Here is a 57671-nt window from a genome sequence, read left to right on the forward strand (position 1 = left end):
AAATATACAAAAAAACAACCAGTAAAACAAACTAAATTAACTGAAAATCAATATATTAAAGCCTTAACTTAATGACATTGGGCTTTAGCCCGTTTACCACATCAAAATTTTCATCTGGCTTTAGCCAAAACTTACTACGATATACAAACATTACAAACTTCTTTCAAACACACTCATCTGTGTAAATCAGCGAAATCCGTAGGAGAAAAAAATCAACGTTACTTTTGTCATTCCGCAGAAATCTAAACAACGTTTTTTAAGTGCTAAATATAGATTCCACACTCCACTTCGTTCCGTTCTGAAATCGAAGATTCGACGAAGTCAATGACAATTCGCATGGCAAAGAAAACTTCTTAGTTGATTGAAACTCCCTTGCGAACTTTAAAAAAATAGTATTTTTGTAAAAACAATATCATTAAAGTAAATGCTATTACAACTTCCAACAGAAAAAATCCCGATTCAGGAAATCCTTATTCATCAAAATGTAAAGCTTTTCATTAAAAGAGAGGATCTCGTTCATCCTCAAATTTCAGGGAATAAATATTGGAAGCTTTTTTACAATATCAATCATTATGTAAACCAAAATCCTGAAAAGCCTTATATCATAACTTTTGGTGGAGCATTTTCAAATCATATTTCTGCCGTTTCTGCCGTAGGAAAATTAGCAGGAATTCCAACATTAGGAATTATCAGAGGGGAAGAATTAAAAGATAAATGGCGGGATAATCCAACCTTAGTTTTCGCAAAAAGGAATGGAATGAATTTAAAATTCATAACTCGAGAAGAATATCGAAACAAAGAAAAATTATCAGAATTTTTACAGGAAGAGTTTCCGGATGCTTTGATAGTTCCTGAAGGTGGAACCAATGAAGATGCCGTACAGGGCGTAAAAATGATGTTAAATAACGAAACAAAAGATTTTGATTATCTTTGCACCGCAGTTGGAACCGGAGGTACAATTGCTGGAATTTCTAAATTTTGTGAAGATAATCAGAAAGTTATAGGTTTTAAGGTAGTTGACGACTCTTCTTTAGAAAATAAAATTTTTGAATTAACTTTAAAAAGAAATTTTAATCTAATAGATTCAAGTTTTGGAGGTTATGGTAAAATAAAAGATGAAAACATCCGTTTTATCAATGATTTCAAAGAGAAATATGAAATTCCATTAGAGCCGATATATACGGGAAAGATGATGCAGAAAGTTTTTGAACTAATTGATGAGGGGGAGTTTCCTGAGAATAGTAAGATCTTGTGCTTTCACACAGGTGGATTACAAGGAATTGAAGGAGCAAATTTGCTTTTAGAAAAACAGAATAGAAATTTAATTATATAAAGTAAAATTGAAAAACATGAAAAGACTTTTCTTACTAATAAGCCTTTTAGTTTTATCAAAATTCTCGGCTCAAACTTGGGCTACTGAAGACCAATACATCCAAAAATTTGCTCAATATGCAGTGGAAGAAATGGAGAAGTATAAAATACCTGCTTCCATTACGCTTGCTCAGGGACTTCTTGAGACTGGAGGTGGACAAAGCAGATTGGCTCTGGAAGGGAAAAATCACTTCGGAATAAAGTGCAAAGAAGATTGGTCGGGTAAAACCATGAAACATACTGATGATGCTCCCAATGAGTGTTTCCGTGTGTATGAAGATCCCAGACAATCGTACGAAGACCATTCTATATTTTTAGCAACAAGAAAATATTATACAGGTCTTTTCAATTTAGATATGAAAGATTACAAAGCGTGGGCAAATGGTCTTAAAAAGGCTGGGTATGCAACAAATCCTCGCTATGCTTCTATCTTAATAGGTAAAATTGAAAGATATAAACTGTATGAATTCGATAATACAAGTTCTAAAGAAGTCTTGTATGCAGTTCTTAGAATGTATCCTGATTTGAAGGACGACAGAAGTTTTATGGCCAGATTAGAGCCAGGTAAAATGGTAAAAAGAGATCCGGTAACGGTAAGCGTTCCCTATAAGCAGACTTCTTTTGCTCAGCAAGAAAAAAGAGTAGAAAGAATCAAAACTAAAGCTGAAATTCTTAATTCTATTTTAATTAAAAGCCATCCTAATGACGGCTTGAAATATATCGTTATTCCTGAAGATACCAATGTTCAATTCATTGCCAATAAATTTAAAGTAAGCGAAAGCAGACTTACCAAATGGAATGAATTGGAGAGTGATGTTTTAAAGAAGAATGACATCGTATTCCTTGAATCTAAAAACTCTGATGGAAATACGGCCACTTATAAAGTTACTCCTGGAGAAGATATGCATGACATTGCTCAGAAATTCGGAATCAAATTACATAAACTATATGCTAAAAACAGAATGGATGAAGGTCAACAGCCATCACCAGGACAGTTAATGTATCTTATAGACAAGAAACCTAGAAACTAATACTCAACCCAAACCATGAAAATATTAAATGTGAATTTTAAATATCTATGGATATTTTTAGTTTTCATATCTGGTAACCTTTTTTCACAAGAACAAAAGTATATTCCTTTTAGAAGAGGGAATTTATGGGGATTGTGTGAAGCAAATAAATTCATTGCAGTACAGCCACAATATTACAGCATAAGTTGGTATGACGAATCGGTGGGAGGATTCCATGCCGAGCAGAATGGTAAGTTTGGAATAATTGACAGTAATGCAACGATCATAATGCCTTTTATTTCTGATAAACCGATCATTGTAAATGGTGAAAATTATCTCGTTTTCGAAGGTCTTGACTATTATAATTATTCCATAAAAACAAAAATGAGGCTTGACAAATACATTGAGCCTGAAAGGTATCCTATCAATGATCGCTGGGGGGGGGGAGATAATCATATCGGAGAGCTAAAAGAACCAAAATTAACTTGGGATGATCTGGACGATGAAGATTTGGACATGATAAAACCTTTTGAGGATGAACAAAATTATCAGATCAATTTTAAAGCTAATTTTGTAGAGATTTTGTCCAAAGATTCACATATAGGAATTTATATTCCTAAAATCAAAAAAATGTATTTAAGTACACCAGATATCGCGTATGTGGGATGGCAATTCTACAATGGCAAACCTTATATTCTTTCAACAAATTCAACAAATTTATTTGGATTGGTTGACGAAAATTCTAATCAGGTTTATCCGATTAAATATGCTTCAATAAATCTAATGGATGGTTCTGGATTAGTTGTTGTTTCTGAACCTGATCAAAATAATCCAAATAACTTACTATATCAAACTATTTTCCCAAACAATAAAGTGTTGGAAGGTCAATTTTTTCCGCAAGGAAATGTGTGGAGAAACGGATCTATATATAGGCTATACTATAAAATAGTAAATGGTTTGAAAAACTATGCAGGAGAAGATGGAACCCCTTATTTTGAAGGGTAAATAATAAAGAAAAAATAGAAAATGAAGTATCAAAGAAGTTCAGCTTTATTCGATGAAGCTTACAAATACATTCCGGGAGGAGTAAATTCTCCTGTTCGTGCATTCAAATCTGTGGGTGGCGTTCCTGTTTTCATGAAATCTGCAAAAGGGGCTTACCTTACAGATGCTGATGACAATACCTATATTGATTACATCAATTCTTGGGGGCCGGCTATTTTAGGGCACACCCATCCAGAAGTGTTGGAGGAATTAAAAATCCAGGCAGAGAAAGGTTTCTCTTTTGGTGCTCCGACAGAATTGGAAACTGAAATTGCAAAATTCATCGTAGACAATGTTCCCAATATTGATCAAATCAGAATGGTTTCTTCAGGAACAGAAGCTTGTATGAGTGCAGTAAGATTGGCAAGAGGTTTTACGGGAAGAGATAAAATTGTGAAATTTGAAGGATGTTATCACGGTCATTCAGATTCATTTTTGATCAAAGCGGGAAGTGGTGCTGCCACTTTTGGAAACCCAAATTCTCCAGGCGTAACGGAAGGTACGGCAAAAGATACTTTGTTGGCAAGATATAATGATTTTGAGCAGGTTCAAGATCTTTTCCGTCATAATCAAGGACAAATTGCAGCCGTAATTATAGAGCCTGTTGCTGGAAATATGGGGTGTGTACTTCCTGAAAATAATTTCCTTCAAAACTTAAGACAGATCTGTGATGAGAACGGAGCTTTATTGATTTTTGATGAAGTAATGACGGGTTTCAGATTGGCTTTTGGGGGTGCTCAGGAACTGTATAATGTGAAAGCAGATTTGGTAACGTATGGAAAAGTAATCGGAGGCGGACTTCCGGTTGGTGCTTTTGCAGGTAGAAACGAAATCATGGATCATTTAGCTCCAAAAGGTGGTGTTTATCAAGCCGGAACATTGAGTGGAAATCCTTTGGCAATGAGAGCAGGTTTAAAAACGCTTCAGTTGATTAAAAATGATGAAAACTTTTTCACTAATCTAAATAAAACAACAGAAACCTTAGATTTTGAAATTGGCAAAATTTTAAATGAAAAAGGAATTGCTCATAGGATCAACAGAAAAGGTTCAATGATGTCTGTTTTCTTCCATATCAACAGAGTTTCTAATTTTGATGAAGCGCAGGAAGCGAACCATGCCTTATTTAATAATTTTTTCCATCAAATGTTGACGAATGGAATTTATCTTCCACCAAGTGGATATGAAACGTATTTCATCAGTGATGCGATCAAAGATAAAGAAATTGATATGACGTTGGAAGCAGTTAGAAAATTCGAATATTCTTAGATTGAGAAGATAAAATATATAAAGGATGAGGTGTAGAACTTCATCCTTTTGTGTTTTGATTAAAACACAAATTGCACTAATATTTTACACAAATAAAGCACAATCATCTGTGTAAATCCGTGAAATCTGCGGGAGATAAAAAAGAGAATCTACAAAATTTGAAAGGCTGAGCCGAGTCGAAGCCTTTGCCATAATTATAAAGATTACCTTTGAACTCAATGAACTAAAGTCCGTTCCTATTGATAAAACTGAGATTCAATAAATCATACAAACAATACAATAAACCATACACGTCCGGCAGCTCAGTTCTTATTAATTTTGTAATAAATAGATTGGAAATGAAGACTTCAAACATATCTCGTAAAGATTTTCTTAAAAACTCAGCGTTGGCAATGGCTGGATTAACTTTAATACCCAACATGATGATGGCAAATTCAATTTTTGATAGCGCAATAATTTCTTCAAAAGGAAAATTAAGCTTAAAAAATGTTCGTCTTGAAACAGGTTTTGAATACGAAGAAGGTGAAGTAATCTCCACAAAAACCAATTTATTTTATATCGAAATTGAAAACGGAAAAATTTCAAAAATAGCTCCCAATCAACCGAATGCAAAAGCTGTTGATGCCAAAGGATTTTTAATGTTGCCAGCATTTAAAGACATGCATATTCATTTGGATAAAACTTTTTATGGAGACCAATGGCAAGCAGTACGAAAAAGAACGGGTGGAGTAAAAGGAATGATTGCCTTAGAGCAGAAAATACTTCCGGAAATGTTGAAAAACTCGACTTTCAAAGCAGAGAAAATGATTGAACTATTGCAATCAAAAGGAACGTCTTTCGCAAGAAGTCATGTGAATATTGAACCGACTTCAAAATTAGATTCATTAAAAAATCTACAGAAAGCATTAGATCATAAAAAGAAAACTTTCGGAGCAGAGTTGGTGGCTTTTCCGCAACATGGTGTTTTTTATACAGACTCAGTTCCATATTTGAAAGAGGCGGCGAAAATGGATATTGATTTTATTGGTGGAGTAGACCCTTTTACGATTGACGGAGCGATTGAGAAAACAATTGACTTTACAGTTCAGTTGGCTTTAGATAACAAAAAAGGAATTGATATTCATTTGCATGAAAGCGGAGAATCTGGATTGAAAACTGTTGAATATTTAATTGACAAAGTGAATGAAAATCCTGCATTAAAAGGAAAGACATATCTGAGCCACTGTTTTGTTTTAGGCAAATTAGAAAAGCCAAAGCAGGAAGAAATTGCAGAAAAACTAGCTAACGCGAAAATTGGAATTGTTTCTACGATTCCTTTTGGTAGTCTAATTATGCCCATTCCAACTTTATACAAATATAATGTTGAGGTCTTAACAGGAAACGACAGCATCGTCGATCATTGGAATACTTTCGGAACAGGAAGTGTATTGCAGAAAGCCAATTTAATGGCACAATTATATGGTCAATCCACTGAATTTTTATTATCAAGAAGCTTAAAATTAGCCACAGCAAATGTTCTTCCATTGGATGATAAAGGAGTTCAACAATGGCCAAAAGTTGGCGACCATGCAGATTTGACTTTCCTCAATGCAAGCTGTTCGGCAGAAGCGGTTTCAAGAATCTCAAATGTAGAATCTTTGATTCATCAGGGAAATATTGTATTTTAATTTTTAAATACCTTTTCAGGATTGGGAGCTTTGTCAAGGTTTTAAACCTTGACAAGGCTTATTGAAAGCATATTATTAAAATTACAGTAATAGTTAAAATTTTACCCTGAGTGTAGATCGGAGATTAATTTTATTATATTTTTGAGAAAAAATTACACACAATGAGCCATCAATCAGATCATTTTCCCATTTTAGGGATTCAGGCATTCAGCGAACATCGGTCGAAGGGTTGTAATTTGCTTTTCAATGAATTGAATGGTGAACGCTCTATTGATGAACCTCACAAGCATGATTTTTTTATCATTAATCTTTTTGAACGAGGAAAAGGTTCTCACACGATCGATTTTGTGGAATATCAGGTTGAAGATTATCAAATCCATCTGGTGTTTCCGGATCAGGTTCATCAATGGGTGATCGAAAAGGAAACAATCGGCTATCAATTAATGATTACGCGAGATTGGTTTGAAAGCTTTCTTCCGGCATTGAGGTTTTCGGCTTCTTATTATCAAAACCATCCCGTTATCAATCTTTCGAAAGATATTTTTCCGACTTTTTTATATGAATTTCAGGCAATTCAAAAGGAATTAGACGAAGAAAATATATTTTGGGAACTGATTCAAAAAAGAAGTGAATTGATTGGTTTGCTGGTCAGTAAATCAGTGGAGGGAGTTTTCAAAGATTTTGAAGTGTATCATTCGAATCCTATTATTTCTAAATTTTTAAACCTCATTGATATCCATTTTAAAACAGAACGTTCGGTTTCTTTCTATGCCGAAAAATTGAATATTTCTGCCAATTATTTAAATATTATCTGTAAGAAAAGCCTTAATACATCTGCTTCTTCTCTTATTCAGAACCGAATTTTACTGGAAGCAAAGCGTTTATTAAAAGTCTCTGAAATGTCTGTGAAAGATATTGTTTACGATCTCGGTTTTTATGATCATGCCAGTTTTTCAAAATTTTTTAAAACTCAAACCGGAATGACACCTTCCCAGTTCAAAGAATAATTGATACAGAACAAGACATAATTGATACTCCTGTTTAAGATTTGGCAGACGTAATTTTGTAGGATTAAACTTGGGATCATGCAATTACAAAATCAGCCGTTTGCGAAAGGACATTATGTATTAAAAAATGTTCGTTTGGAAACGGGTTTCGAATACGATAATGAAGAGGTTATTACAACAAAAACAGACTTGTTCTGTGTTGAAATTGAAGACGGAAAAATAAAATCAATTAAACCTAACAATGCAAATTCTGATGCTGTTGATGCAAAAGGAAAACTGATGCTTCCTGCCTTCAGAGATATGCATGTTCATTTAGATAAAACCTGGTACGGATTACCTTGGCAAACACTTTCTCCAAAAAAGAAAACGGTGAAAGATATGATTTCTTACGAACAGGAAATCATTCCGGAACTCTTGAAAACGTCAGTAGGAAGAGCCGAACAGTTAATTGATCTGCTACAAAGTTACGGAACCCATTATGTGAGAACGCATTTCAATATTGATCCCACTTCGGGTTTGCAATCATTAGAAAATCTGGAGAAGGCTTTAGACAATAAAAAAGATTCTTTCAGTGCCGAGTTGGTAGCTTTTCCTCAACATGGCTTATACTATACGGATTCTATTCCTTTGATGAAGGAGGTTGCAAAATTACCGCATGTAGGTTTTATTGGTGGACTGGATCCTTTAAGTATCGACGGAAGTATCGAAAAAGTACTTGATTTCACTGTGCAATTAGCATTAGACAATAATAAAGGAATTGATATTCATTTACATGAAGTAGGAGAGTCTGGGATGAAAACTATTAATTATTTAATTGATAAAGCTATTGAAAATCCTCAACTTCAAGGGAAAACGTTTGTAAGCCACGCTTTTGCATTAGCTCATCTTTCACCAAAAGAAGCTCAGGAAATTGCCGAGAAACTAGCGGCTTCTAAAGTTGGGATTGCTTCATCCGTTCCATTCACTGGAAAAATAATGCCTATTCCTACATTGAAAAAAAATGGAGTAGAAGTTTTAATAGGAAATGATAACGTTCAGGATTACTGGAGTACCTTCGGATCCGGGAATATGCTTCAAAAGGCTAATTTAATTGCCGAATTATATGGATACGCAACAGAGTTTCAACTTTCAAGAACGTTGCAGTTTGCTACCCAAAATATTCTTCCTTTAGATGATAAAGGAAATCAACAATGGCCAAAGGCTGGAGATAAAGCAAATATTGTCTTGGTAGATGCAAGCTGTTCTGCAGAAGCGGTTTCAAGAATGTCTGGCATTGAAGCCTTAATGAATGATGGGAATTTATTCTTGAAGAAGTAAGCTAAACTGAAGTCTAAACTTCTGAGATGTAAATTATAATATTTTTTAATACTTGTTTTTATAAATGAAATCCCTGAGAAAGTAACTTTCCCAGGGATTTTTTATAGTATTTCGTTAAATATTTATTTACTTTTTTATAATCCAGACCATCCTGTGGCCCATGTTGGAACTAAGGTTCCATTTCCGGCTCCTACTGCAGCAGGATTTTCTGTAAAGGTAGTGTCTACTATGGGTACGTTTGCACCAGCAGTAGATTTCAGAGAAACTTTTGTTGTGGTAGTATTAAATAGAGCATTGGTGATTTTTTTATGCCCATTAAAATTGGCTACGGAAGCATCACTTTCAATATTTACTCCTGTTGTCCAGTTGGATGTTACGACGTTATCAATGGTTGCATATGTTCCCAATTTCAATTTTATAGCATTGGCTTCTCCGGTAGTAGCTCCAAGAAAGGTAACGTTCTTGATGATAGGGTTAGATCTTGGCGCAGCATCTGGGTTGCTAGCATTGTTAGTTCCTTTAATTCCTGTATTTCCTACACCGTCAGCTTTTCTTTTGGTATAGATTCCGGTTGCGGTTCCGTTCCAGCCGTCAGTCCATTCGAAAGCATCATCCAGATTGTTTATCGATACGATGTTAGAAACGTTAACTGTTCCTCCATAAAGGTGAATACCATCATTAGCACTGCTTACTAAAGCTACGTTACTTATTGTGGTTCCGCTACCCACACCGAATAAAGATAGTCCGTTGAATTTTGTAGTTCCTGTGTAGACTGCCCCAGTATTTTCAATTCTTACAAATGATAGAGATCCAGAATTATCAGCATTCATTGTGCCACCATAAGTCGCATTTCCTAATTCTGACGTTCCTGAAGCCCCTGTGTTGATGGGTGCCTTACCACAGATCACCAATCCTCCCCAGCTTCCGGAAGTGGTAGAAGAAGCCGAGAATAATACGGGGGATCCGGAAGTTCCGTTAGCATATATTTGGCCACCTTGCTCTACGATGATAAAAGAAGTGGTAAGAGTTGCTATAATTCTGGTTCCGGCAGGAATTACCAATTTTCCTCCATCTTTTATGTTAACAGCTCCTGTAAGTCTATATACTTTGGTAGGATCTAATGTTACGATTTGTCCGTTCGTAATATCACCTTTGAAATCATTGAAATTTACAGCGATTCCTACGGGAGTTATTGTGGGAGTAGAATCATCATCTTTGCTACAAGAATAAATGGTAAATGTAGTACCTATGAATAAAGCTGCAGCAATTAATTTTAAGTGATTCTTTTTCATATATTTTTTGATTTAATTCTGTTTTATTTTTGCGTATTGGGTGAATATATAAAACTCAAAAAAATGGATATTATTTTAGATGAAATATACATTCAACAATTACGAGGTCCAAATTACCACTTTTCTGTTTATTTTCCCAATTCAAGTTTACTGTTATTGTAAATTTTTATTTGGTATGATGTTGTAAAATATTCATGCAATCTTTATAAACGTAAACACCCTCAGGAAATAATTTCCTGAGGGTGTTTTAATATAAAAGAAACTAATTACTATTGTGATAATAACGACTTTAAGTCACTGATCCTTATATTACAAGTTGTAGTTTGTCCAACCTGCATACCATGTATCGTTAGCATCCTTAACAGCTCCTCTGTAAGTTACAGCAGTAAACCATCCAGTTAATTTAGGGTGAGTAAATACGCCACCTGTTAATAAAGGAGATCCTGCAGCAGGAGAGAAGTTTGGTGTAGTACCAGCCGGTGCCCATGCATTTGTAAATTTAACATCAGCTGTGTAAGCCAACGTTGTGTTTCCTCCTGTATTGTACCAGTTGGTAAGATCTGTTAATGTAAAAGGAGTAGGAGTTGATGTAGATGCTCCGAATTTTAAAGGAGTTACATTTCCTGCTAATATATTATTCTGAAATACTAAACGTGATGCACCGATATTGTTATCTGTAGGGGTACCTTTTGTTGCATCAATGAATAAACCAACTGGGAACCCAGTGAATACAGAGTTAAATACAGAGATTGAAGAGTTTCTTCTGATCTGTAAAGCATTTTGGTATAAAGAGTTGATTGTACCTACGTTTGTGTTTGTAGCCGAAGTAGAATTAATTGGGCCAATAATTGTCATATTAGAGAATGTAGCTCCGGTTTGTGGTGTTAAAGGAGAACCATTGGCATCATTATCAGATTCAAATGCATTAGATCCTGAAACGTCAGCAACCTGAGAATCTCTTACAGAAATACCAAACTGAATTTTTCCTGAGTAGCCATTGTCTGTATCAAAATCATCATCAAGACCTTTGTAAGCAATAAGGTGAGAACAGTTTACCGTTCCTCCGAACCACTCAAAACTATCATCATTTGCGTAAGCTACTTCTACATAATCTACCGTAGTACCATTACCTACACCTCCGAATGTAATTCCGTTGATTTCCTTATCCGGTAAAAATGCATATCCTGCGTATTCTACTCTTACATATTTTAATATTCCACTGTTATCAGAAACATTTGTTCCTCCGTAAAGACCTAAACCTTCAGTGTTGTTGATTCCACCTTCAATTTCCCCAATTCCAGCTTGCCCATTGAAAGATGCGTTGGTAGGAGCAGCTCCTAAGATTACTAAACCTGCCCAGTCACCTCTTTTAGGACTTGGTTTTTCTGAAGTGAAAATAATTGGGTTCGAAGCAGTACCTTCTGCCATTATCTTACTTCCCTTTGTAATAATTAATGCTCCGTTTTTATCAGCTTCACCAACAATTTTAGTTCCTGGTTCGATAGTTAATGTAGCTCCGTTTGTTACATACACTAATCCTCTTAACTTATAGATATTATTAGCCTTAAGGGTAAGGTTTGTAGTTATTTTCCCTGAAAGAATTAAGTTGTCATTATTTCCACCTGAGTTACCATTTTCAACTATAGTTTGTCCATCTTCTTCTATGTTTCTACATGCGGTAATAGTTGTTGCTATTGTACCAAGCATTAAAGAGTATAAAACAATTTTTTTCATGTTATAAAGAGTTATTTTTTATTAGATATTGATTGATTTAAATTAGAAGCTATAACCAAGAGTTAAACTGACATTTGTTCCTGTTACTCTGTCGATAGCAAGTGCATCAGCACTGTCGTATTTTTTATTATTGTTTAGATCGTGATAAAATCTAGCGTGACGATTTAAGATATCTGAAACGTTAAGTTTGATCTCTCCTTTGTTCTGCCAGATCTTTTTTGCAATCTGAAAATCAAGAAGAGGTCTTGGTGCTTCCCAAATTGGTGGAACCTGATCATTTCCTACATACAGGATTCTTCTTCCAATCATGTTGAAAAGTACTGTTGATGTCCAACCTGTTTTTTCAGTATCATACTGAAGGCTTAAGTTAACAGTATAAGGAGATTGTCCCTGCATTGGTCTGTCTACCTTTGTTGCTTCGTCAGTTACTTTGTTTTTGATTAAAGCGAAGTTACCACCTAGCGTGAAGTTTTTAAGAACACTGAAGAAATCCAGTTTTTTTCTGAATTCAAGTTCAGCTCCGTAAGCATCAGCTTTATCTACGTTTAAATAGTTGAAGGTATTACTTGTTCCTACACCAGATTGGTTAAAGTATAATTCAATAGGATTTTTAAAGTTTTTATAGAAACCTGCAACGGAAAGGATCTCTCCATTTCTCGGGTACCATTCCCAACGAACGTCGGCATTGGTAATCTTCGTTCTCTGAATATATTTGTTACCGATAACAGTAGCTCCTAAATCAAAATCATAATAAGCGAGTGGAGAAACTTCTCTAAATTCGGGTCTTACAACAGTCTGTGAACCGGCAACACGTAAATTCATGTTGTTCGTAAGTTTAAATGTCATGTTTAAAGCAGGTAAGAAGTCAGTAACACGAGTGTTTACAAAACGGTCATCACTTCTTTTTGTGCTTCCAACTAACTGGTCAAAGTTTTCAACTCTTAATCCCCATATAGCTCTGAACCAAGGCGTAAAGTTATTGTCCATTTGTAAATAACCAGCGTTTAGGATGGTATTGGCAATATATCTATACTGGTTTCCCGCAATTTCGTCGAAAGTGAATTTACCACCTCCTGTTCCGAAGTTATTAGGATCAAATATACTTTCGAAAGGTTGAGAAAGCAATTGTTGATTATATCCTTCAAGTCTTACAGCGAAAGGCCTTGAGTTATAAACTCTATCTTTTACTTGGAATAAATATCCTCCCTTGATGGTTTGCTTTTGTCCAAACATCTCAAAGTTTTTAGATAAATCTCCGCCTGCATTGTATAAATAGTCGTTAAGTGTAGAGTAGAATACACTTCCTGATTTTTGAGAAAGACCATTCGAAATTAAAGCCAAATAAGGGCTTCCGGTCATATCAGGATATTGGTTGTACTGAAGACGTTGTAATAATGGAATGTATTGATCTAGAATACCAAAACTTCCGTACCAGTTGAAAGTAAGACCTCCAAGGGCATCTATTTTATGTGTTCCGTTTAGTGTTGAATTATAGAAAGTAGTTTGTTTAAACCCAATCTCTCTAGCCATAATATTTGTTCCGTTTATAGGATCAAATTCAAAATCTTTCCCTGTTCTGAAAGACATGTGGTTTACCGTATTATTGGTAATAATATTCTTTAGGGAAATTTTGTTATTGTTATTAAGTTTTAAAGTAAGATTTAATAAACCTCCTAAAATAATATCGTTTTGATACTTTTCAGTAAAGTAATCAAAGTTGGTATCAGCTAGTTGATCATTAATTGTAAAGAAGCTGTTTCTTGTTTCTGTTCTTCTTTTATTGTTACTGTAGTTAAGTACCGCAATAACACCTAAATCTTTTCCGAAAACTTTTGTGTTGAAACCTCCGTCTAGCTGTAAACTTAAATTCTCAGGATATCCTATACTGTTGTATCCTAGATTTTTTACATAATCTTTCCCGATTCCTGTTTTTGTAGCTTCATCTAAAATAGAGAATGCGTTTTTCGCAGGCATGCTTGTTGGAAGTTTTCTGTATCCGTCATCAATTCCTATGAAATCCCATTTCCCACCTTTCTGCATACGGAACTCTTGCCCCATTGTGATGGAGTTTCCTCCTACACCAACTTGTAGATTGAAAAAGTTTTTATTCGGGATGTCTTTGGTATTTACCTGAATCAATCCACCTGCCCATTCACCACTATATTCAGGAATGAAGGTTTTATTGATAACAAGAGTTTCGATAACGTTGGCAGGGAAAAGGTCAAAAGAGAAAGTCTTTCTGTCTGGTTCAGTACTGGATAACTGAATACCATTCAACATCGCTTGGTTATAACGGTCAGATAATCCTCTTACTACGATGTATTTTCCTTCAGCTAAGCTTACACCGGAAACTCTTTTTAGAACTTCTCCCGTGTTTCTATCCGGACTTCTTTTAATAGCTTCAACACCAATAACCTGTGAAACTACACCAGAATTTCTTTGTAAACCGATGGTAGAGGCAATTGTTTCTTTTCTTGCATTGGATTTTATAACAACACCTTCTATTTGCTTTTCTTTTGTAGAAGGTTTATCCAAAATAATATCAAGATGAGTACTTGCGTCGTTTTTTACGGTAACTTCACTAATCTCTTTTTTGTTATATCCATTAGAAGTTACGGTTATAACATAATTGGTTCCGGGGGGAAGACTGAGAGAGTAGTTTCCGGAAATGTCAGTGGTTACCTCCTGATCATTTACCTTAACTTTTACTCCTTCAATAGGAGTATTGTCTTTCTCATCCAATATCCTGCCTTCCAGAACATGACTTTGTGCAAACGCATAGCCAGCAGAAAACAAGGCAAGTAGCATAATGCTCTTGTGGAATTGTTTTTTCATTTTACTTTATCTTACTATAATTCTTTCGTGGCAAAGAAAGAGAAGTTTACTGCTGTAAATGGTTTACGGAAATTTAATTTTTTCTTAACTAAACATTAACAATCCGTTATTATTGTTAACTTTATGTGAACGATAGGTTATTTGTTAATCTATGCTTCAAAAATTGTTAACTTTGACTCAGTAAAAATTAAAAATGAACCAAAAGAAAATACTCTTAATAGACGATGAGTTGGATATTTTAGAGATTCTATCTTACAACTTAGAAAAGGAAGGCTACGACATTTACACAGCTACCAATGGTAACGAAGGTATTGAGAAAGCCAAACAAATTGTTCCTGATCTTATCTTATTAGATGTAATGATGCCTGAAAAAGACGGTATCGAAACTTGTCAGGAGCTTCGTAAGATAAAAGAACTTCAGAAAACACTTATTGTTTTCCTTTCTGCAAGAAGCGAAGAGTTTTCACAATTAGCAGGTTTTCAAGCCGGAGCTAATGATTATATTGTAAAATTAATCAAACCGAAAATTCTTATCTCTAAAGTAAATGCTTTATTGCAATTAACTTCTCAGGTTTCTGATAATGCTAAATTAATCGAAATTGGAGATCTTATTATAGATAAAGACAACTTCAGAGTATCAAAAGCTGGACAACAGTTCTTACTTCCAAAAAAAGAATTCGATCTATTGTATCTTTTAGCATCAAACACAGAGAAGGTGTTTAAAAGAGAAGAGATCCTAGAGAAAGTTTGGGGGAATGATGTTATTGTTGGAGAAAGAACAATCGACGTTCACATCAGAAGATTGAGAGAAAAATTAGGAATTAATACGATTCAGACTTTAAAAGGTATTGGATATAAATTAATAGTTTAATCTTAATTATAAAATAAAGTTTAAACGATATATTCTAACCACAAAGGGTACTTAATTTTTGTGGTTAGAATATGCTGTTTAAATAAACTTAACCTATAAAAACGGTGTAAAATTGAAATTTTACAGACTTACCCTCGTAGCATCATGTCTGTTGACATTGGTGATGTTTTTTTTAGTAATCATCTTTGATTCACTAAAAGATATCTATTATAAAACTCCTTTTTTCAAAATAGGACTTTTCATCTGTATCCTAGTTATTTTTATTATTAATTATGTAGTGCTCGAACTGCTGTTTAATTATTATGGTAAAAAACAGGTTCGTGGGCTTTCGCAGCTTTTGCCACAAGAAATCGTGAATGATAATAACGAAAATATCACGATGAAAGAATTGGGAGAGCGATTTTCTGATCTTAATCAGCAAAAGGTTACAGAGATTGATATGATGAAAGAAATGGAGAGTTACCGTAAAGAATACATCGGTAACGTTTCTCATGAGCTTAAAACACCGTTGTTTTCTATTCAGGGATATGTGGAAACTTTGAGAGATGGCGGTGTAGATAATCTTACGATTCGGGATAAATATTTAGAAAGAATAGATATTTCTGTAGAAAGGCTAATCGCTATTGTCACAGATTTGGATATGATCAACAGGCTTGAAGCAGGAGAGATCAATCTGAATGTTTCCAGATTTGATGTTAATTTATTAATCAAAGAAATTTTTGATTTACTCGATCTTGAAGCCGAAAAACATACCACAACCTTACAGATCCAGACGCTGCATCCTCAGATTTTTGTGGATGCCGATAAACAGAAGATTTCGCAGGTTTTTATCAATTTAGTTTCAAATGCTATTCATTATGCCAATAGACAGGAAGCAAGAGTGGTGGTAAAAACAAGTGTGCTGAAAAATAAAGTTCTGATAGAAGTTATAGACAATGGGATGGGAATAAAATCAGAAGTTTTATCAAGAATTTTTGAAAGATTCTATCGCGTAGAAACCAGCAGAAGTAGAAGAGAAGGTGGTTCAGGGTTAGGATTGGCCATTGTAAAGCATATTCTTGAGGCTCATAACGAAAACATTACGGTAGAGAGTGTTTATCTTGAAGGCACAAAGTTCAGTTTTATGCTGGAGAAAAGTAAATAATTTTTGCAAAATGTAAGAAAAAAAAATATTTTAAAAAATCCAGAAATATTTTTTTGTCACATGTCATTTATTATATATTTGCAATAGAGATTTATCATAATAACAAAGGCAAAAAAGTAATTTAAAACTGATATGGTTTACAAAATCCGCGTAATATTAGATGCGAAAGAAGATATTTTCCGTGATATCGAAGTTAAAGGAAAACAAACGCTATGGAACTTACATTTAGGAATTAAAAGTGCGTTCAGTCTTCAGGGTGAAGAACTGTCTACTTTTAATTTATTAGAAGAAGATGGAACAATCGTAAAAAGCGTTCCGTTAGAGGATATGAGCGATGATGGTGATGGTGAGATTATGTCGGATGTATATATTGACGAAGCGTTTGAAACTACAGGTTCTAAGACTCAGTTTCAGTATGGACTTCTTGATCTTTGGGAGTTTTTCTGTGAACTTGTTGAGGTGATTGAAGAAACAAAAGGAGTCAATTATCCAATTACAGTATACAGATTTGGAAACGTTCCGTTAAAAGCGCCTAGCAAAAACGGAAGTGGAGGAGCCAAAAAGAAATCAGCAATGCCACTAATGGAAGATGATTTTGCTTTTGAAGATGACTTTGGAGGTGGAAGCAGTTTTGCAGACGAAGATGATGACAATTTTGATGACGAGGAAGAAGAAAACTATGATGACGATGTTTTCGATGAAGAAGATGACAACGACGAAAGATAATATCTAAAATATACAGCCCTGAATTTTTATTCGGGGCTTTTTTTATTTGAAGCTATTTCCCGCTTTCCGCACTCGCTATTTTTCTTTTGCAAAGAAAAATGAGCTCAAACAATTGCTGCAATCGGGGCTAGTGTATCGGGAATGACAACTTTGAGATATCAGTCGCCAAACACTTTCCGTCATTGCGAACCGAAGGTGAAGCAATCTCATTGTACAAAAAAATGAAATTATTAAATGATTGCTTCTCGCAAAGACGTTATACAATAATGATATTAAATACAATTCCATTTAACTGCTAACAAATTCAAACTCTTCCTTTAGATTACCTATTTTTGTTGACAGGAAGAATGCTGGTGAGATAATTGGTCTGGGAATTGTTTCCTGTACCTTCAAAATACAAATAAGAACATGATGGATTTACCTACAGAATGGAAACATTCAACTAATATTTACGAAGTCAACGTCAGACAATATACAAAAGAAGGAACTTTTAAAGCATTCGAAAAAGAAATGCCACGCTTGAAATCAATGGGAGTGAAAACCCTTTGGTTTATGCCGATTACTCCCATTGCTCAGGAAAATAAAAAAGGAAGCTTGGGGAGTCCTTATGCAGCTTCAGATTATACGTCTATCAATCCTGAATTTGGAACATTAAACGATTTCAAACACATGGTAAATGAAGCTCATAGATTGGGATTTAAAGTGATCATTGACTGGGTTGCCAATCATACCGGATGGGATCATGTATGGACAAAAACGAATCCTGAATTCTATTTAAAAGATTCTGATGGGAAATTCCATATCGCTTCAGGAATGGATGATATTATTGAACTAGATTATTCAAACCAAGAAATGCGATTGGCAATGATTGATGCCATGAAATTCTGGATAAAAGAAACGGATATTGACGGGTTTAGATGCGACTTAGCCTCTTGGGTAGAAGTTGATTTTTGGGAACAGGCACGTCCAGCCGTTGAAACCCTAAAACCTCTTTTCTGGTTGGGCGAATTTGATGAATTGGAAAGTCCTGAATATGGAAAGGTTTTCGATGCAAGCTATTCTTGGAAATGGATGCATACTTCTGCAGATTATTACAGTAAAAATATGCCTTTACAGGATTTAAAGAACCTGTTAATTCAATATTCTAACATAGGAGATTCTTCTATGAGAGCTTGGTTTACCTCAAACCACGATGAAAATTCTTGGAATGGAACGGAATATGAAAAGTATGGCGATATCGCGAAGCCAATGGCTGTATTTTCTGCAACATGGAATGGTATTCCGTTATTATATTCCGGGCAAGAGCTTCCCAATATGAAAAGATTGGAATTCTTTGAAAAAGATGCAATTGAATGGACGAATACCTATCAAGCTGCAGATTTTTATAAAACATTATTAAGCTTAAAATCTTCAAATCCTGCTTTGCGAGGAGGAGATCCAAATGTTGGAACTTATCTTTTAAACACTACAGCAAACGATAAAATATTAGCTTACCTAAGAAAGAATGGGGACAATGAAGTTTTGGTGGTGCTTAATATGTCAAAGGAGCCTGCAGATTTCAGCATCCAGGATGACAACCTTTCTGGAAGCTTTAAAAATGTTTTTGAAGGAACAAAAAAAGATTTCAACAACGGAAAAGATTTCAATTTCAAAGTTTCAGATTATGCTGTATTTGAAAAAATAATCTAGATTATTAAATTTTGGATGAAAATATAAAAATTCTTATATTTAAAAATAATATAACGAATGGGAGCGGGCTTTAGCCCGCTTTTTAATGTAAATGAATAAAGGCTTTAGCCAAACATACCAATGAATAAAAGAGAAATTTTAGATATCATAAAAACAAAGATCTCAGAAAAAATTCAAAATTTTGAAAATCTCATTGCTGAAACGCGTGCTTCAAGCAACGATACCAAGAGTTCGATGGGAGATAAATACGAGACAGGGAGAGAAATGCTTCAGCAAGAAATTAATAATTTGCAAAGACAGTTGAATGAAACTTTAAATCAACAAAGTATTATTCAGAAAATAAATGCCGAACCATCTTCTAAAGTACAAAATGGAGCGTTGGTAAAAACGAATAAAGGATTGTTTTATATTGCTGCCTCTTTAGGGGAAATTGTTTCAGAAGGTCAAAAAATAATGACAGTTTCCGTAGAGTCACCTCTTGTAAAAGCAATGTTTGGTAAGGAAATTGAAGAGACATTTACGATAAATGATATTCATCAAACGATTGAGAATATTTGGTAAACGAATTCTTTATTAAAATGAAAAACTTATTTCTGATTACTTTTTTGCTAGGCAATATCTTTCTTAATGCTCAAATGCGGGCTCATGTTTCTTGGAATTCCTATGATGTAGAATCTGTGGATATTTCAATTGGTGATATCACGGTTAATCTTAGTAAAGATGGACAAATAACGAATTTTTATTCTGAGAGCCTAAATGGAAATGTTGACTATAATGAAGATAAGAATTTTGATCAATACAAATTCGGAAAATTGAAAAGCATCGGAAATGTTAAAATTGATTATTGGGATGACTTCAATAAAAATGATCCGAAAGTGGGTAAAATAAAAAGCATTGGAGATCTAAAAATTGATTATTGGGATTCTATTGGTTTTGATAAAGATAAACTGGGAAAGGTAAAAACAGTAGGGAATGTTTCTATTGATTACTATGAAAATGATATTATAGATAACAGTAGGTTGGGGAAATTAAAATCTATTGGGAATGTTTCTATTGACTATGGAACCAAAGATATTATAGACCAGAGTAAATATAAAAAACTGATAAAGTTCGGTTCGGTAAATCTTGACTATTGGAATGATAAGATCATGGAAAAAGAAAAATTTGGAAAACTGAAATCTATAAAGGGAAATTCAAAAGATGTAATGGTGATATTATTATAACTTAAAAGCATAACCAAAAAGATACCCAACAAAATAAATTATAGAAAGCATTCATAAAAGTGAATGCTTTTTTTATGACTTATGATAACCAAAAATCGCTTATATTTTTTTAAATTTGAAGCTTAAAAATAGCCCTTACAATGCAAAATTACTTAGACCTCTTACAACATATTTTAGACAATGGAACCGATAAAACTGATAGAACAGGTACTGGAACAAGAAGTGTTTTCGGATATCAGCTGAGATATGATCTGTCTAAAGGTTTCCCTTTGGTAACAACTAAAAAAGTGCATTTGAAGTCTATTATTTATGAACTTCTTTGGTTCTTGAAAGGAGATACAAATATTAAATATCTAAATGACAACGGAGTAAGCATCTGGAACGAATGGGCGAACGAAAACGGAGATTTGGGTCCTGTTTACGGAGCACAATGGAGAAGTTGGAACGGAGCAGACGGGAAAATTGTGGATCAGATTACTGAAGTTATTGATCAGATTAAAAAAAATCCAGACTCTAGAAGATTGATCGTTTCTGCATGGAACGTTGCTGAAATTCCGAATATGGCATTGGCGCCTTGTCATGCATTATTCCAGTTTTATGTAGCAGATGGAAAATTATCACTTCAACTGTATCAAAGAAGTGCAGATGTTTTCCTTGGAGTTCCGTTTAATATTGCGAGCTACGCATTGTTATTAATGATGGTTGCGCAGGTTTGTGACCTTGAAGTTGGAGATTATGTTCACAGTTTTGGAGATGTTCATATTTACAATAATCATTTTGAGCAGGTAAACAGACAGCTTTCAAGAGAAACAAGAGCACTTCCAACTATGAAATTGAATCCGGAAATTAAAGATATTTTTGGTTTTAATTTTGAAGATTTTACCTTGGAAAATTATGATCCGCATCCGGGAATTAAAGCGCCAGTAGCGATCTAATTTTGCTAAAATAATTTTTGTAATTATTTCATTAACTTTGATTAAATTCAAAATGCATGGAAATTAAAATAAGTTTAGACGAATATGCAGATGTTGATTTCATCAAAAAACTTTTATCTCAGATAAAGGGAATAAATAATATTGAAATTTCTGAAAATGAAAAAACTTATTCCTGGAATGAGCTTGAAGACTCAGAGCATTTTGGAAAGGTGATGGAGCAAAGTGAGAATGATTATAAAAGCGGAAAAACTCAGGAACTGACAGATGATTTATTAAATGAAATATTTAATAAAAAATGAAAATAATAATTTCAGAAACTGCGAGAATTTCGCTGGATGAAATTATAGATTTTCTACAAGTGAAATGGACTGCAAAAGAAATCGCTGTTTTACAAACTGATATTAGGAAATTTAGACAAACAATGATCGATGGCATTATAAAACATCAATCTTTAGAAAAATCTCCAAATATAAAATTTACGCTTATTGGTAAGAAACAGATTAAGCTATTTTATGAAATCAAAACAGAGGAAATTGTTATTAAGCTATTTTGGCACTGCAAAAAAGATCCATTAAAATTAAAACATCTTCTTAATAAAGAATAGAAACTAAAGTGAAGCCTACAAACTTCGCTTTTTTTGTAACTTTCAAATCAAATTTTCAACTTATACAATATGAAATATCTAAAAATTACGATAGAAGAAAATGCAGATGCTGAAAAACTGAAAGAAGTTTTACTTCAGATAAAAGGAGTGGATGGTATAGAAATTATTGACGATGAAAACCCGGAAAGCGAATTGAAAAAAGCTTTTAACAAAACTAAAGAGCAGTTTAAAAAAGGAGATTACGAAACGGTAGTCAATGATATTTTCGATATTTTAACAAAAAATAATTCTAAAAATAATTAATAAATAAAGATGAAAAAGGCCATTTTATCGATTGCTATATTGGGTGGGATTTTCTTTTCCGTAAATGTATCGGCACAAACCGAAACTTCAGGCAGAGAAAAGGTGTATAGAGCTACTCATACCAAAGTAACAGAGCTAAAACATACCAAACTTAAAGTAAATTTTGATTATCAGAAGGAACAAATGAACGGGGAAGAATGGTTAACCGCTTCACCTTATTTTTATCCTACCAACGAATTAACGCTTGATGCTAAAGGAATGTTGGTTCATGAGGTTGCTTTAGATAACAACGGCAAAAGATCTCCTTTAAAATATGAATATAAAAATGATGTTTTAAAGATTAATTTAGATAAAACCTATCAGAAGAATCAGGATTATACAGTTTATATTAAATATACTTCTCGCCCAAACGAAGTTAAGCAACAGGGAAGTATGGCAATTAATGATGCGAAAGGATTGTATTTCATTAATGCACAGGGAAAAGATCCGGACATGCCAACTCAGATCTGGGCACAGGGAGAAACAGAGTCTTCTTCGGCTTGGTTCCCAACTATCGATAAACCGAATCAAAAGTCTACTCAGGAAATTTACATGACGGTTCCGGATAAATATGTGACGCTTTCAAACGGGATAATGAAAGATTCTCAAAAAGAATCAAACGGATTGAGAACTGATCATTGGGTGATGGATAAGAGACATTCAACCTATCTTTTCTTTATGGGAGTGGGTGAGTATGCAATCGTTAAAGATAAATGGAAAAATACTCCGGTAGACTATTATATTGAGAAGGAATATGAGCCGTATGCAAAACAGATTTACGGAAATACACCTGAAATGATTGAGTTTTTCTCGAAAAAAATGGGCTACGATTATCCTTGGGCAAAATATGCACAAATTTCGGGAAGAGATTATGTAAGTGGTGCGATGGAAAATACCACGGCAACCCTTCACGGAAGTGATATATTACAAAAACCCGGACAGTTGATTGATGAAAATAAATGGGAAGACACCATTGCGCATGAGTTATTTCACCATTGGTTTGGAGATTTGGTAACTGCAGAAAGTTGGAGTAATCTTACAGTAAATGAATCTTTTGCGAATTATTCCGAATACCTTTGGAACGAATATAAGTACGGAAAAGATCAGGCAGATTATCACCAATTAGAAGATGTTGACAGATACATTCATAATCCTTCCGATTTCAAGAAAAACTTGGTGAGATTTAATTATGAGTCTCGTGAAGATGTTTTTGATTTAGTGACTTACCAAAAAGGTGGCGGAATTCTTCATATGTTAAGAAACTATCTTGGTGATGATGCTTTCTTTGCGGGAATGAATGATTATTTAAAAACCAATGAATATCAGAATGCAGAAGCACATCAATTAAGATTATCATTTGAAAAAGTTTCCGGTAAAGACCTAAATTGGTTCTTTAATCAATGGTATTTCGGAAGTGGAAATCCAAAATTGAATTATTCGTCAACTTTTGAACCTGTTAAAAAACAAGTTACTGTAACAATTAATCAAACTCAGGAACAGCCTTTTGAATTTCCTTTGGCAATTGATGTGTATGATAATGGGAAGCCAAAAAGATATAATGTTTGGGTAAATGCAGAAGCAAAAAATACATTCAATTTTGATGTTTCTAAAACACCGGATTTAATTAATATCAATGCAGATGGTGTTTTGGTAGCAGAGATTACCGATACAAAAACGCCTGAACAATATTTAATGCAGTTTACGAATTCAAAAGAATTTAAAAACAGATATGCTGCTTTGAATGGAATTAAAGATCAGGTTGGAAAAAATCCTACAGCAACAAAATTATTGGCTGCCGGTATAAAAGATCCTTATTTCAGAGTGAGAATAAAAGCATTGGAACTGATGGATTTATCTAATCCTGAACAGATGAAAGCTTTAGGGACAGAGGTTGAAAAAATAGCATCTAATGATCCTAAAACTTTGACTCAGGCTGCTGCAATTAATGCTTTAGCAAAAACTAAGGATAAAAAATACCTTCCGATTTTTGAAAAAGGAGTGAATGCTGTTTCGAATGCTGTGAGAGGGAATTCGTTAGCAGCTATTGCAACCATTGATCCTACAAAAATTGGTTCTTTAGCAGATAAGATTGATCTAAACGGAGCTTCAGAAAATCTATTGACACAAATGTTGCCGATTGTTGTTAAAAATAAAGTGACTTCTCAAATGGCTAATATTGCTCCGATAGTTGCATTTTATCCTTTCGTGAAATTTCAAAATCCTGAATTGGGGAAATCTGCTGAAGATGGATTTAATTGGATCATGACTTCAGATAATTTGAAAGCTACAGAAAGTATTACTAAAATGTTGTCCCGTGCAAAAGGACAAATGGGAGATAATGCACAAGCAAAAATGATGATTTCTCAAATGTTGAAAGACGGTCTGAATAAAAAAATGGATTTATTAAAACAAAATCCTCAAAAAGCATCAAGTATCAATCCACAAATTGATGCCATTAATAAAGCGATTGAAGATTTTAAATAATAAAAGCAAATTATAAGTTTTTAAAGCATCTCATTTTGGGATGCTTTTTTTGTAAATTAGGATTAATGCTAAAAAACAGGTGAATAATGAACCTTATTTTGGATTATCTTTTATAATTTAGTATTAAAATTACAGAATTATGACTTTTGGAATTGAAGCTGCAAGTTATCACGTGCCATCTTTATATTTGGAAATTAAAGATTTAGCAGAAAAAAGAGGAATTGAACCCGCAAAATTAGAAAAAGGATTAGGGTTGCATAAAATGGGATTTCCCGATGTTCATGAAGATGCAGCTACTTTTGCAGCAGAATCTTTATTAAAATTAATACAAGATTATACGATTAACCCAAAAGATATTGCCAGAATTTACTTAGGAACAGAGAGTGCTTTAGATGCAGCGAAACCAACTGCTTCATATGCAATGCAGATGGTAGAAAAAGTATTGGAAAAAGAATTCGGTGAAAGATGTTTTAGAAACTGTGATGTGGTAGATATGACTTTTGCTTGTGTGGGAGCGGTAGATGCATTGCATAATTCTTTAGATTTTGTAAGAGTAAATCCGGACAAAAAAGCAATCGTGATCGCCAGCGATTATGCGAAATACGAATTGGCTTCTTCAGGTGAATATACGCAAGGAGGGGGGGCTGTATCTTTATTGATCTCTTCAAACCCAGATTTGCTGGAAATTGAAAACAATTGGGGAGTGGCAACAGAAAGTGTTTTTGACTTTTTCAAACCAAGACGTCAGTATAAGAAAGAAGACTTAACAAATGCTTCTGAATCTTTCCCAGATAAAATTGAAATCTTTACGGATGAACCTGTTTTTGATGGACAATATTCCAACCAATGTTATCAAGACAGAATTAGAGAAGCCTACAATCACTATAAAGAAATTACAGGAAAAAGCAAGCCTTATGAAAATTGGAAATATTTGATTTTCCACCTTCCGTATGCTTTTCATGGTAAAAGAGTTTTTACAGAAATCTACAGTTTAGAAAATGAACTTTCATATGAGACTCCAGAAGAACAAAAAGCGGTGGCGAAGTCTGAAAAATATATTCAGTTTATTAACGATACGATAGAAAAATCACAAAGAGCTTCTTCCGAAATTGGTAATATGTATACTGCTTCTATTTTCATGGCATTACTTTCTGCATTACAAACTTCTTTTAATGAAAACGAAGAATTAAAAGGTTCCGAAATAGGATTTTTAGGCTACGGAAGTGGTTCAAAATCTAAAGTATTCGTAGGAAAAGTGTCTGAAAACTGGAAAACGGTTGTCGCAAAATGGAATTTATTTGAAGGCTTAAAAAACAGAACTGCCATTGATTTTGAAACCTATGAAAAACTACATAGAAAGCAATTAGAAGAATCTGTTAATGAAAATTATAAAGGGTTTGGATTACAATCCATTGAATTGGAAAATCCTGTTTTAAAAGGAGCAAGATATTATACTTATAAGTACTAAATAAGCTATTAATTAAAAATTAATTTTGTTAAAACATCTCTTTATTTGAGGTGTTTTTTGTTTTTTAAAGAAAAATTGGTGTTAAAATCACATGTAGAGTGTCAAATATATTGGATTGACAATGAAAGCTTGATTTATTTTATTTGATTTTTTTCTGAAATAGGTTTATTTAATCAATGCTATTTTATTATTTGATTTATAGATGGGAAATTTTTGTTTTTTTTTCGACCATTAAAAATATTTTAGCAAATGTAATTATTGTAGAATTTTTTCATATCACATAAAGAACCAATAGGTTAAGTTGTTTAAATTTTGTTAATGATAATTAATTATGTTTTTTTTAAACATTTGTTTATCAGTGTTTTGGTGATTGTTCGTGTTAATATTTATTAACATATTTACAATCTTGAATACTAAAATCAAAAAAACATGAATGTAAGATTATGCATGATAACAACTGCCGTTTTATTTTTTACGGGACACGCTGTACATGCTCAAAAGGTATCGAAAGATACAGCTACCAAAGAAAAGAAAATAGAAGAGGTAGTGATGGTTGGGTATGGAACTCAGAAGAAAAGTGAGGTTACTGCAGCAGTATCTCAGGTGAAAGCTGAGGATATGGCGGGGTTAGTTACTGCCAGTTTTGAATCTCAATTAGCCGGAAGGGCAGCTGGGGTAAGTGTAACCACTAACTCGGGAATGGTGGGACAAGCACCTGCAATCAATATTAGAGGAATTAATTCTCTTAACTCGGGAACTTATCCTTTGATTGTAGTAGATGGAATGCCCATTTTTACTGGAGATACAGGAGGATATGCTCCAAGTAATGCATTGGGGGATATTAATCCGGCGGATATTGAAAGTATAGAGATTTTAAAAGATGGAGCTGCGGCGGCTATTTATGGTTCTCGGGCGGCCAACGGTGTGATGATTATTACTACCAAGAAAGGAAAAAAAGGAAGGTTTCAGCTAGATTACAACACATATACTGGCGTTGCTCAAGTAGCGAAACAATTTGATTTACTTCAAACACCAGAATTTTTAACGATTTCAAATGAGAAAAGAACCAATGCAGGGAGGGCACCTTGGGCCTTTGGTTCACAATATAATACTGACTGGCAGAAAGCTGTTTTAAGATCGGCAACCCAAACTGATCATAATATTTCTCTTCAGGGAGGTTTAGGTAAAGGTTCATATTTTGGTTCTGTAGGTTATACCAAACAAGATGGGATTGTTTTAAGTAATGGGATGGAACGATTTACGGCCCGTTTTAATGTAAACCAAGAAGTTACTGATTGGTTAAAGATGGGAGCGAATCTTGGAGTAACACGAACAGAATATAATGCACTTAATTCTGGGGTAAATTCCCTTTCAGGAGCCATGGCCAATTCATTAAGACAATTACCAAATACGCCTATATACAGAGGAGATGGCCCATTTGGCTACAATATTGATATCGTAGGCTCTAATACGATTACTGGTAAGGCAGGAAATTCACAGTATGTTGCTAATAACCTTCCAAATATTGTGTATATAATGAATACCAATAAGTTGCAATCCAGAGTGCTAAGAGTATTAGGAGATGTGTACGGAGAGGTAAAGATTTTACCATCTCTTACTTATAAGCTTCAAATGAGTATAGACAGATCTCAAAATGAAGGCTTGTTGTATTGGAATGCCTTTCATGGAGATGGAAGAGGAAGTAATGGAAGAATTCAAAACAGCAATACGACTTTGGAAAGATATAATATCCAAAATATATTAAACTTTAATAAGAGCTTTGGAAATCATAAAATCGGGGTGACTTTAGTGAATGAATACCAAAAGGAAAATCAAAATACCTTTTTTGGGGGCGGAACAGATTTAGGGGATTCCTATTTTAATAGCAATGTGATTACAGGAACTTATGGAACTCCTGTTTCCGGTGGTGGAAGAACAGAGTTTGCTTTAATATCTTATTTAGCACGATTTAATTATGATTTTGGGAAAAGGTATTTTTTCCAGGGGGTTATAAGAAGGGACGAATTGTCTTCTCTTCCTAGGGAAGGAAGAGTAGGATATTTCCCGGGAGGTTCATTAGGATGGAATGTAAGCAATGAAAACTTTTTTGAGAAAGCGAAATCCGTAGTCAATGAACTGAAGTTACGTGCCTCTTACGGTAGAGTTGGGAATAGTAATATTGGAAATTATCCTTATATGTCCTTGTATGGACCAGCTAGATATGGAGATATGAATGGATTAGCTTATGCTCAAATGGGAATTAACAGCCTAAGATGGGAACGAAGCGAAAAGTTTGATTATGGAGCTGATATGAGTTTTTTTAAAAACAAGCTAAAGGTTACAGTAGATTATTTTGTGAATAATATTGATGAAATGATTCAACAGGTTCCTGTAGATCCATCTTTAGGGGTTCCGGATAATCAATACAGTTCAAATATCGGAGTTGCGAAAAATAAAGGCTGGGAGTTTACAGTGAATTATACGCCTATTAAAAAGGCAAATTTTGAAGTCAATATTGGTGCAAACCTATCATTAATTAATAATACTATAGCGCAACTATACAGAGGAGCAGACATTTTCCCTGGAAATGCTGATTGGAACAATGTAGATCGTTTCTACAGAATTCATAGAGAAGGATATTCAATGAACCAACTCTATGGAGTTAAATATTGGGGAGTGAATCCAGCCAATGGAAATCCTGTGTATTATAGGCTGGATGGTTCTTTGGTACAGTTTAATTTAAATTCTGCTAATAGAGGGTATTATGTTTTTAATCCGGATAATCCGGGTAATGTTTCTCAGGCAGGAGGAACGCCGGAAAATCAGGTGTTAGGCAATACCATTCCAAAATATTTTGGAGCATTCAATCTATCCGTGAGATATCACAATTTTGATTTGGGAACATTGGTAAGATTTAGTGGAGGGAATTACATTATGAACATTACCAGAAGAGACTTATTGAGTCAGAATTTTGTAAACAACTCTACAGAAATTATTGGAAGATGGCAGAGCCCCGATAATCCGGGAGATGGATGGACTCCAAGATTAAACGCAGGGGATGACCCGGGGGTGAATGGTCCTGCAGTTTCCAATAGTCGATTTATTGAAAAAGGAGACTTTATTAAGTTTGATAATCTTACGTTAGGATACAGTTTAGAACGAGAGTTTTTAAATAAAATTAATATTCAGAAAATGAGACTTTATATCCAGGCACAAAATGCATTTATTATTACCAAATATTCCGGATCTGATCCGGAAATGCAAGTGAACGGATTGGATTATAATGGAATTCCAAGACAAAGGGTTTTCTCAATTGGATTAAATGTTACACTTTAATAGAATATGATATAATGAATACATTAAAAAAATATATAATATTAGCTTCAGCGGGATTAGTATTGAGCTCTTGCCAGCAGGACATCTTAGATACCACTTCTTTTAATAATCCTAATCCTGAATTGGCATTTACCTCTCCTGAGTTGGTTCAGCTAGCAGTGAATGGCGTTTACAATGCAGCACAAATCGGAAATTTTAATGGGACACCAAGGGGCTATGTTTTCGGGGCGGCTTACTTTCAACAGAATGAAGTAAGAGGAGAAGATGTTGTGAATACAGATGCTTTTTATCAACTTACCTACGAATCCAATTATGATCCAACCACCCCCAATAATGTTTACTATTGGACAGATGCTTATCGCTTGGTGAACCGTGCTAATCTAGTTAACGAAGGGATTGACAGGGCAGTGAACAATCATGTTATTACTGAGGTTCAGGGAAATATATACAAAGGAGAAGTTTTATTTTTCAGAGCCTTGGCTCATTTTGAACTTTTAAAACAATTCTCAAGACCTTATCATTTGGATAATGGAGCTTCTGTAGGGGTGCCTTACAGAACAATAGGAGTAGATACTGAAGCCACTATTGAGCAGGCGATGCAGGTAGGTAGAGGGACTGTAGCAGAAGATTATCAGAGGCTGCTAACAGATCTGAATTTTGCAGAAAATGGACTTCCTACCAATGCTCAAAGACAAGGAATTAATAAGATAGGAAAAATTACAAAAGGTGCAGCTATTGCGATTAAGATAAGGGCTTATTTAAACATGAGAAACTGGAATGGAGTAATTACAGAATATAACAAGCTTACCTCTATGTATGCCTTAGAGGCTACTCCTGTAGCAGTATTTAATAATAACCTGGGAAATACCGAGTCTATTTTTTCAATTATTAATACGGCGAATAACAATCCGGGAGTTAATGGGGCATTGGCCGCTCAATTTAATAATAGATCAATGATAGCGATCAGTCCTATTTTATGGAATAGCCCTCTATGGTTGGAACATGATAAAAGGAGAGATATTACTGCTGTCGTTTCTGGTGCCAGATTTACCAGAAAATATACAGATATTGTCAATTATACAGATGCATCACCAATTGTCCGGTTTTCTGAAATGAAATTGGCTGCTGCAGAGGCTTATGCAAGAACAAACGATATGACCAATGCTTTAAAACTCCTTAACGAAGTTCGAAATAGATCATTGGCTAATCCTAATACAGAAGCTTATACGATTGCATCGTTTGCTAATAAAGAAGATTTAGTAAGAGCTGTTTTGATGGAAAGAAGGATAGAACTGAGTTGTGAAGGAGTTCGTTGGGGAGATATTCATCGATTGATTAATGATGATATTGCTCCTACTCAAGGTATTCCGGCGAAAGTACCTAATGGGTTTCCGGCAGCTACAAGTTATACTATAGGAATTCCTTATTCCGGAAACCTAACGAGTGCTATTCCTTATACTGATAGAAGATTTTTATGGCCAATACCATTAATGACAACCAGTGTAAACCCTCTCCTTGCCGGCCAGCAAAATCCAGGGTGGTAAAAGGATGTTTAAGGATAAAAAAATGGGCTGTCTTTTTAGGCAGCCTCATTTTTTTTAATACATATTCAGTTTCACAGATCCTTTCAAAATAAAGCATATAGCTATACATTATAATCTATACTTAGGTCTAAAAGCTACTGCGTTTCATCCATTCTTTAAAAAGTCCGGGCCAGGCAGACACTTCACTGCCTTTTTTACCTAAGCCCCAGCCATGCCCTCCTGTTTGGAAAATATGCATTTCAACAGGGATGTTTGCATTTTTTAAAGCTTTATCCATCAAATAACTATTGTCTATAGGAGAAATAGGATCGTCTATAGCCTGTGCTAAAAATGTAGGTGGAGTATGGGTATTCACTTGTTTTTCTACAGAAAAAGCAATTTCCTCTTCGGTTGTTGGTTGATTTCCGAAAATACTCTTTAAGGAATGAGTTTTATTATTGGGTGGAAGCATTGAAATTACGGGGTAAATAAGTCCTGTAAAATCGGGCTTTGAAGATAAGGAATCAATAGCATCAACGGGTTTATAAAAATTTTTGTCAAAAAGAGTAGAGGTGATTCCGGCTAAATGGCCTCCTGCTGAAAACCCTAAAATTCCAATTTTATGTTGATCTATACCGTAATGTTTAGCGAGATTACGAATGATTCGCATAGCGCGTTGAGCATCTTCAAAGGGGACTTGGGTGCTGCTCCAGTTTTCTTGCGGTAATCTATAGATGAGTTCAAAGGCGGTTACTCCTTCAGATGGTAACCAATTAGCCGTGGGAGTACTTTCTTTTCCTAGTTCAATATGAGCATATCCACCACCACTGATTACTAAAATTGCGGTTCCATTAGGATGTTGAGGTTGATGGACAATCAGCCTTGGGGTAGAAACATTCGTTACAGACCCTTTATCGCTAATGAGCTCTGAACCCCGGTTACCTCCTGCATTGGGCATATGAGACGGCCATAAATCAATTTGCTCTAAGCTACTCTGGATGCTGAATTTTGGGCCCTTACCTTGTGCACTGATTGATGCGCTGGCAGAAAATAATAAAGCAGTAATGATCATAAATACTTTCATCGTAATAAGCAGATAACTTAGGCTATCCTAGATGAGGTGCTGCAAAAAAGATGCAAATTTTGATGTTGAAAAAATGATTTGAATAATAATGATAACAACCTACTCATTAAATGTAGTATTATTTTGAAAACTCTTAGGAGTAATTCCTACCAATTGTTTAAAAACTCTGGTGAAATAATTGGTGTCTGAGAATCCCGTCTGGTAGGCTGTTTCTTTAATACTGTTCTGGCTCACCAATAGTTCTTTAGCTCTGTTTATTCTTTCCTGTAAAATAAATTCATTGGGAGAAGTTCCGAGCTCATCTTTAAACATTTTAAAGAAATTAGATTTGCTTACGTAGGCCAACTTGGCAATACTGTCGATCGATAATTTCTGATGAAGATTATTTTTAATATAGTCAACGGCAAAACCAATTCTGGATTTATTTTTAGCAATGTTTTTCTCAACCATACTTCTTGCCTGGGTTTGCATCAGTCTTATCAGGAGTTCTTTCAACGCAAAATCTGCCATAATATCCTTTTCAGAATTGTCATCCATGGCAATTCTCATGATATTGTTGGTCGCAGAAGCAAGCGATTTATTGTTAAAAAGAAAATATTCATCGAGTTGAATATTCCATTGAGAACTTTCATCTACTTTCGGAAAATGATAATTTAAATGGTTTAAAGAGTTTTCAATAAAATCAGGGTTAAGGCTTAAAGCAATGCATTGTGAGGGTGTTTCATTGGCTTCAGGAAAATCAATGACCATGGTTTCTCCTGGGGCAACCAAGATACTTTCTCCCGGAAAATAGTCGAAATAACTGGTTTTATTATCCAGCTTCATGTGCTTTTTGCCGCGGAGCATGGCTGTGAAAGCAATATTTTCAAAATGAAGTTTAAAGTCAAAAGCGGTTTTGTGAGTTTCATAGATACTAAATTCACAGTTGTTTAGATTGAATTTCGTTTGATTTTCAATGAGGTTTAAAAGCTGATTTTCCTTTTTTAATTCAGGAGTATTTAATAAAAATTTATTATTATTCATTTCTAAACATTTTTTGTTGCCTCTTCTTTCAAATATAGAAATTAAAATGCGATACAGTTGTTAATAAAACTATAAAATTAAGCCTCTGCACTATTGTGATGCTTTTTTATACGATTGTGCTATAGGGTTCTCAGAGGTAAGTGTAATTTGGTTGTACAGAAAATTAAAATTATACTAATATGAGCACTATTACAGAAAAAAAATCAGGTACTATTTTAGACTGGCCTGACTTCAAAAGCAAATATGATAACTATATTGACGGGAAATTTACCGCTCCAGTGAACGGAGAATATTTTAATGTAGTTTCTCCAATTGACGGAAAAAATTTCACACAAGCAGCGCACTCCTCTAAAGAAGATTTAGAATTGGCTGTAAATGCGGCCGACAAAGCTTTTCAAACGTGGAAAAACACATCCTCTACAGAAAGAAGTATTATTTTAAATAAAATTGCAGACAGAATAGAGCAAAATTTAGAATATCTGGCGACCGTTGAAACAATAGATAACGGTAAAGCGGTAAGAGAAACATTGGCGGCAGATTTACCTTTGGTGGTAGATCATTTCAGGTATTTTGCCTCTGTGATCCGTGCCGATGAAGGATCACATAACGAGTTAGATAAAGATACCGTTTCTTTGATCGTTCACGAGCCGTTGGGAGTCATTGCTCAAATCATTCCTTGGAATTTTCCTTTATTAATGGCAGTTTGGAAATTAGCTCCGGCATTAGCAGCAGGGAATTGCGTCGTGATGAAACCTGCAGAAAGCACCCCGATTTCTATTATTGTTTTAATGGAAGTGATAGGAGATTTATTGCCTGCAGGCGTTATCAATATTGTTAATGGTTTCGGTGCAGAGCTGGGAAGAGCGTTGGTTACAAATCCAAAAGTGAATAAAGCAGCATTTACGGGTTCTACAGCGACAGGCCGTTTGGTGATGCAGTATGCCACAGAAAATATCATTCCGGTGACGTTGGAATTGGGTGGGAAATCTCCAAACGTTTTCTTCAGTTCAGTGATGGATGCAGATGATGCATTTTTAGATAAAGCTATTGAAGGCGCTGTTCTTTTTGCGCTAAATCAAGGTGAGATTTGTACGTGTCCGTCAAGATTATTGGTTCAGGAAGATATTGCAGATGCGTTTATTGCTAAAGTGATTGAAAGGGTAAAAGCCATTAAAGTAGGAAATCCTTTAGACAAAACAGTGATGATGGGCGCTCAGGCTTCTCAGATTCAAAAAGATAAAATCCTTTCTTACATCAAATTAGGAAAAGAAGAAGGCGCAGAAGTGCTTGTGGGAGGTGATGTAAACAATGTGGGTGAAGGTTTGGAAGAGGGATACTATATTCAGCCAACGATCTTCAAAGGGAATAACAGAATGAGAATCTTTCAGGAAGAGATTTTCGGACCTGTGTTGGCGTTCACAACATTTAAAGATGAAGAAGAGGGAATCAAAATTGCCAACGATACCATCTATGGTCTTGGAGCCGGAGTCTGGACAAGAGATGCACATCAGTTATACAACGTTCCTCGCCAGATCCAGGCGGGCAGAGTTTGGGTAAATCAATACCATTCTTATCCTGCTGGTGCTCCTTTCGGAGGATATAAACAGTCGGGAATTGGTAGAGAAAACCACAAAATGATGTTAGATCATTACCGCCAGACTAAAAATATGTTGATTTCTTACAACAAAAACAAACTAGGTTTCTTTTAATTTTAAATAATAGGGCGTGCCCGTTTTGCCTCAGCTTACACTGAGGCAAAACGGTCGGGCTATCCAAGGCTCCACTTCGTTTCGGTACTCCGTTTCACTTCGCACCGGCTCGTTCCTCGCCGCCTTTCCTATCCCTCACGCGAAAAAACTACTTTTCCCCCCTTATCCGACATTTTTCGGGTGAGCAGGAGATGTTATGAGCCTTGTCAAGGTTCAAAACCTTGACAAGGCTTTCAAGAAAAAGCAAACAAAAAACTAACTCAAAAAAATCAAAATACTATGATTCCAAAAACAATGAAAGCTGCAGTTGTTCAAGGCTACGGACAGCCGCTACAAATCCAAGAAGTTCCTGTAAAAGTACCGGGAAGATATGAAGTACTCGTAAAAGTAATTGCGTGTGGAGTTTGCCATACAGATTTACATGCGGTAGATGGCGACTGGCCGGTAAAACCCAAAATGCCATTAATTCCAGGTCACGAAGGAGTCGGAATTGTAGTGGCATGCGGACCGGAAGCAATGGTAAAAGAAGGAGATGCAGTGGGAGTTCCATGGTTATATTCTGCTTGTGGGTGTTGCGACTACTGTATCACAGGTTGGGAAACATTGTGTCATGCTCAGCAAAATGGAGGTTATAGCGTTGATGGTGGTTTTGCAGAATATGTCATTGCAGATTCAAGATATGTAGGACATTTAAAATCGGATGTCAACTTTTTAGAAATTGCCCCAATTCTTTGTGCGGGAGTAACGGTTTATAAAGGACTAAAAGAAACAGAAACAAAACCGGGAGAGTGGGTGGCTATTTCAGGAATTGGTGGATTAGGGCACGTTGCCGTACAATATGCAAAAGCAATGGGGATGCACGTTGCGGCGATTGATGTTTCAGATGATAAATTAGCATTAGCTAAAAAATTAGGAGCCGATTTAGTGGTCAATGCAAAAAACACAGATCCTGGAGAATATCTACATAAGGAAGTCGGCGGAATGCACGGCGCATTGATCACAGCGGTTTCCCCTATCGCATTCAAACAGGGAATTGATGTGTTGAGAAGAAAAGGAACAATTGCCCTTAATGGACTTCCGCCAGGATCTTTTGAACTTCCGATTTTTGAAACGGTGTTGAAAAGAATTACGGTAAGAGGTTCGATCGTTGGGACAAGAAAAGATCTTCAGGAAGCATTGGATTTTGCCAATGAAGGATTGGTAAAAGCAACGGTAACTTCTGCAAAACTGGAAGATATCAATGAAGTTTTTGATAAAATGAAAGCGGGACAAATCGATGGCAGAATCGTTCTCGATATTGCCGGAAGTGCAAGTTAAATTATAATGAGTTTAATGAAGTCCGGTAGAGTTTTTCTCCGGACTTTTCTTTGACAAATATTCAGTGTATTTAGTTCATTTTTGTTTAAATTTTATAATAACAATGTTTACTAATACCATCTTTAACAAATTTATTCTTACTAAAAAAATAAAAGAATGTTCATTTTTAATGTTCATTTTTTTTTATTTTGAAGTCCGTTTAAACTAATAAAAAAATTAAACCGCAAAAGATACAAAAGCTATTATTGAATCATTTAAAGTTTAGCTCTTTTGAAAACAAAGCTTTCAAAAGAATAAAAATCAAAGCTTTTTTTAACTTTTGGGTTCTTATTTGTATTTTATGATGAACTTAAATAAATAATATATTAATCTTTTGTCTCTTTTGACTCCGTCGAATCTTCGATTTGTGTTTAAAATAGAAAGTTTAAACAAGTTCTTAATATAACTTCTTTTGACAAAAATACAATCAGATTGTTTAATTACATTTTATAAATTAGAGAGTCTGTTCTGACTTTATCGAAAGTTTTTGATTCATATTCTTCAATATCTCTTCTAATTTCAAGGGAAATATCTTTTACATTATAATTTTCAAAGTAATTAGGTTCAAAATCTTCTGGAAAAATTCTTGATGCCAGGTTTCAATAACTTCTCGTAAATGGATATTAAGGTTTATAAAACAAATTACCAACAGCAAACAGTCATTGATTTTTTATTCCTAGAGGTAAATCTTTTGTAAGAAATAATACCTTAGCTTTAGTTTACGCGAGTATAATTATGTAAGTATGGCTTCAACCATAGAGGTGAATTTTTTTTAATTAATTATTTTTTCTGAAAACAGATTTAATCATATCTGAAAATTTCCAATAATGTTTGATTTTTCATTCAGACACATGCGTACAGTATGCCAATACTATTGAATCTTTATGGAGTAATGAGAAGTGTGAGTAGGAAGGGTTATTGTTGGGATAATGTAGTGGCAGAGAGTTTTTCAAGTCATTAAAAACTGAATTAATTTATGGCAATAAACTCATCGAAAAAAACAAATGGAACTGGAAGTCTTTGAATACATCGAAATATAGTTCAACAAAAAAAGAAGGCATAGTCCCTTGAATTACAAAAATGTAGCTTAACTAAAGAATGCAAATTTTATTTGCACATCCAATTTTTATTAGATAAATAATGGGATTCAGTTGATTTATTTGGTTTTGTAGATTAATTGTTTCATTTGTAATTATTTTATTAAATATTTAATTTTTGTACTGATTTTTTATTAAATTTGATTTGATTTATTAAATAAACTACCATGAAATCAATTATTAATTTGAACTTAAAGAGTTTAAACAAATCTTCCAAAAGAATATCACATATCATGATTCTTTAAACACACAAGTTTTTTGATGATGGATCATGGACATACATGGACGTTGAATAAAATCCGTCCAATCTGAAATATTAGTAAAAAATATAATTAACCATATGAAACAACTACAAATCACTTACAATTATGATGAAACAACTATTATTACTAACCTTATTAGGGCCTTTCGTTGCCCTTTTAATAACAGTATGTAAACAACGTAGAAAATAGACATTTTGTGATTAACACCCTATCAATAAACTACTAATATCGTTAAAAAGTTTATAAAGATGATGAATTTGTTGATGGTAATTTGGAAGTTATGATTAACAATTTAAAAACAAATTAAGATATATCCAATTATACTACAATAGGTACTGATCATAAACACACTAATATTAAAGATGGAATAACATTTTTGAAAAATATTATGACCTGGTTCTTTTTTACCCTGAAAACTCAACAAAACAATAAGTCTACAAATATATCATAAGATTAATTTTTTTTACACATATTTCACTATTTGTTGATATTTTATTGAGAATAGTTATATTTGGTGTAAAATTGATTTTATAAGATTGAAAAATCTAAAATAAATTTTATTCCTTTTTTCTTATCTACTGCAAAGCAACTTCAAAATATTTGTAAATAAATAGTAATCATTGAATTATAGAACAGTGCATAATTGTAGTAGAGTTTCCATAGATGCATAATAGTAAATTTGCAAATACAAAAATGCCAACATATCCGGGTAAATTTTTAGACTAGTCATTTGAGTATAAGATCAGGATTCTAAACGCAAAATAAATTAAAATTCAATTAAAACCTTTAATTAGGTAATAATAAATAACAAATTATTATTCATTACTTAATGTTTTTTTTTGGTTAGAATGTAAGAGATATTTTAATTATTCCCATAAGTAAAAGCCCTTGCTATCAAACCTGTATTTGAGAACATTATTGGAAATTATAAAATAATCTAAAATTAAAATAATGAAAAAAATATTTATGATATTATTAGCTATAACTTTTTCAAGTATAGTCTATTCTCAGGTAGGTATTAATACAGCCTCACCAAAATCAACCTTAGATATTACAGCTAAAAATTCTACAGGAGCCTCAACAAATGTTGATGGCCTTTTAGTACCCAGATTAGACAGACTTCGTGCTCAAAGCATGATTTCAGTCCCTTTATCAACTATGATTTATGTTAATGATATAAGTACTGGTGCTGCTGCAGGAATTGCTGCTAATATTGATGCTGTAGGATATTATTATTACAATGGCACTATATGGGTAAAGACTGAAACTTTGACTACCTTAACCAATAACAATAATGGTACCTTTACTTATGTATCTGAAAATGGAACAGGGGTTAGTATTAACGCCGTAGTACCTAAATTTTTTTACATGCCTTCAATAGTATTGCCTACAAACATTGCAGATCCTGCATATAATCCTTCTACAGGAGAATTTACACTTAATCTTTATCAATTGTATTCCTCACAGTTTACAGCTCCGGTGATCAGTAGTAATGCTGCCTCAACACTTCCTGTGTTATCCAGTGGAGATATGGATTATTTTGTTACGTATTCTGATGCCAGTGTTTTTAATATTATCTCTTTGGGTACAGATGGAATATTGAAATATAAACTCCAAACAGGATATGTAATTTCAGAGAAAACGTATATGAATGTTGTATTGAAAGTGAAATAGATATGGCGAAATATAAATACTTTTTAGCTTTTTTGTGGATCTTCATATTATCCACAAAAGTTTTTGCCGCAGACTATTATTGGGTAGGAGGCAATGGAAACTGGAGTGATATCAATCATTGGCGTACAACTTCAGGGGGAACACTTATCCCGAGTGTTATCCCTGGTCCTGTAGATAATGTGTATTTTGATGTAAATTCAGGATTTACAGTAGGTAACAGTACAGTGACTTTGAATGTTACCGGAAACAGTCATAATATTACTTTTTCGGGCAGTGCTATAGCACCGACCTTTACCCAGAGTGGTACCCAAACCCTTAATATTTATGGTTCCTCAGAATGGCAAATCGGAATGCCTACCATTACGATTTCAAATATTTATTACCGTAATACAGGGGAAGCTAAAACGATAAAAAGCAATGGAGTAGGTACGGTTGTATCGGGGAGTACTTATTTTGAGGAGCAGAATTCTATAGATCTCCTTGATGATTTTAGTGTGGGTTTTTTAGATCATAATGCAGGTACATGGAGTACCAATAATCATCAGGTAATAATTGGGCGTGATTTTTCTACGACTACCAGTACCCAAGCCCGTACAATCAACCTTGGGAGTTCTGAGGTATTTGTAAGAAATAGTGATGGAATATTCAATATCAGTGGGGCTAATATTACCCTGAATGCAGGAACTTCTCACATTCACTTTAATCCTAACACAACTTTTACTTCGAGTAATACCCTTATAGGGAGAGCGGGACAGACCTTTTATGATGTAAGTTTTGAGGGAACAACTACTGTGGGAGCAATTGCAGTAGGAGGAACAGCAGCAGCTCCTTTGAACTTCCATAATGTAGAATTCAAGAATAACGGAAGAATTTCGGGATATAATAATTTTAATCAGTTGCTTTTAGCCCCTGTTAAAAATTATGAAATAGCAAGTAACAGTACACAACAGATCAACAATCTATTCTCTTTCAGTACCCCAAGCTGCTTAGGTTGGGCCTCACTATCGTCATCCACTTCTGGTACGGCAGCGAGATTTTCAGCACCTTCTACGGCAGTTATTAATGTCAGTGGTGTTGTAATGCAGGATATTTCAGGAATAGGAGGAGCATCTTTTATGGCTAATAATTCGGTGAATAACGGAAATAATACAGGGTGGGTTTTCCCTCCTTCTTCGGGTCAGAGCTTATATTGGGTAGGAGGCAATGGAAATTGGAATGATCAGACCCATTGGTCGCAGACTACTGGTGGAGCAGGAGGATACTGTGTCCCTGGTCCGAACGATAATGTGTATTTTGATGTAAATTCTGGTTTTACTGTGGGTAATAATACAGTTACGCTGGCAGCTACCGGATATGTCCATAATATTACTTTTTCGGGCAGTGCTATAGCACCGACCTTTATCGAGAGTGGTAGCCAAACCCTTAATATCTATGGTTCTTCAGAATGGCAAAGCGGAATGCCTACCATTACGATTTCAAATATTTATTATCGCAATACAGGGGAAGCTAAAACGATAAAAAGCAATGGAGTAGGTACGGTTGTATCGGGTATTACTTATTTTGAGGAGCAGAATTCTATAGATCTCCTTGATGATTTTAGTGTGGGATTTTTAGAGCATACAGCGGGTACATGGACTACTAATAATCATCAGGTAACAATTGGACGTAATTTTTTTACGACTACCAGTACCCAAGCCCGTATAATCAACCTTGGAAGTTCTGAGGTATTTGTAAGAAATAGTGATGGAATATTCAATATCAGTGGGGCTAATATTACCCTGAATGCAGGAACTTCTCACATTCACTTTAATCCTAACACAACTTTTACTTCGAGTAATACCCTTATAGGGAGAGCGGGACAGACCTTTTATGATGTAAGTTTTGAGGGAACAACTACTGTGGGAGCAATTGCAGTAGGAGGAACAGCAGCAGCTCCTTTGAACTTCCATAATGTAGAATTCAAGAATAACGGAAGAATTTCGGGATATAATAATTTTGAGGAACTGTTTTTCGGTACAGGAAAAAGCTATGTTCTAGAGCGCAATACAACCCAGAAAATTACCAATTGGGTGTTAAGCGGTACTCCTTGTAGCATTACTTTTATTGAAAGCAGTATGGCAGGCACACGTGCTAATGTCAACATAACGGCTGGTAATACAAGTTTTAATTTTGCCAATATTAAAGATCTTAATGCGTCAGGACTTCCATTGCAGTTTGGAGATAAGAGCACAGATAACGGAAATAATAGCAATATAACATTTGAACCTTATAATCCGGGGGCTTTTGAAGGCTTTGGAGCAGACTGGACTTGCCATGTCATTGATAATGCAACTCCTTCCACTTATATGTTGGGGACAAGTGGTTTCTATGGAAACATATATACAACCTACAAATGGTATAAGCTAAATGATCCCAATTATGATCCGGCAGCAGTCATAAGTACTGCCAGCGCGGTAGATATCAGAACTTTTGGATTTGGTACATATAAGGTTGAAGTTTCATATTCAGATGGTACGTCTGTTACCTGTACCATATCAGACGAGATCAACATTTATTCTAAAACGGAAATACCAGCTGCCTCTGGAAATGTTTGTAAGAAAGCAAGTAATACTTTAGCTGATATCTCTGTAAATGGAACAGCTATACAATGGTATATTTCTGCATCTTCAGGAACAGCATTACCCATTACAACTCCTATTGTAGATGGCCAAACCTATTATGTATCACAGACTGTAAACTCTTGCGAGAGTAATAAAGCAGCTGTTACAGTTGTAATGAAAGATTGTCAAAATGCAGTAATGGTAAATCCAGGAATAAGAATAAGAGTACAACAATAAATAAATGTAGTATTCCTTCGGTCATATACTATAGTAAGAGACTGTCCGGAAAATTTTGAGGTATCTTGAAAATTTTTTATTTGAAAATCATTCTCAGGAAATACAAGTAAAATAGATGAAGTTTTAAAGAGGCTGTCCGAAAAGGGCAGCCTCTATTTTTTTGTTACTTTTTAGCTTCTTCAACAGAAACCTTTCTGAATTCTTTGAGCAGCTTACTAAGTTCAAGTGCTGATTTACGGACTCTTGTTCCTGCAGCTTTGTTACCTTTTTCCAATTGTAATGCGGCGTCTGATTTAAAATTTTCAAACTCGGCATTAATTTTTTCAATAAGATCTTTCATAGTATTATTTTCTAATGATGAATGGTGAAAATAGGAGTTTTGCCTGATTCATAATAAGTTGGGTTTCTGAAAATTTAGAGTACTGCAATTTAATTGAACACTATTAAGGTTAAATTTTGATAAGAAAGAGTATTACCAATAAGCGGATTAAATAACTTTGATTAATCAGGGGCAAAAATTGCAAGATTAATTTTTTTCAGAAATAAGCAGAAAGATAACTGGCGGACCGTTGAGTGATAAGGGAAGAACCACGAAAAAAAAAATTGACTTCCGTGGAGCATCTTAAAAAAAGAAGGATTTTCAGGGTTGAATATCACAAAAGCAAATGTAGACCAGAAGCTGATTTATTCATGGGAAGAGCATGGTAACCTTGATTCAGACCACATCATAATACAAAAATAAATAATGTTACTTTTACTTTATTATAACTCCAAAATCCACATATGAAGATTGGTTTCAGCAGAAAGGCCTAATTTTTTTTTCAATCTATATCGTTTTGTTTCAACGGTACGTATGGTTGTATTTTCATACTGACTGATTTCCTTACTGCTAAGATTGAGTCTCAAAAAAGCACAAAATTTCAAATCATGACCTGAAAGATTGGGATTCTGTATTTTGATTTTTTCAATAAAATCGGGATATACTTCTGTAAAACGGATAAGAAAAAAAGGATCACCGGATTTTGCAAGTTGCATTACTTCTTTGAATGAAGAGTTGATCTGTAATTTCATTTTTTTTGTTTCCTGTGATTTTTCTTCTATAATACTATCCTTTTTCACTTGTTTATTGAAAGAAATTCTTCGGATAAAATAGATACAAATCAAGGCTATAATTAGAATAGCAGCAACGATAAAATAATATTTATTTTTTTCGGCTTCTCTTTCATCATCCCTTTCCTCGATCATATTTTCAATAACAGCACTTAAAGTCTTTTTTTCCTCAGTTTTTATGCTGTCATTAAGACTCATAAATCTATTTGAAAATTCTTTAGACTTTTCGAGGTTATTAAGGAATTCATATGTTTCAGCAATTTTTTTATAAAGATTTCTTATTTCATCTCTATTTTTTGCTTTTTGATATCCTTTAAGAGATTTTAGATAATATTCCAAAGCTTTGCCATGATCATTCTTTGCAGCATATAGATTACCATATACCAATAATGGGGTAGATATTTCAGTGACGATTTTACTTTTTTTAGCTAGGTCCATAGATTTACGTAGATAATATTCAGCAGAATCCAGATTCTTTTTTTTCTCTATAAACCAATCTGCCGCCTGAGCATACGTTATCGGATCTTCGAGAAGTTGTAAGCATTTATTTCTTGCCACCTGCATAGAATCTATTTCATTGAGCATCGTAAAATTATACCACTTCCATGAATAACTATAGGTGGTGAAGCTTATTTTCTGTTGTTGATTTGATATTTTTTCAGCTTCTTTAAGAGCCGCATTGAGATTTTTATTAGACTCTTTAAAAAGTCCTAAATCTGCATATGTAACTCCAAAAGCATTATATAATCTTGAAATAAGAATAGGATTTTTTATTTCCTTACTTTCTTTTTGAGCCTCACGAAGATAAAAAAGGCTTTCAGTTAACTTCCCCAAAGTAGACATATGAAAGCCAATTCTGATGTTTGTAGCTACAATGCATTCGGAATTACCTGTTTTTTTGCAAGACTCTAATGCCTTAAAATTAAATTTTAGGGCATTTTCTATCTCTGATTTATCAGCATATTCATTATTGATGCTATCAAGAATAGGTAATGTGTAATTCTGAGCATTAGAAGCCATAAATGAAAATAACAACAGAAAAAGTATTTCTTTCTTCATAAACAGATAGTCAAATAATATATAAAACAAAATTAAATATTTGACGATGATAATTATTGTTTTTTATAAATAAGTTGAAAAAAGGATGATTTAGAAAGATAACTCCACAAAACTTATTAAATATTATCTACTTAAATGCTACTGCATTGTTTTTGTTAAGTTGTTGTTTTTTAATTTGTTGTGGGTGGGTAGTAAAGGAGTAGTACTCGTTTTGTTATTCAATGGTTATACATTTGCAAAGTAAATTACAACAAGCATTCGAGTATATCGATTAGCTGATTGTGAAGGTACGATTCTAAATACACTAAGGAAAAAAATAATTCTAAAAACAAACAACAATTAACAAATAAGAGGTGGGGTAATTTATTCTAATTGTTATAAAGCTGTCCCTGCATTTTCTCACAACATAATAATCTGAAAAATTTATAAATATATAGTATAGCAGAAGCGGGAAGTGATGGTCTCATCACAACTAGAGTAGAAGTATTTCTGTTTTTTTTCATTCAACGTTTGTGTTTAGAAGCAGGGATGTTACAAAGCATCCCTGTAATTCTAAATGATACAAAGTAGTCTCAAATTAAAATTTTATGAATTGATTTTAAGAAAATAAGTCATTTCTTATCAATTTTTGTACTTGCTTTAATATGTAGCGTACTTCAATAATGGAAAATATAAAATTTGGATAGTAGGTAGTGAATTGTCTTATGATGAGTATTTTATTAATTAATAGTTTGGAATTCGTTTGTATTTACTTGAATTACATGTGTTTTGGATTACTTTTTTAATTAAATTTGAATAACAAAACTAACATACCAAACACAAAACTACTTTTCATATACAGGCTCAAATCCCAAATGTATTATTCAAGGTAGATGTAACACCTTACATCTAGAGCATAAAATACATATAGAATTCAACAAAAAAAATACTTCATATACACACATAGGAATTGAAAAAAATATAAATTAAAAAATCAATACAATGAAAAAAAATACAATTATTTTATCTGCCTTAGTTTTCTCAGGTTTTGCCTTCTCACAGGTAGGCATTCATACTGCTAATCCACAAGGAAGTTTCCATATAGATGGAGCTAAAGATAATCCTGCAACAGGAGTTCCTTCGGCTGTTCAACAATCAAATGATTTCGTTTTGCTTAAAAATGGATATATCGGTGTAGGAACAATTAATCCTTCCTCTAAACTTGAAATAATAGCGGATAATCAAGGTGAAGGTACAATTAATGATTTTAATTTTAGAGGATTTGGTACATCGAAACTTCCTGCTCTTATCTTTTCAAGTGCTAATGGAACATATTCAACTCCTTCAAATCTTATCAAAGATGAACCGATTGGTGCAGTAACATTTATTCCAAGAGCAAATAATGGATATAATTATAATGCAGGGTCTAGAATTAATTCTTATTATCAAGGAAATGGTACCGATGGTTTTACTGATTTGAGATTAATCACATCAGGAAATGAACAAATAAGAATTTCAGAAACAGGAAATATAGGAATAGGAACAACAGTACCAACATCTAAATTGGATGTAAATGGAAATACTCGTATTCGTACAATAAATTCTTCAATAGGTACTACTTCGGATAATATTGTCTCAGCCGATTCAAATGGCAATTTAAGAGTAGTTTCTGATATCCCAAGAAGAACGGTTTATTCTACCACTAGTATTGCTCCAAATGACAGTGGCTCCATAACAGTTACTGACCCTAATTTCACTTTTGCTCAAATCAATGTTACAGGAGGTAATGCATGTGCTAGAACAATGATTACAACATTTTCGAAAAACGGTAATACAATTAACTATTTGGGAGGGCAGGCAAGAGATATTACAGGGCAATTTACTCAATTGGATGCTAACGGAAATAATATATCGATTAAATTTCCAGGCGTATTAAATTGTGCTGATGGTGGCAATGGAACGCAGTTTGATTTTGATATTTTAATAAGTGGAAATGTTATAACAATAACCAATAGAGGTAATATTGCAAAGTCGTTTACTGCTAGAATTATTAGTAATTTATAATTAAATAGCTTTACAATAATGAATGTAAGACTGTTTATCATTTTTTTATTCTAGAGCCTGTTTAAATTTCTAAATTTAATTTTTTGCATCACATTCAAATCTTTATCTAAATCATATTCTTTAAGGATTTTTTTTGATTTAAAAGACAATGTACTGATGACCTATTTTTCTAACGCAAAGCTTTAGCTTCATTATGTATGTTTTCAGGGAGCAAAGGATAGAATCAACTTCGTTGATTCGTCGAAGCGTATGGATAGGCATACTGCTTCATCAGCGACGAAGTCGCATGACTTTGCTCACTTAGAATAAAGCAAAATTATTCATCAACTTTGCGTTAATCTTTTTAATCAAAAAATAATTTCAAATATCATCTATTGAATATTGTTGATGAATATAAACAACTGATAACTAGATATAAAAAAATATTGAGTAAAATCTAAACAGGCTCTAAAGTTAGAGTGAATATAATTCGATATTTTCAGACTTATATTATCGTTATTGCGGTTAGAAAATTTGAAAAAAGAAAGTCGAGATGATTTCATCTTAAAAGTTTGCTTTTTGGCTTTTAATGTTGTCCAGGCATATAAAAAAAGGTTTCCATTATCAATTATACGGAATCATAACCACTTATTATTAAGCTCTATATTTGTATTAGTTTAAATAAAATCCACATGATAAAATTAAAATTTCTAATTCCAATTATCTTCTTCATGATAATATCTTCTTGTAATAACGAAGGAACAAAACATAATATAAAACTGATAGAAAAAACATCCATAAGAACTAATCTCACAGTTGACTCCTTTCCAGATTCACTTGTTATGGATAATTTTGATGTAGGATGTATGGTTTCTTATTCTAAAAAAGATGCTAATGAGTATGAGAATATTTTTATGGAAGGAGCAGGAGTTCCATCTGAAATAGGTAAATCTCTTACTATTATGAAAATTGACAGGACTTTACAGGTATTTCATTCCAATGATGAGAAAGATATGAAGAGTATAAATGAAAATCTATTTAAAACAAAATTGAGCAATAAGGATTATGAAGTGGAAGTAACCACACATCTTGGACAATCTTTTGAAGCATCAGATTCAACTGAACATTTTGGAACAATAAAAGTTACTAGAAAAAAGGATAAGTCTACAATCACTATTGATTTTAAAGGAGGAGTAGCTTGTTAAAGCTATTTTTCATTTCAAGTAGTTTTTATATATCTAAAAAGTAAATTTAAGAGCAAAAACTACTGAATTTAAAATAAATTCATCATAGTTGTAAGCTATGAACGTTTAAAACGGTTTAATTATTCTTTATCTTTAAGAGTATGAAAATATCAGAAAAAATTTAAGATCCAAAGTAGTATCTTTAAGTGAGCAGCGAGGCAATGTATCTTCGGTAGCTCAATAATTGGGAATCTGCAAAGAAAGTCTAGTCAATTGTAGAAAACTACACAAAGAAGGTAAACTTACAAAGAAAAAACAAGTTTCCTTTGATCCCATTAGAGAAGAGTTACTGAGACTTCGCAAGGAACTTGAAGAATCAAAAGCTTGAACGCGACATCTTAAAAAAGGTGGCAGGCATATTCTACAAGAGAAAGGGGTAAGATATAAATTTATCAAAGAATACGCTAATATACTTCATGTCGGGAAGACGTGTGAGGGTGTTAAAAGTAAGCAGTAGCAGTTTCTATTATTGCAAGAAAAGAAAGCCCACTAAACGAACATTTACACTCTATCTTTTTTAACTTTAATTCAATAAAAACAAAAAAAATGGAAACAAAAATATCCAGAGTATCAGTCACAGAAAAAGCGCTTGAAGTTATTTGGGAGCTAGAGAAGAAATACGACGAACTCATGTTCTACCAAGCGGGAGGATGTTGTGAAGGAACTCAACCCCAATGCTTCGAAAAAGGAGGTTTTTTTCCAAGAATGAATGATGCTATGATAGGAACCATCAACGGTCACGAATTCTGGATTGATCGCGATTTATTTGAGTACTGGAAATATTCTCACTTTACATTAGATGTTGTAGATGGTTTCGGACCGGGTGGATTTTCATTAGAAACGCCTTTAGGAAAAACCTTTAAAGTAGAATATAAACTTTTCACCCCTGAAGAATTCGAAAACTTAGAACCTGTAAAACGCAGTGAATAAAAGTATGATATATTGTATTGAAGAATCTGCGTTATCTGCAAAATCTGCGAGACAAAAAGACGATTCAAATTATTTATAATTAAATCTCCCACAGATAAAGCAGATGTTTGCGTTTAAATTATTTGTGGAAATTCGTGAAAAAAGATTCGTGTCATTCGTGTTTAATCTGGAAGACAAAAAATCTATGAAAATTTGTGGTTGAAAATCTCTCCCGCAGATTTCACAGATAAACGCAGATGTTTGCGTTTAAATTGTTTGTGGAAATTCGTGAAGAAAGATTCGTGTCATTCGTGTTTAATCTGGAAGACAAAAAATCTATGAAAATTTGTGGTTGAAAATCTCTCCCGCAGATTTCACAGATAAACGCAAATGTTTGCGTTTAAATTATTTGTGGAAATTAGTGAAAGATATTCGTGTCATTTGTGTTTAAACTACAAAAAAAATAGGACGTCAAAATTGTGTTTAAATAAAACATCAAGTCTTGACAAACCGATTCACAAACATCGAAGCTACAACCTGTCCAACCGCATTTAAAACCGTTGCCAAAGGATCAACCAATGTTCCGATAATCATTACAGCCGGAATCGCTTCCTGAGGCAATTTATAAACAGAGATCATCAGCATTTCACCAATATATCCACCGTTGGGAATTCCTCCTGCAACGATACTTACAAAAACCGTAATTCCTAATGCTAACAGAAGATTTGTCGGTTCAAAAAAATCTCTGCCGATAATTAAGAAGGCTACGTAAATTTTAATGATGGAAGACATGGAAGATCCATTCTTATGCAAAGTGGTTCCAATAGGAATCACAAGATTCGCAATAGAACTTGGAACACCAATTTTTGATGCAGCCTGTAAGTTAGCAGGCATGGTGGCAAAGCTGCTGCAGGTACTTAACGCAGTTAAGCTTGGATAGATTGCATTTTTCCAGAAGCTCTTGATACCATTTTGTCCGTTTGCCATAAATGCATAGAGTGAGAAAAATACGAAGAAATAAACAATTCCTGCGATATAATATAAGCCTAAAGGTTTCGCATAAAATCCAAAAAGCTGAGGTCCTAAAGTAGCTACCTGATAGGCAAAATAAGCACCCAACCCAATTGGTGCGATTTTCATGATCAATAAAAGCAATTCTTTCATTACCTCATATCCGGAGGCAAGAAAAACTCTGAAGGGCTGCCCTTGTTCACCTGCTTTTCTTGCTGCAAATCCTGTCATAAAAGCAAAAATTAAGAGCGCCAACATATTTTGCCTTGAAAAAAGCTGGGTAAATTCTCCTACGGTAAAGAAACCTACAATTCTATTTCCCCAAGTGTCATTATTAGCTGCTTCTTCTACAATTTCCTTGCTTCCCGAAACTCCGGAAACAGGAAATAAATAAACAACACAGATGGTAAAAATAGCCGCTGTTAAAATAAAGAATAGAAAGGTGAAAACCATGGTCAACATTATTTTTCCAAACTTAGACTGCTGTTCCAAAGAAGCAATAGAATTAGAAACGGCAAAAAAGACCAGCGGAACTACACTCACAAAAAGGAGATTAAGGAAAATATCTCCCAAAGGTTTTATATAATCTACAAAATGGGGTGCAATAATTCCGATAATACTTCCAACAGTGATTCCGACGAGTAAAAATATAATTCCGGAGTAGTTTTTAAATACTTCTTTCATCCATGTTTTTTATCAAAGATAGTTTTATTTTTAACATCCTATTATTTTATTTTCAGGCATAAATTTGTTAAATTTGAGTAAATAATCGTTTTTATGGCTTATATAGATTACTATAAAATTTTAGGCGTAGATAAAAGCGCAACGCAGGATGATATTAAAAAAGCGTACCGAAAGCAGGCGAGAAAACTCCATCCTGATCTTAATCCCAACGACAAAGAAGCAGAGAGAAAATTCAAAGAGCTGAATGAAGCCAATGAAGTTCTCAGTAATCCGGAAAATCGTACAAAGTATGATAAATATGGTGAACATTGGAAGCATGGTGAAGAATACGAAAAAGCACAGCAACAGCAAAGACAGCAATCTCAAAGTCAGGGCGGACATTATGGAGGCAGATCTTCGGGTGCTGATTTTGGAGAAGGTGAAGATTTTTCAGACTTTTTCCAGGATATGTTTGGTGGAGCAGGTGGCGGTTTTGGCAAGAGCTCACGAGGAAGTGCTTCGGGAAAATTTAAAGGGCAGGATGTGCATGCAGAATTAAATTTAAATTTAAGAGATGCTGCAACAACGCATCCTCAGACTTTTGATATTAACGGCAAGAAAGTAAGAATTACCATTCCTGCGGGAGTATATGACGGGCAACAAATTAAGCTGAAAGGTCACGGAAGCCCAGGATATAATGGAGGTCCGAATGGTGATCTGTATATTACTTTTAGCATCAATTCAGATCCTGATTTTGAAAGAGTAGGAGATGATTTAAAAACCAAAGTTACTGTTGATTTGTATACTGCGGTTCTTGGCGGCGATGTACAGGTAAATACATTGGACGGAAGTGTTAACCTGAAGGTAAAACCTGAAACCCAAAGCGGAGTAACGGTAAGACTGAAAGGGAAAGGTTTTCCGGTGTATAAAAAAGAAGGACAGTTTGGAGATTTATTTGTGACTTACGAAGTGAAGTTGCCGACAAATCTTACCGAGAAACAGAAAGAACTTTTCGAACAACTTAAAAACACCTAAGTCATGGATGAAAAAATATCGCGAGAAGAACTCGTAAAAATATACAATATAGAGATTACTTTTTTTGATGAACTGGTAGATTCTGGTTTATTACACATTCAGACTGAAAATGAGATTCGATATCTGATGTATGAAGATCTTCCAGTTTTTGAGAAATTTGCCAATTGGCATTATGATCTGGAGATTAATCTTCCGGGTTTAGAAGTCATTCATGATATGCTTCGTAAAATGGAAGATTTAAAACGCAAAAACCGTGAATTAATGATCAAACTTTCCGGAATAAGTGCCCATTATGAAGATATTTAATTTAGTTTTGTAAACTTTTAAAACAAATTAAATATTTCTAAGAAATGGACGGAGATAAAATTATTAAGTTGGATGTAAACAGAAAGGATTTTGAGGAGATTTATTTCAGCGGTAATCAAGGAAGTTTATTTTTTTCACCAACTACTAAAAGTAAAACAATTTCTACAATTACCGTTGGATTGGTTTTATTAATCACGTTTTGTTTTAAACATAATCTAAATGAAGAAAGCTTCGGAGTTTTATATTTTGCGAGTTTTATTTTTCTTCTTTGTGCTGTTTATCTTTCCGTGAGTATCAACAAAGTTTCAAGATGGAAAAAGCAGGTTAATGGATATTTAAAATCACTGGAAAATTCTAAGATGTATGAGATTAGATTCAATGATGAAATTTTTAACGTCAATCTTAATGGTCAGGAAGAACTAAGTAAGTGGGAAGATTTTAAATATTTTGAATCAAATAATGAATTTATTTCTTTGGAAGGAAAATTCAATTATATGTTTCCACGAAAATCAATGAGTGAGAAAGATTATAGCTTATTGAAACAAGTACTTAAGAAAAATATTAAAGAATAAAAAAATCAGAGTAAATGTTTACTCTGATTTTTGTTTTTATGATGGAGATTGATTAATCTAACCAACCCATTTCTTTCATCCATTCGTCGTTGTAGACTTTTCCTACATATCTTGAACCGTGATCGTGTAAAAGAACAACAATTACATCATCTTTTGTAAACTGATCTTTCATCTGAATTAAAGAAGCAATCGCGCTTCCTGCAGAATATCCACAGAAAATTCCTTCTTCTTTAGCCAGTTTTCTAGCGTAGATCGCACCGTCTTTATCCGTTACTTTCTCAAAATGATCAATGATAGACATATCATAGTTTTCAGGAATGATATCTTCACCAATTCCTTCTGTGATATACGTGTAAGCATGGTCGTAATGAAGCTCACCCGTTTCGTGGAATTCTTTCAAAATAGAACCATATGTATCAACTCCAATTACTTTGATATTAGGATTTTTCTCCTTGAAGAACATTCCGCAACCTGTAACAGTACCTCCGGTTCCGGCTCCAGCTACAAAGTGAGTTAATTGACCTTCAGTCTGTTCCCAAATTTCAGGAGCAGTAGACTCGTAATGAGCGGTTCTGTTCGATAAATTATCGTATTGGTTAACGTACCATCCGTTTTCTGTTTCAGTAGCCAATCTTTTAGAAACTGAATAATAAGAACGTGGATCTGTAGGTTTTACATCTGTAGGACAAACGATTACCTCAGCACCTACGGCACGAAGAATATCACATTTTTCTTTAGACTGTTTAGAGTTGGTCACAAAAATACATTTGTAACCTTTGATGATTGCTGCAAGAGCCAACCCCATCCCTGTATTTCCAGAAGTCCCTTCAATAATGGTTCCTCCCGGTTTTAATCTTCCGTCTTTCTCTGCATCTTCAATCATTTTCAGAGCCATTCTGTCTTTCACCGAGTTCCCTGGGTTGAATGTCTCTACTTTTGCTAAAACTAATGCCGGGAAATCTTCTCCTAAAACTTTATTAAGCTTTACTAGTGGCGTATTTCCTATAGTTTCAAGAATGTTTTTTGCGTATTTCATAATTGGTTTTATAAGCCGTGCAAAGATACAGCTTTCAAATAACTAACAATTATGATTTGAGTATAATTAATCCGTGAATTATCAAATGTTAATAGTGAATTTTACAAACGAACTTGGAAAATTAATAAAGAAATTAATTGGCAACTCTTTATTGATTGTTTTTATTTTTTGAAGCTTTTTCCCGCTTTTCATTACAATCTTTTTTTCAAAAAAGGATTTTCACTACAATCGGGGCTAGGGTATTGGTCGTTGTCAGAGCTATTTGTCATTGCGAGGAGCACAGCGACGAAGCAATCTCAACTTAAAACAGAGTTTACTCTTAATATTCTTAACTCCTTAAACTCAAACTTAATGGTTCAAATTTCAACGATTAAATACTTTTAAGAGATTGCTTCACCTTCGGTTCGCAATGACTGTGTAGATTAAAAATTAATTATACTTAATCGCTTTAACCGGAGAAATCTTGCTAATCAAATAACTTGGAATGATCAATGCCAATCCTGAAATAATCAAAATTCCCAATGAAATTGAAATAATAGCAATCGGATTTAAATCTACAGGAACAGTACTTACGTAATAATTTTCAGGATTCAGTTTAATGATTCCAAAGAACTTTTGTAATAATATCAAACCAATTCCAATAACGTTTCCGTATAAAAGCCCGGGCACCATGATAATTAAAGTATAATTGATAAAAGTAGCGCGTATCTGAGAATTGCTTGCTCCCAACGTTTTAAGCAAACCAATAGAATTTGTTCTTTCAATGATCAAAATTAAAAGAACCATGATGATATTAATAACTACTACAATCAACATAATCACGATGATCAACGCGATATTGGTATCAAAAATACTGATCCAGTCTGTTATTTGAGGGAATTTTTCTGTTGCTTTTTCTGCGTAGTTTTTGTAACCTATAAGACCTTCGATTTCAGGAAAATCACGGTCGATGTCATTTACGTTTTTTAGGAAAATATCAATTCCACCTATTTCATTAGGTTTCATATCCTGAATTTTTCTCACATGATTAATTCCGCCAATGACAAACTGTTCGTCAATCATTTTAATGTCAGTCTTGTAAATCCCGACCACTTCAAATTTTCTGTAAATAGGCTTTTGATCTGCTTTTGAAAAAATGGTGACAATGCTGTCTTTTAATTTTAAATGAAGATCATTGGCTATTTTCTGAGAAATTGTAACCCCATTATTGTATCCTACTTCGGTAATTTTTGGAGTTCTTCCAGCAACCAAGAATTTTTTAAATCGTAAACTGTCAAAATCTTTTCCAATTCCTTTAAAGATTATTCCGGCAAAATTATGCTCGTTACGCATAATTCCTGTTACCATAGCGTATTTCTGAACTGATTCTACATCGGGAAGTTCTTTTATTTTAGGAATATCTAATCCCTGACTATCAAGAACTGAAGTGTTGTAGGAAGAGTTCGATCGTGTGGATTTTACCGTAATGTGCCCGTTGAAATCTGCTAATCTCTCTTTAATCGCTTTCTTCGAACCAAAACCTGTGGAAACCGTTATCAATGAAACGATAATTCCTAAAGCCACAGAAAGTCTGCCTATGAAGATGATAACCCTCGAAAGGTTATTTTTGTTATCTTTGGAAAACGCTATTTTTCTAGAGAAATATAAAGGAAATTTCAAGCTTATGAATTTAGATTTCAAAATTAAAAATTTACTTCTTATTTGCCTAATTTTTTTAGGTGTATTCAATCAATATTATTCTCAGAAGCCAAATAATGATGGTTTTAAAACGGGAGCAGACCGCCCGGAAGTTTATTTACCCCTATTAAAGAATAAAACAGTGGGTATTGTAACCAATCAAACAGGCTTGATGAGTGATAAAACCTATCTGGTAGATTTCTTGGTTAAAAATAATATTAAAATAAAAGCCATCTTTGCTCCTGAACATGGTTTTAGAGGAGATGCTGACGCCGGTGAGAAAGTGAAAAATGGGGTAGATGTGAAAACAGGAATTCCTATCGTTTCTTTATATGGAAATAATAAAAAGCCAAAACCTGAGCAGCTAAAAGGACTTGATGTCGTAATTTTTGATATTCAGGATGTTGGGGCAAGGTTCTACACTTATATTTCTACTTTAACCTATTTAATGGAGGCTGGAGCAGAGAATAATGTTGAGATCATGGTTTTAGACCGTCCAAATCCACATGATGGGTATACAGACGGACCGGTTTTAAAGAAAAAATGGTCCAGCTTTGTAGGAATGCATGAAGTTCCTGTAGTGTATGGATTGACAATTGGAGAATATGGGAAAATGGTGAACGGAGAAAAGTGGCTTAAAAATGGAGTTCAGGCAAAATATACTTTGATCCAGATGCAAAGCTATCATAAGAAAAAACGTTATGCCATCTTAGATAAGCCATCACCGAATTTGCCAAACGATAAATCAATTAACTTATATCCAAGTCTATGCTTTTTTGAAGGAACTCAGGTTTCTGCAGGAAGAGGGACAGATTTGCCTTTTCAAATTTACGGTTCACCTTGGACAAAAGATATGCCTTATCAGTTTACTCCAAAACCGAACTTTGGAGCTAAAGATCCTTTCTTAAACGGTAAACTATGTTATGGTGAAAACCTTTCCAATTATCCGACAGATTTAAGAGAACTGAATCTTGAATGGGTGATTAAAGCTTATAAGAATTATAAAAATCCACAACAGGATTTTTTCCTTAAGAATTTATGGTTTGATACGTTGGCAGGAACTGATGAGTTGAGAAAACAAATCGTTGCCGGAAAATCTATCAAAGAAATAAAGGCTTCATGGAAACCAGATTTAGATAAATTTGAGAAAATAAGGACTAAATATGTTGTTTACGAAAACTAGGGTTGGTGAATGGTCAATTTGCTGCGCTTGTGAATTTTAAAATTCACGATTGACTAGCGAAGCTAAATTGACCATTCACCTTCTGACTAGTCAAAGTCCGGCGGTGGAGTTTTATCATCTTTACCTTTATTCAAGATAAAAAGTCCGATTGTTAACCCTATAACTCCCGCACCTGCTATCATCACAGCACTTTGTAATTTATCTGCTTGCTCATTTCCTATAAAATTCATTAAAAACAGAATAACAAAAGTAATAGCTGAAATGATAATATGGTTTTTCCCGAAAAGTTTCATTGTATTATTTTAATTTATAAGAAATCATGACACCGCCTCTGTAAGGAATGATTTCTCCACTTTTATTATATCTGTCGGCTGAATCATATCTTTCTCCTGTTGAACGGTCATATCCTTTATAAAATCCTTGAGAGGTGCCCACCGTAGCATAGATGTCCATATTCCATCTGTCTGATAATTGAAATTGATAACCTCCTGTAACTCCTAATGCAATAGAATAACCTTTTTGATAAAGATTTGAATTGATATGGCTTGTTAAACCATCTTCGCTTTCTGAAATATTGTCGTTCCAATAATTCCATTTTTGTAAATTGAAAGCTGATCCAGTAATATTGGCTCCGATATACCAATGTTTAAAAGCTTCATTAAAATAATACCTTCCCTCTACGCCTATTGAATAGTTTTGTAATTTATGACCTGCAAAAGATTTCCAAGGGGAGATGAAAACATCTGCTTGTACAGTGTACTTTTTACTTATTTGGTGCTCTACGGCAGCATTTAAAATTCCTATTGGTAAAAATACAGCATTTGCTTTTACATAGACACTCTTTTCATTATTTTGCTCCTGAGCATTGATTGTTCCTAATACCGATAAGGTTAGGAATCCTGTAAGAATTTTATTTTTCAACATTTGTTATTTTATTTGTTTTAATAACGCTTCTGCTAGACTAGAATCTTTTTGTGACTGAGATGCTATATTTTTAGACATTTCAGCATATGTTTTTGCCATATCATTATTCCCTGTTAAGAAATAAAGTCTTGCCAAAATATACGTGTTTTCTGAGGTTTCACCTCTCATTACTGATTTTTCTGCCCATTCCAACCCTTTCTTGAGTGAAGATGGAGTTTTGATATGTTCAGAGAAAATCCATGCTGCTTTTAGCAACTCATTCGGTTCAAAAGAATCTGAATTTTTATAATATTCTAAAGCTGCTTTTTCGTATTCTGTAAAATTAACATTCTGTTCGTAGTAGCTTAATTTTGTTTGATTAAGTTTAACCTCAGCATCATATTTTCCCACCAAAGGTTCAGCCGTTTTCATGAAATATTCTTCATTGATCCTTTTGTTTTTATCATCAATGGATTGTTCAACTACTTTAGATAATATTAATTGATTATCAAATTGTTTATAAGTGTCTTCTGGAAGAAATTTAATGATATCTGCTTTTTTAGATACAAAGACTTTATAGTTGGGTTCCTCGGTAGATTTTAAAAAGAATAATAAAAATCCGATGTCATCTTTTGATAATTCGTCTGTTTTCTTTTTCGTTTCAAAATATCTTTCTGAGGCTTTTCTTGCAAAATCAAAATCAGATGATGAATTAAGTTTCATGATGTTGATTAAGAATTCAGGATCTTTTTCTCCTTTTGCAAAGCGTTCTTTAAGGGAACCTTTTTTATTGTTAGGTGAATTTATTTCCTTGGCCATCGATACAAACATATCTCCTTCCATATAGCCGGAATTTTGAGAAACCAGTTCTCCATCGCCATTTAGAAACAAGTAAGTAGGATAGGAGCGAACCCCATATTTCATGGCAATTTCTCTTCCTTCTCCTTTCTCCATATCGAATCTTGCATTCACAAAACTGGAATTGTAATAATCCCCAACAGATTTTTGAG

General features: G+C 34.0%; 46 protein-coding genes (1 of these 46 running past the window's edge). 32 read left to right on the forward strand and 14 right to left on the reverse strand.

The window, feature by feature from the left end; all coding sequences use genetic code 11:
- Nucleotides 1-424: 424 nt before the first annotated feature.
- The 7 genes from BUB80_RS15875 to BUB80_RS15905 all read left to right on the forward strand — a co-directional run bounded on the left by BUB80_RS15875 (nt 425) and on the right by BUB80_RS15905 (nt 8682).
- Nucleotides 425-1333 carry a 1-aminocyclopropane-1-carboxylate deaminase/D-cysteine desulfhydrase gene (locus tag BUB80_RS15875; protein WP_073294726.1) on the forward strand — a complete coding sequence of 303 codons (909 nt, stop codon included), beginning with the start codon at nt 425-427 and terminating at the stop codon, nt 1331-1333.
- Nucleotides 1334-1349: 16 nt separating this feature from the next.
- On the forward strand, nt 1350-2402 hold the full coding sequence (locus tag BUB80_RS15880) for a glucosaminidase domain-containing protein (protein WP_073294729.1): 1053 nt from the start codon (nt 1350-1352) through the stop codon (nt 2400-2402).
- A gap of 15 nt (nt 2403-2417) precedes the next feature.
- Complete coding sequence (locus tag BUB80_RS15885) at nt 2418-3386, forward strand: hypothetical protein (RefSeq protein ID WP_073294732.1); 969 nt, start codon at nt 2418-2420, stop codon at nt 3384-3386.
- Between the two features lie 21 nt (nt 3387-3407).
- The gene (gene hemL / locus BUB80_RS15890; RefSeq protein WP_073294735.1) at nt 3408-4691 is read left to right on the forward strand and encodes a glutamate-1-semialdehyde 2,1-aminomutase; all 1284 of its coding nucleotides are present in this window, start codon (nt 3408-3410) and stop codon (nt 4689-4691) included.
- Between the two features lie 338 nt (nt 4692-5029).
- Nucleotides 5030-6358 (forward strand): amidohydrolase, encoded by a 1329-nt coding sequence (locus BUB80_RS15895; protein ID WP_073294737.1) that lies wholly within the window; start codon nt 5030-5032, stop codon nt 6356-6358.
- 161 nt (nt 6359-6519) lie between these two features.
- Entirely contained in the window at nt 6520-7365 is an 846-nt protein-coding gene (locus BUB80_RS15900; RefSeq protein ID WP_073294740.1) for an AraC family transcriptional regulator, read from the forward strand.
- A gap of 78 nt (nt 7366-7443) precedes the next feature.
- A complete protein-coding gene (locus BUB80_RS15905; protein ID WP_073294743.1) occupies nt 7444-8682 on the forward strand; it encodes an amidohydrolase in 1239 nt (412 codons plus the stop codon).
- A 134-nt stretch (nt 8683-8816) separates the two neighbouring features.
- Here the strand turns inward: BUB80_RS15905 and BUB80_RS15910 are convergent, their stop codons facing one another.
- From BUB80_RS15910 to BUB80_RS15920, 3 genes are all read right to left on the reverse strand, one after another.
- Nucleotides 8817-9974, reverse strand: a complete 1158-nt coding sequence (locus tag BUB80_RS15910) for a hypothetical protein (protein ID WP_073294746.1) — start codon at nt 9972-9974, stop codon at nt 8817-8819.
- A gap of 309 nt (nt 9975-10283) precedes the next feature.
- Nucleotides 10284-11708 carry a hypothetical protein gene (locus tag BUB80_RS15915; protein WP_073294749.1) on the reverse strand — a complete coding sequence of 475 codons (1425 nt, stop codon included), beginning with the start codon at nt 11706-11708 and terminating at the stop codon, nt 10284-10286.
- 42 nt (nt 11709-11750) lie between these two features.
- Nucleotides 11751-14543 carry a TonB-dependent receptor domain-containing protein gene (locus BUB80_RS15920; protein WP_073294752.1) on the reverse strand — a complete coding sequence of 931 codons (2793 nt, stop codon included), beginning with the start codon at nt 14541-14543 and terminating at the stop codon, nt 11751-11753.
- Nucleotides 14544-14736: 193 nt separating this feature from the next.
- Between BUB80_RS15920 and BUB80_RS15925 the strand changes: the two genes are divergently transcribed.
- From BUB80_RS15925 to BUB80_RS15990, 14 genes are all read left to right on the forward strand, one after another.
- A complete protein-coding gene (locus BUB80_RS15925) occupies nt 14737-15414 on the forward strand; it encodes a response regulator transcription factor (protein ID WP_073294755.1) in 678 nt (225 codons plus the stop codon).
- Between the two features lie 112 nt (nt 15415-15526).
- Nucleotides 15527-16558 carry a sensor histidine kinase gene (locus BUB80_RS15930; protein ID WP_073294757.1) on the forward strand — a complete coding sequence of 344 codons (1032 nt, stop codon included), beginning with the start codon at nt 15527-15529 and terminating at the stop codon, nt 16556-16558.
- A 132-nt stretch (nt 16559-16690) separates the two neighbouring features.
- Nucleotides 16691-17284 carry an IS1096 element passenger TnpR family protein gene (locus BUB80_RS15935; protein ID WP_073294760.1) on the forward strand — a complete coding sequence of 198 codons (594 nt, stop codon included), beginning with the start codon at nt 16691-16693 and terminating at the stop codon, nt 17282-17284.
- Nucleotides 17285-17695: 411 nt separating this feature from the next.
- On the forward strand, nt 17696-18973 hold the full coding sequence (locus BUB80_RS15940; RefSeq protein ID WP_228433856.1) for an alpha-amylase family glycosyl hydrolase: 1278 nt from the start codon (nt 17696-17698) through the stop codon (nt 18971-18973).
- 120 nt (nt 18974-19093) lie between these two features.
- Nucleotides 19094-19534 carry a hypothetical protein gene (locus tag BUB80_RS15945; RefSeq protein WP_073294767.1) on the forward strand — a complete coding sequence of 147 codons (441 nt, stop codon included), beginning with the start codon at nt 19094-19096 and terminating at the stop codon, nt 19532-19534.
- A 17-nt stretch (nt 19535-19551) separates the two neighbouring features.
- Nucleotides 19552-20196, forward strand: coding sequence for a hypothetical protein (locus BUB80_RS15950; RefSeq protein WP_139262732.1), 645 nt, complete (start codon nt 19552-19554; stop codon nt 20194-20196).
- A 140-nt stretch (nt 20197-20336) separates the two neighbouring features.
- Nucleotides 20337-21131: a thymidylate synthase gene (locus BUB80_RS15955; RefSeq protein WP_054513139.1), complete on the forward strand. Its 795-nt coding sequence runs from the start codon at nt 20337-20339 to the stop codon at nt 21129-21131.
- Nucleotides 21132-21187: 56 nt separating this feature from the next.
- A complete protein-coding gene (locus BUB80_RS15960) occupies nt 21188-21430 on the forward strand; it encodes a hypothetical protein (RefSeq protein ID WP_073294773.1) in 243 nt (80 codons plus the stop codon).
- Nucleotides 21427-21735: a hypothetical protein gene (locus tag BUB80_RS15965; protein WP_073294776.1), complete on the forward strand. Its 309-nt coding sequence runs from the start codon at nt 21427-21429 to the stop codon at nt 21733-21735. Before BUB80_RS15960 ends, BUB80_RS15965 begins: the two co-directional genes overlap by 4 nt.
- Nucleotides 21736-21804: 69 nt before the next feature.
- Entirely contained in the window at nt 21805-22038 is a 234-nt protein-coding gene (locus tag BUB80_RS15970) for a hypothetical protein (protein WP_073294779.1), read from the forward strand.
- 9 nt (nt 22039-22047) lie between these two features.
- Entirely contained in the window at nt 22048-24561 is a 2514-nt protein-coding gene (locus BUB80_RS15975) for a M1 family metallopeptidase (protein ID WP_073294782.1), read from the forward strand.
- A 139-nt stretch (nt 24562-24700) separates the two neighbouring features.
- Nucleotides 24701-26029, forward strand: coding sequence for a hydroxymethylglutaryl-CoA synthase family protein (locus tag BUB80_RS15980; protein ID WP_073294785.1), 1329 nt, complete (start codon nt 24701-24703; stop codon nt 26027-26029).
- Between the two features lie 429 nt (nt 26030-26458).
- Complete coding sequence (locus tag BUB80_RS15985; protein ID WP_073294789.1) at nt 26459-29365, forward strand: SusC/RagA family TonB-linked outer membrane protein; 2907 nt, start codon at nt 26459-26461, stop codon at nt 29363-29365.
- A 14-nt stretch (nt 29366-29379) separates the two neighbouring features.
- Nucleotides 29380-30909: a RagB/SusD family nutrient uptake outer membrane protein gene (locus BUB80_RS15990; protein ID WP_073294792.1), complete on the forward strand. Its 1530-nt coding sequence runs from the start codon at nt 29380-29382 to the stop codon at nt 30907-30909.
- Nucleotides 30910-31036: 127 nt separating this feature from the next.
- On the opposite strand, the gene BUB80_RS15995 is transcribed toward BUB80_RS15990, so the two are convergent.
- Nucleotides 31037-31972 (reverse strand): alpha/beta hydrolase, encoded by a 936-nt coding sequence (locus BUB80_RS15995; RefSeq protein ID WP_073294795.1) that lies wholly within the window; start codon nt 31970-31972, stop codon nt 31037-31039.
- Between the two features lie 99 nt (nt 31973-32071).
- The gene (locus BUB80_RS16000; RefSeq protein WP_073294797.1) at nt 32072-32995 is read right to left on the reverse strand and encodes a helix-turn-helix domain-containing protein; all 924 of its coding nucleotides are present in this window, start codon (nt 32993-32995) and stop codon (nt 32072-32074) included.
- Nucleotides 32996-33174: 179 nt separating this feature from the next.
- Between BUB80_RS16000 and BUB80_RS16005 the strand changes: the two genes are divergently transcribed.
- The 4 genes from BUB80_RS16005 (at nt 33175) to BUB80_RS16020 (ending at nt 41931) form a co-directional block, all read left to right on the forward strand.
- Nucleotides 33175-34704, forward strand: a complete 1530-nt coding sequence (locus BUB80_RS16005) for an aldehyde dehydrogenase family protein (RefSeq protein ID WP_073294800.1) — start codon at nt 33175-33177, stop codon at nt 34702-34704.
- Nucleotides 34705-34983: 279 nt separating this feature from the next.
- Nucleotides 34984-36021 (forward strand): alcohol dehydrogenase AdhP, encoded by a 1038-nt coding sequence (gene adhP, locus BUB80_RS16010; RefSeq protein ID WP_073294802.1) that lies wholly within the window; start codon nt 34984-34986, stop codon nt 36019-36021.
- Between the two features lie 2350 nt (nt 36022-38371).
- On the forward strand, nt 38372-39094 hold the full coding sequence (locus tag BUB80_RS16015; protein WP_073294804.1) for a hypothetical protein: 723 nt from the start codon (nt 38372-38374) through the stop codon (nt 39092-39094).
- A 2-nt stretch (nt 39095-39096) separates the two neighbouring features.
- On the forward strand, nt 39097-41931 hold the full coding sequence (locus BUB80_RS16020; protein WP_073294807.1) for an Ig-like domain-containing protein: 2835 nt from the start codon (nt 39097-39099) through the stop codon (nt 41929-41931).
- 163 nt (nt 41932-42094) lie between these two features.
- Here BUB80_RS16020 and BUB80_RS16025 read toward each other — a convergent pair whose 3' ends face one another.
- The 3 genes from BUB80_RS16025 to BUB80_RS24005 form a co-directional block, all read right to left on the reverse strand.
- The gene (locus tag BUB80_RS16025; RefSeq protein WP_073294809.1) at nt 42095-42271 is read right to left on the reverse strand and encodes a histone H1; all 177 of its coding nucleotides are present in this window, start codon (nt 42269-42271) and stop codon (nt 42095-42097) included.
- A 422-nt stretch (nt 42272-42693) separates the two neighbouring features.
- Nucleotides 42694-44100, reverse strand: coding sequence for a hypothetical protein (locus BUB80_RS16030; RefSeq protein ID WP_073294812.1), 1407 nt, complete (start codon nt 44098-44100; stop codon nt 42694-42696).
- 368 nt (nt 44101-44468) lie between these two features.
- Nucleotides 44469-44603: a hypothetical protein gene (locus BUB80_RS24005; protein WP_262484441.1), complete on the reverse strand. Its 135-nt coding sequence runs from the start codon at nt 44601-44603 to the stop codon at nt 44469-44471.
- A 478-nt stretch (nt 44604-45081) separates the two neighbouring features.
- On the opposite strand from BUB80_RS24005, the gene BUB80_RS16035 reads away from it, so the two are divergent.
- The 3 genes from BUB80_RS16035 (at nt 45082) to BUB80_RS16045 (ending at nt 48296) form a co-directional block, all read left to right on the forward strand.
- Nucleotides 45082-46143 carry a hypothetical protein gene (locus BUB80_RS16035; RefSeq protein ID WP_073294815.1) on the forward strand — a complete coding sequence of 354 codons (1062 nt, stop codon included), beginning with the start codon at nt 45082-45084 and terminating at the stop codon, nt 46141-46143.
- Between the two features lie 710 nt (nt 46144-46853).
- Nucleotides 46854-47327 (forward strand): hypothetical protein, encoded by a 474-nt coding sequence (locus BUB80_RS16040; protein WP_139262735.1) that lies wholly within the window; start codon nt 46854-46856, stop codon nt 47325-47327.
- 585 nt (nt 47328-47912) lie between these two features.
- Nucleotides 47913-48296 (forward strand): DUF779 domain-containing protein, encoded by a 384-nt coding sequence (locus BUB80_RS16045; RefSeq protein ID WP_073294820.1) that lies wholly within the window; start codon nt 47913-47915, stop codon nt 48294-48296.
- A 474-nt stretch (nt 48297-48770) separates the two neighbouring features.
- Here BUB80_RS16045 and BUB80_RS16050 read toward each other — a convergent pair whose 3' ends face one another.
- On the reverse strand, nt 48771-49970 hold the full coding sequence (locus BUB80_RS16050; RefSeq protein ID WP_073294823.1) for a dicarboxylate/amino acid:cation symporter: 1200 nt from the start codon (nt 49968-49970) through the stop codon (nt 48771-48773).
- Nucleotides 49971-50063: 93 nt separating this feature from the next.
- On the opposite strand from BUB80_RS16050, the gene BUB80_RS16055 reads away from it, so the two are divergent.
- Genes BUB80_RS16055 through BUB80_RS16065 form a run of 3 tightly spaced genes read left to right on the forward strand, consistent with a single transcriptional unit; the run spans nt 50064 to nt 51862 of the window.
- Nucleotides 50064-50984 (forward strand): DnaJ C-terminal domain-containing protein, encoded by a 921-nt coding sequence (locus BUB80_RS16055; protein ID WP_073294826.1) that lies wholly within the window; start codon nt 50064-50066, stop codon nt 50982-50984.
- Nucleotides 50985-50987: 3 nt separating this feature from the next.
- Nucleotides 50988-51290: a chaperone modulator CbpM gene (locus BUB80_RS16060; RefSeq protein ID WP_054513154.1), complete on the forward strand. Its 303-nt coding sequence runs from the start codon at nt 50988-50990 to the stop codon at nt 51288-51290.
- 44 nt (nt 51291-51334) lie between these two features.
- Nucleotides 51335-51862, forward strand: a complete 528-nt coding sequence (locus BUB80_RS16065; protein WP_073294828.1) for a hypothetical protein — start codon at nt 51335-51337, stop codon at nt 51860-51862.
- Between the two features lie 52 nt (nt 51863-51914).
- Here the strand turns inward: BUB80_RS16065 and BUB80_RS16070 are convergent, their stop codons facing one another.
- Both BUB80_RS16070 and BUB80_RS16075 read right to left on the reverse strand, forming a co-directional pair.
- Nucleotides 51915-52898 carry a PLP-dependent cysteine synthase family protein gene (locus BUB80_RS16070; RefSeq protein ID WP_073294831.1) on the reverse strand — a complete coding sequence of 328 codons (984 nt, stop codon included), beginning with the start codon at nt 52896-52898 and terminating at the stop codon, nt 51915-51917.
- A gap of 429 nt (nt 52899-53327) precedes the next feature.
- Nucleotides 53328-54557, reverse strand: coding sequence for an ABC transporter permease (locus BUB80_RS16075; protein ID WP_073294834.1), 1230 nt, complete (start codon nt 54555-54557; stop codon nt 53328-53330).
- Between the two features lie 4 nt (nt 54558-54561).
- Here BUB80_RS16075 and BUB80_RS16080 point away from each other — a divergent pair, with 4 nt between their 5' ends.
- Nucleotides 54562-55758, forward strand: coding sequence for an exo-beta-N-acetylmuramidase NamZ family protein (locus BUB80_RS16080; protein ID WP_073294875.1), 1197 nt, complete (start codon nt 54562-54564; stop codon nt 55756-55758).
- 86 nt (nt 55759-55844) lie between these two features.
- Here the strand turns inward: BUB80_RS16080 and BUB80_RS16085 are convergent, their stop codons facing one another.
- The 3 genes in view from BUB80_RS16085 to BUB80_RS16095 are tightly spaced (at most 4 nt apart) and all read right to left on the reverse strand, a layout consistent with a single transcriptional unit that may run on beyond the window.
- Nucleotides 55845-56051, reverse strand: coding sequence for a hypothetical protein (locus BUB80_RS16085; RefSeq protein ID WP_073294838.1), 207 nt, complete (start codon nt 56049-56051; stop codon nt 55845-55847).
- 4 nt (nt 56052-56055) lie between these two features.
- Nucleotides 56056-56682, reverse strand: a complete 627-nt coding sequence (locus BUB80_RS16090; RefSeq protein WP_073294841.1) for a DUF3575 domain-containing protein — start codon at nt 56680-56682, stop codon at nt 56056-56058.
- 3 nt (nt 56683-56685) lie between these two features.
- Nucleotides 56686-57671, reverse strand: the 3' portion of a protein-coding gene (locus BUB80_RS16095; protein ID WP_073294878.1) for a thioredoxin fold domain-containing protein. It continues 190 nt past the right edge of the window; the window shows 986 of its 1176 coding nt (coding positions 191-1176); its start codon lies beyond the right edge, outside the window; it ends in the stop codon at nt 56686-56688.

It is taken from the genome of Chryseobacterium polytrichastri, from assembly GCF_900142445.1.
GTDB classification, from domain to species: Bacteria; Bacteroidota; Bacteroidia; order Flavobacteriales; family Weeksellaceae; genus Chryseobacterium; species Chryseobacterium polytrichastri.

Bases quoted from the DNA above. Each gene is read 5' to 3' on its own strand.
- BUB80_RS15875 (WP_073294726.1), top strand. From the start codon at position 425: ATGCTATTACAACTTCCAACAGAAAAAATCCCGATTCAGGAAATCCTT.
- BUB80_RS15880 (WP_073294729.1), top strand. From the start codon at position 1,350: ATGAAAAGACTTTTCTTACTAATAAGCCTTTTAGTTTTATCAAAATTC.
- BUB80_RS15885 (WP_073294732.1), top strand. From the start codon at position 2,418: ATGAAAATATTAAATGTGAATTTTAAATATCTATGGATATTTTTAGTT.
- hemL (WP_073294735.1), top strand. From the start codon at position 3,408: ATGAAGTATCAAAGAAGTTCAGCTTTATTCGATGAAGCTTACAAATAC.
- BUB80_RS15895 (WP_073294737.1), top strand. From the start codon at position 5,030: ATGAAGACTTCAAACATATCTCGTAAAGATTTTCTTAAAAACTCAGCG.
- BUB80_RS15900 (WP_073294740.1), top strand. From the start codon at position 6,520: ATGAGCCATCAATCAGATCATTTTCCCATTTTAGGGATTCAGGCATTC.
- BUB80_RS15905 (WP_073294743.1), top strand. From the start codon at position 7,444: ATGCAATTACAAAATCAGCCGTTTGCGAAAGGACATTATGTATTAAAA.
- BUB80_RS15910 (WP_073294746.1), bottom strand. From the start codon at position 9,974: ATGAAAAAGAATCACTTAAAATTAATTGCTGCAGCTTTATTCATAGGT.
- BUB80_RS15915 (WP_073294749.1), bottom strand. From the start codon at position 11,708: ATGAAAAAAATTGTTTTATACTCTTTAATGCTTGGTACAATAGCAACA.
- BUB80_RS15920 (WP_073294752.1), bottom strand. From the start codon at position 14,543: ATGAAAAAACAATTCCACAAGAGCATTATGCTACTTGCCTTGTTTTCT.
- BUB80_RS15925 (WP_073294755.1), top strand. From the start codon at position 14,737: ATGAACCAAAAGAAAATACTCTTAATAGACGATGAGTTGGATATTTTA.
- BUB80_RS15935 (WP_073294760.1), top strand. From the start codon at position 16,691: ATGGTTTACAAAATCCGCGTAATATTAGATGCGAAAGAAGATATTTTC.
- BUB80_RS15940 (WP_228433856.1), top strand. From the start codon at position 17,696: ATGGATTTACCTACAGAATGGAAACATTCAACTAATATTTACGAAGTC.
- BUB80_RS15945 (WP_073294767.1), top strand. From the start codon at position 19,094: ATGAATAAAAGAGAAATTTTAGATATCATAAAAACAAAGATCTCAGAA.
- BUB80_RS15950 (WP_139262732.1), top strand. From the start codon at position 19,552: ATGAAAAACTTATTTCTGATTACTTTTTTGCTAGGCAATATCTTTCTT.
- BUB80_RS15955 (WP_054513139.1), top strand. From the start codon at position 20,337: ATGCAAAATTACTTAGACCTCTTACAACATATTTTAGACAATGGAACC.
- BUB80_RS15960 (WP_073294773.1), top strand. From the start codon at position 21,188: ATGGAAATTAAAATAAGTTTAGACGAATATGCAGATGTTGATTTCATC.
- BUB80_RS15965 (WP_073294776.1), top strand. From the start codon at position 21,427: ATGAAAATAATAATTTCAGAAACTGCGAGAATTTCGCTGGATGAAATT.
- BUB80_RS15970 (WP_073294779.1), top strand. From the start codon at position 21,805: ATGAAATATCTAAAAATTACGATAGAAGAAAATGCAGATGCTGAAAAA.
- BUB80_RS15975 (WP_073294782.1), top strand. From the start codon at position 22,048: ATGAAAAAGGCCATTTTATCGATTGCTATATTGGGTGGGATTTTCTTT.
- BUB80_RS15980 (WP_073294785.1), top strand. From the start codon at position 24,701: ATGACTTTTGGAATTGAAGCTGCAAGTTATCACGTGCCATCTTTATAT.
- BUB80_RS15985 (WP_073294789.1), top strand. From the start codon at position 26,459: ATGAATGTAAGATTATGCATGATAACAACTGCCGTTTTATTTTTTACG.
- BUB80_RS15990 (WP_073294792.1), top strand. From the start codon at position 29,380: ATGAATACATTAAAAAAATATATAATATTAGCTTCAGCGGGATTAGTA.
- BUB80_RS15995 (WP_073294795.1), bottom strand. From the start codon at position 31,972: ATGAAAGTATTTATGATCATTACTGCTTTATTATTTTCTGCCAGCGCA.
- BUB80_RS16000 (WP_073294797.1), bottom strand. From the start codon at position 32,995: ATGAATAATAATAAATTTTTATTAAATACTCCTGAATTAAAAAAGGAA.
- BUB80_RS16005 (WP_073294800.1), top strand. From the start codon at position 33,175: ATGAGCACTATTACAGAAAAAAAATCAGGTACTATTTTAGACTGGCCT.
- adhP (WP_073294802.1), top strand. From the start codon at position 34,984: ATGATTCCAAAAACAATGAAAGCTGCAGTTGTTCAAGGCTACGGACAG.
- BUB80_RS16015 (WP_073294804.1), top strand. From the start codon at position 38,372: ATGAAAAAAATATTTATGATATTATTAGCTATAACTTTTTCAAGTATA.
- BUB80_RS16020 (WP_073294807.1), top strand. From the start codon at position 39,097: ATGGCGAAATATAAATACTTTTTAGCTTTTTTGTGGATCTTCATATTA.
- BUB80_RS16025 (WP_073294809.1), bottom strand. From the start codon at position 42,271: ATGAAAGATCTTATTGAAAAAATTAATGCCGAGTTTGAAAATTTTAAA.
- BUB80_RS16030 (WP_073294812.1), bottom strand. From the start codon at position 44,100: ATGAAGAAAGAAATACTTTTTCTGTTGTTATTTTCATTTATGGCTTCT.
- BUB80_RS24005 (WP_262484441.1), bottom strand. From the start codon at position 44,603: ATGAAAAAAAACAGAAATACTTCTACTCTAGTTGTGATGAGACCATCA.
- BUB80_RS16035 (WP_073294815.1), top strand. From the start codon at position 45,082: ATGAAAAAAAATACAATTATTTTATCTGCCTTAGTTTTCTCAGGTTTT.
- BUB80_RS16040 (WP_139262735.1), top strand. From the start codon at position 46,854: ATGATAATATCTTCTTGTAATAACGAAGGAACAAAACATAATATAAAA.
- BUB80_RS16045 (WP_073294820.1), top strand. From the start codon at position 47,913: ATGGAAACAAAAATATCCAGAGTATCAGTCACAGAAAAAGCGCTTGAA.
- BUB80_RS16050 (WP_073294823.1), bottom strand. From the start codon at position 49,970: ATGAAAGAAGTATTTAAAAACTACTCCGGAATTATATTTTTACTCGTC.
- BUB80_RS16055 (WP_073294826.1), top strand. From the start codon at position 50,064: ATGGCTTATATAGATTACTATAAAATTTTAGGCGTAGATAAAAGCGCA.
- BUB80_RS16060 (WP_054513154.1), top strand. From the start codon at position 50,988: ATGGATGAAAAAATATCGCGAGAAGAACTCGTAAAAATATACAATATA.
- BUB80_RS16065 (WP_073294828.1), top strand. From the start codon at position 51,335: ATGGACGGAGATAAAATTATTAAGTTGGATGTAAACAGAAAGGATTTT.
- BUB80_RS16070 (WP_073294831.1), bottom strand. From the start codon at position 52,898: ATGAAATACGCAAAAAACATTCTTGAAACTATAGGAAATACGCCACTA.
- BUB80_RS16080 (WP_073294875.1), top strand. From the start codon at position 54,562: ATGAATTTAGATTTCAAAATTAAAAATTTACTTCTTATTTGCCTAATT.
- BUB80_RS16085 (WP_073294838.1), bottom strand. From the start codon at position 56,051: ATGAAACTTTTCGGGAAAAACCATATTATCATTTCAGCTATTACTTTT.
- BUB80_RS16090 (WP_073294841.1), bottom strand. From the start codon at position 56,682: ATGTTGAAAAATAAAATTCTTACAGGATTCCTAACCTTATCGGTATTA.